The 54,577-nt window shown below is 66.9% G+C and carries 61 protein-coding genes (1 of these 61 cut by a window edge); 24 read left to right on the forward strand and 37 right to left on the reverse strand.

What is annotated here, in order from left to right:
• Positions 1-105: 105 nt before the first annotated feature.
• The 4 genes from BST14_RS06135 to BST14_RS06145 all read right to left on the reverse strand — a co-directional run bounded on the left by BST14_RS06135 (position 106) and on the right by BST14_RS06145 (position 3,702).
• A complete protein-coding gene (locus tag BST14_RS06135) occupies positions 106-1,446 on the reverse strand; it encodes an FAD-binding oxidoreductase (protein ID WP_083063770.1) in 1,341 nt (446 codons plus the stop codon).
• A 203-nt stretch (positions 1,447-1,649) separates the two neighbouring features.
• Positions 1,650-1,787 (reverse strand): TetR/AcrR family transcriptional regulator, encoded by a 138-nt coding sequence (locus tag BST14_RS29390; RefSeq protein ID WP_142279285.1) that lies wholly within the window; start codon positions 1,785-1,787, stop codon positions 1,650-1,652.
• Positions 1,788-1,843: 56 nt separating this feature from the next.
• Positions 1,844-2,584 carry a glucose 1-dehydrogenase gene (locus tag BST14_RS06140; RefSeq protein WP_083063691.1) on the reverse strand — a complete coding sequence of 247 codons (741 nt, stop codon included), beginning with the start codon at positions 2,582-2,584 and terminating at the stop codon, positions 1,844-1,846.
• A gap of 17 nt (positions 2,585-2,601) precedes the next feature.
• Positions 2,602-3,702 (reverse strand): NAD(P)H-dependent amine dehydrogenase family protein, encoded by a 1,101-nt coding sequence (locus BST14_RS06145; protein WP_083063692.1) that lies wholly within the window; start codon positions 3,700-3,702, stop codon positions 2,602-2,604.
• Positions 3,703-3,870: 168 nt separating this feature from the next.
• Here BST14_RS06145 and BST14_RS06150 point away from each other — a divergent pair, with 168 nt between their 5' ends.
• Complete coding sequence (locus BST14_RS06150) at positions 3,871-4,761, forward strand: alpha/beta hydrolase (RefSeq protein ID WP_083063693.1); 891 nt, start codon at positions 3,871-3,873, stop codon at positions 4,759-4,761.
• Here BST14_RS06150 and BST14_RS06155 read toward each other — a convergent pair.
• Entirely contained in the window at positions 4,758-5,393 is a 636-nt protein-coding gene (locus tag BST14_RS06155; protein ID WP_066868225.1) for a TetR/AcrR family transcriptional regulator, read from the reverse strand. The genes BST14_RS06150 and BST14_RS06155 overlap by 4 nt on opposite strands.
• Before the next feature lie 156 nt (positions 5,394-5,549).
• Here BST14_RS06155 and BST14_RS29395 point away from each other — a divergent pair, with 156 nt between their 5' ends.
• Positions 5,550-5,675 (forward strand): hypothetical protein, encoded by a 126-nt coding sequence (locus BST14_RS29395; protein ID WP_003874194.1) that lies wholly within the window; start codon positions 5,550-5,552, stop codon positions 5,673-5,675.
• A gap of 16 nt (positions 5,676-5,691) precedes the next feature.
• On the opposite strand, the gene BST14_RS06160 is transcribed toward BST14_RS29395, so the two are convergent.
• From BST14_RS06160 to BST14_RS06175, 4 genes are all read right to left on the reverse strand, one after another.
• On the reverse strand, positions 5,692-7,116 hold the full coding sequence (locus BST14_RS06160) for an NAD(P)(+) transhydrogenase (Re/Si-specific) subunit beta (RefSeq protein ID WP_083063694.1): 1,425 nt from the start codon (positions 7,114-7,116) through the stop codon (positions 5,692-5,694).
• The gene (locus tag BST14_RS06165) at positions 7,113-7,457 is read right to left on the reverse strand and encodes an NAD(P) transhydrogenase subunit alpha part 2 (protein WP_083063695.1); all 345 of its coding nucleotides are present in this window, start codon (positions 7,455-7,457) and stop codon (positions 7,113-7,115) included. The genes BST14_RS06160 and BST14_RS06165 overlap by 4 nt, the downstream gene beginning before the upstream one ends.
• A gap of 20 nt (positions 7,458-7,477) precedes the next feature.
• Positions 7,478-8,602 carry a Re/Si-specific NAD(P)(+) transhydrogenase subunit alpha gene (locus BST14_RS06170; protein WP_083063696.1) on the reverse strand — a complete coding sequence of 375 codons (1,125 nt, stop codon included), beginning with the start codon at positions 8,600-8,602 and terminating at the stop codon, positions 7,478-7,480.
• A 227-nt stretch (positions 8,603-8,829) separates the two neighbouring features.
• Entirely contained in the window at positions 8,830-9,291 is a 462-nt protein-coding gene (locus BST14_RS06175; protein WP_083063697.1) for a nuclear transport factor 2 family protein, read from the reverse strand.
• Positions 9,292-9,400: 109 nt separating this feature from the next.
• On the opposite strand from BST14_RS06175, the gene BST14_RS06180 reads away from it, so the two are divergent.
• Positions 9,401-10,618 carry an acyl-CoA dehydrogenase family protein gene (locus tag BST14_RS06180; protein WP_083063771.1) on the forward strand — a complete coding sequence of 406 codons (1,218 nt, stop codon included), beginning with the start codon at positions 9,401-9,403 and terminating at the stop codon, positions 10,616-10,618.
• Positions 10,615-11,439, forward strand: coding sequence for a tyrosine-protein phosphatase (locus BST14_RS06185; protein ID WP_083063698.1), 825 nt, complete (start codon positions 10,615-10,617; stop codon positions 11,437-11,439). Before BST14_RS06180 ends, BST14_RS06185 begins: the two co-directional genes overlap by 4 nt.
• A gap of 30 nt (positions 11,440-11,469) precedes the next feature.
• Here the strand turns inward: BST14_RS06185 and BST14_RS06190 are convergent, their stop codons facing one another.
• The 7 genes from BST14_RS06190 to BST14_RS06220 form a co-directional block, all read right to left on the reverse strand.
• Positions 11,470-12,333 (reverse strand): SDR family oxidoreductase, encoded by an 864-nt coding sequence (locus BST14_RS06190; protein ID WP_083063699.1) that lies wholly within the window; start codon positions 12,331-12,333, stop codon positions 11,470-11,472.
• Between the two features lie 57 nt (positions 12,334-12,390).
• Complete coding sequence (locus BST14_RS06195; protein WP_083063700.1) at positions 12,391-13,821, reverse strand: aldehyde dehydrogenase family protein; 1,431 nt, start codon at positions 13,819-13,821, stop codon at positions 12,391-12,393.
• A gap of 90 nt (positions 13,822-13,911) precedes the next feature.
• Positions 13,912-15,474, reverse strand: coding sequence for an LCP family protein (locus BST14_RS06200; protein WP_083063701.1), 1,563 nt, complete (start codon positions 15,472-15,474; stop codon positions 13,912-13,914).
• 98 nt (positions 15,475-15,572) lie between these two features.
• The gene (locus tag BST14_RS06205) at positions 15,573-16,514 is read right to left on the reverse strand and encodes a class I SAM-dependent methyltransferase (RefSeq protein WP_083063702.1); all 942 of its coding nucleotides are present in this window, start codon (positions 16,512-16,514) and stop codon (positions 15,573-15,575) included.
• Between the two features lie 30 nt (positions 16,515-16,544).
• Entirely contained in the window at positions 16,545-17,486 is a 942-nt protein-coding gene (locus BST14_RS06210; RefSeq protein WP_083063703.1) for a class I SAM-dependent methyltransferase, read from the reverse strand.
• A gap of 72 nt (positions 17,487-17,558) precedes the next feature.
• Complete coding sequence (locus tag BST14_RS06215; protein ID WP_083063704.1) at positions 17,559-18,194, reverse strand: TetR/AcrR family transcriptional regulator; 636 nt, start codon at positions 18,192-18,194, stop codon at positions 17,559-17,561.
• 2 nt (positions 18,195-18,196) lie between these two features.
• Positions 18,197-19,189, reverse strand: coding sequence for a pirin family protein (locus BST14_RS06220; protein ID WP_083063705.1), 993 nt, complete (start codon positions 19,187-19,189; stop codon positions 18,197-18,199).
• A 252-nt stretch (positions 19,190-19,441) separates the two neighbouring features.
• On the opposite strand from BST14_RS06220, the gene BST14_RS06225 reads away from it, so the two are divergent.
• A complete protein-coding gene (locus tag BST14_RS06225) occupies positions 19,442-21,358 on the forward strand; it encodes a chloride channel protein (RefSeq protein ID WP_245845326.1) in 1,917 nt (638 codons plus the stop codon).
• Positions 21,359-21,367: 9 nt separating this feature from the next.
• Here the strand turns inward: BST14_RS06225 and BST14_RS06230 are convergent, their stop codons facing one another.
• The gene (locus BST14_RS06230; RefSeq protein WP_083063707.1) at positions 21,368-21,916 is read right to left on the reverse strand and encodes a Dps family protein; all 549 of its coding nucleotides are present in this window, start codon (positions 21,914-21,916) and stop codon (positions 21,368-21,370) included.
• A gap of 89 nt (positions 21,917-22,005) precedes the next feature.
• Positions 22,006-22,917 (reverse strand): DNA-3-methyladenine glycosylase family protein, encoded by a 912-nt coding sequence (locus BST14_RS06235; protein WP_083063708.1) that lies wholly within the window; start codon positions 22,915-22,917, stop codon positions 22,006-22,008.
• 59 nt (positions 22,918-22,976) lie between these two features.
• Here BST14_RS06235 and BST14_RS06240 point away from each other — a divergent pair, with 59 nt between their 5' ends.
• Positions 22,977-23,378, forward strand: a complete 402-nt coding sequence (locus BST14_RS06240) for a nuclear transport factor 2 family protein (protein ID WP_083063772.1) — start codon at positions 22,977-22,979, stop codon at positions 23,376-23,378.
• Here the strand turns inward: BST14_RS06240 and BST14_RS06245 are convergent.
• The 4 genes from BST14_RS06245 to BST14_RS06260 all read right to left on the reverse strand — a co-directional run bounded on the left by BST14_RS06245 (position 23,372) and on the right by BST14_RS06260 (position 26,229).
• On the reverse strand, positions 23,372-23,752 hold the full coding sequence (locus BST14_RS06245; protein WP_083063709.1) for a DUF427 domain-containing protein: 381 nt from the start codon (positions 23,750-23,752) through the stop codon (positions 23,372-23,374). The two genes, BST14_RS06240 and BST14_RS06245, sit on opposite strands and share 7 nt — an antisense overlap.
• A gap of 48 nt (positions 23,753-23,800) precedes the next feature.
• Positions 23,801-24,628: a class I SAM-dependent methyltransferase gene (locus BST14_RS06250; RefSeq protein ID WP_083063773.1), complete on the reverse strand. Its 828-nt coding sequence runs from the start codon at positions 24,626-24,628 to the stop codon at positions 23,801-23,803.
• A 78-nt stretch (positions 24,629-24,706) separates the two neighbouring features.
• Positions 24,707-25,726, reverse strand: a complete 1,020-nt coding sequence (locus BST14_RS06255) for an NAD-dependent epimerase/dehydratase family protein (protein ID WP_083063710.1) — start codon at positions 25,724-25,726, stop codon at positions 24,707-24,709.
• A complete protein-coding gene (locus tag BST14_RS06260; protein WP_083063711.1) occupies positions 25,723-26,229 on the reverse strand; it encodes a nuclear transport factor 2 family protein in 507 nt (168 codons plus the stop codon). The genes BST14_RS06255 and BST14_RS06260 overlap by 4 nt, the downstream gene beginning before the upstream one ends.
• Positions 26,230-26,359: 130 nt before the next feature.
• On the opposite strand from BST14_RS06260, the gene msrA reads away from it, so the two are divergent.
• Entirely contained in the window at positions 26,360-26,875 is a 516-nt protein-coding gene (msrA, locus tag BST14_RS06265; RefSeq protein WP_083063712.1) for a peptide-methionine (S)-S-oxide reductase MsrA, read from the forward strand.
• Positions 26,876-26,889: 14 nt separating this feature from the next.
• On the opposite strand, the gene BST14_RS06270 is transcribed toward msrA, so the two are convergent.
• Positions 26,890-28,206 carry a cytochrome P450 gene (locus BST14_RS06270; protein ID WP_083063713.1) on the reverse strand — a complete coding sequence of 439 codons (1,317 nt, stop codon included), beginning with the start codon at positions 28,204-28,206 and terminating at the stop codon, positions 26,890-26,892.
• A 142-nt stretch (positions 28,207-28,348) separates the two neighbouring features.
• On the opposite strand from BST14_RS06270, the gene BST14_RS06275 reads away from it, so the two are divergent.
• Together BST14_RS06275 and BST14_RS06280 are read left to right on the forward strand one after the other, a co-directional pair.
• A complete protein-coding gene (locus BST14_RS06275) occupies positions 28,349-28,966 on the forward strand; it encodes a TetR/AcrR family transcriptional regulator (RefSeq protein WP_083063714.1) in 618 nt (205 codons plus the stop codon).
• A gap of 105 nt (positions 28,967-29,071) precedes the next feature.
• A complete protein-coding gene (locus tag BST14_RS06280; protein ID WP_083063715.1) occupies positions 29,072-29,284 on the forward strand; it encodes a TOBE domain-containing protein in 213 nt (70 codons plus the stop codon).
• Between the two features lie 2 nt (positions 29,285-29,286).
• On the opposite strand, the gene BST14_RS06285 is transcribed toward BST14_RS06280, so the two are convergent.
• Positions 29,287-30,171 (reverse strand): alpha/beta fold hydrolase, encoded by an 885-nt coding sequence (locus BST14_RS06285; protein WP_083063716.1) that lies wholly within the window; start codon positions 30,169-30,171, stop codon positions 29,287-29,289.
• A 25-nt stretch (positions 30,172-30,196) separates the two neighbouring features.
• Complete coding sequence (locus BST14_RS06290; protein WP_245845327.1) at positions 30,197-31,357, reverse strand: sulfotransferase family protein; 1,161 nt, start codon at positions 31,355-31,357, stop codon at positions 30,197-30,199.
• 106 nt (positions 31,358-31,463) lie between these two features.
• Here BST14_RS06290 and BST14_RS06295 point away from each other — a divergent pair, with 106 nt between their 5' ends.
• On the forward strand, positions 31,464-32,039 hold the full coding sequence (locus tag BST14_RS06295; RefSeq protein ID WP_083063718.1) for a TetR/AcrR family transcriptional regulator: 576 nt from the start codon (positions 31,464-31,466) through the stop codon (positions 32,037-32,039).
• A complete protein-coding gene (locus tag BST14_RS06300) occupies positions 32,036-33,139 on the forward strand; it encodes a DUF1214 domain-containing protein (RefSeq protein ID WP_083063719.1) in 1,104 nt (367 codons plus the stop codon). Before BST14_RS06295 ends, BST14_RS06300 begins: the two co-directional genes overlap by 4 nt.
• A gap of 1 nt (position 33,140) precedes the next feature.
• Here the strand turns inward: BST14_RS06300 and BST14_RS06305 are convergent, their stop codons facing one another.
• From BST14_RS06305 to BST14_RS06320, 4 genes are read right to left on the reverse strand one after another with little or no spacing between them, the layout of a single operon-like run.
• Positions 33,141-34,193, reverse strand: coding sequence for an LLM class flavin-dependent oxidoreductase (locus BST14_RS06305; RefSeq protein ID WP_083063720.1), 1,053 nt, complete (start codon positions 34,191-34,193; stop codon positions 33,141-33,143).
• Positions 34,193-34,717 carry an SRPBCC family protein gene (locus tag BST14_RS06310; RefSeq protein ID WP_211280664.1) on the reverse strand — a complete coding sequence of 175 codons (525 nt, stop codon included), beginning with the start codon at positions 34,715-34,717 and terminating at the stop codon, positions 34,193-34,195. Before BST14_RS06310 ends, BST14_RS06305 begins: the two co-directional genes overlap by 1 nt.
• Before the next feature lie 44 nt (positions 34,718-34,761).
• On the reverse strand, positions 34,762-35,877 hold the full coding sequence (locus BST14_RS06315) for a fatty acid desaturase family protein (protein WP_083063721.1): 1,116 nt from the start codon (positions 35,875-35,877) through the stop codon (positions 34,762-34,764).
• Between the two features lie 43 nt (positions 35,878-35,920).
• Positions 35,921-37,024, reverse strand: coding sequence for a flavin reductase family protein (locus BST14_RS06320; protein WP_083063722.1), 1,104 nt, complete (start codon positions 37,022-37,024; stop codon positions 35,921-35,923).
• Between the two features lie 43 nt (positions 37,025-37,067).
• On the opposite strand from BST14_RS06320, the gene BST14_RS06325 reads away from it, so the two are divergent.
• Positions 37,068-37,769 carry a TetR family transcriptional regulator gene (locus BST14_RS06325; RefSeq protein ID WP_211280665.1) on the forward strand — a complete coding sequence of 234 codons (702 nt, stop codon included), beginning with the start codon at positions 37,068-37,070 and terminating at the stop codon, positions 37,767-37,769.
• A 34-nt stretch (positions 37,770-37,803) separates the two neighbouring features.
• Here the strand turns inward: BST14_RS06325 and BST14_RS06330 are convergent, their stop codons facing one another.
• Positions 37,804-38,151, reverse strand: a complete 348-nt coding sequence (locus tag BST14_RS06330) for a hypothetical protein (RefSeq protein WP_083063724.1) — start codon at positions 38,149-38,151, stop codon at positions 37,804-37,806.
• 62 nt (positions 38,152-38,213) lie between these two features.
• Positions 38,214-38,819, reverse strand: a complete 606-nt coding sequence (locus tag BST14_RS06335; protein WP_083063775.1) for a GNAT family N-acetyltransferase — start codon at positions 38,817-38,819, stop codon at positions 38,214-38,216.
• 51 nt (positions 38,820-38,870) lie between these two features.
• On the opposite strand from BST14_RS06335, the gene BST14_RS06340 reads away from it, so the two are divergent.
• Together BST14_RS06340 and BST14_RS06345 are read left to right on the forward strand one after the other, a co-directional pair.
• The gene (locus BST14_RS06340) at positions 38,871-39,968 is read left to right on the forward strand and encodes a F420-dependent hydroxymycolic acid dehydrogenase (RefSeq protein WP_083063725.1); all 1,098 of its coding nucleotides are present in this window, start codon (positions 38,871-38,873) and stop codon (positions 39,966-39,968) included.
• 91 nt (positions 39,969-40,059) lie between these two features.
• On the forward strand, positions 40,060-40,638 hold the full coding sequence (locus BST14_RS06345; protein WP_083063726.1) for a hemerythrin domain-containing protein: 579 nt from the start codon (positions 40,060-40,062) through the stop codon (positions 40,636-40,638).
• 57 nt (positions 40,639-40,695) lie between these two features.
• Here BST14_RS06345 and BST14_RS06350 read toward each other — a convergent pair whose 3' ends face one another.
• A complete protein-coding gene (locus tag BST14_RS06350; RefSeq protein ID WP_083063727.1) occupies positions 40,696-41,595 on the reverse strand; it encodes a manganese catalase family protein in 900 nt (299 codons plus the stop codon).
• A gap of 155 nt (positions 41,596-41,750) precedes the next feature.
• Between BST14_RS06350 and BST14_RS06355 the strand changes: the two genes are divergently transcribed.
• Both BST14_RS06355 and BST14_RS06360 read left to right on the forward strand, forming a co-directional pair.
• A complete protein-coding gene (locus tag BST14_RS06355; protein WP_083063728.1) occupies positions 41,751-42,449 on the forward strand; it encodes a GAF and ANTAR domain-containing protein in 699 nt (232 codons plus the stop codon).
• A gap of 79 nt (positions 42,450-42,528) precedes the next feature.
• The gene (locus tag BST14_RS06360) at positions 42,529-43,824 is read left to right on the forward strand and encodes an acyl-CoA dehydrogenase family protein (protein WP_083063776.1); all 1,296 of its coding nucleotides are present in this window, start codon (positions 42,529-42,531) and stop codon (positions 43,822-43,824) included.
• A 38-nt stretch (positions 43,825-43,862) separates the two neighbouring features.
• Here BST14_RS06360 and BST14_RS06365 read toward each other — a convergent pair whose 3' ends face one another.
• Complete coding sequence (locus BST14_RS06365) at positions 43,863-44,318, reverse strand: MaoC family dehydratase (RefSeq protein ID WP_083063729.1); 456 nt, start codon at positions 44,316-44,318, stop codon at positions 43,863-43,865.
• Positions 44,319-44,446: 128 nt separating this feature from the next.
• Between BST14_RS06365 and BST14_RS30295 the strand changes: the two genes are divergently transcribed.
• From BST14_RS30295 to ag85C, 6 genes are all read left to right on the forward strand, one after another.
• Positions 44,447-44,620 carry a hypothetical protein gene (locus BST14_RS30295; RefSeq protein ID WP_169926055.1) on the forward strand — a complete coding sequence of 58 codons (174 nt, stop codon included), beginning with the start codon at positions 44,447-44,449 and terminating at the stop codon, positions 44,618-44,620.
• A gap of 58 nt (positions 44,621-44,678) precedes the next feature.
• Positions 44,679-45,176, forward strand: a complete 498-nt coding sequence (locus tag BST14_RS06370; RefSeq protein WP_083063730.1) for a metallophosphoesterase family protein — start codon at positions 44,679-44,681, stop codon at positions 45,174-45,176.
• A 66-nt stretch (positions 45,177-45,242) separates the two neighbouring features.
• Positions 45,243-45,695: a MarR family winged helix-turn-helix transcriptional regulator gene (locus tag BST14_RS06375; protein WP_438502133.1), complete on the forward strand. Its 453-nt coding sequence runs from the start codon at positions 45,243-45,245 to the stop codon at positions 45,693-45,695.
• Complete coding sequence (locus tag BST14_RS06380) at positions 45,692-46,522, forward strand: ATP-binding cassette domain-containing protein (protein ID WP_083063732.1); 831 nt, start codon at positions 45,692-45,694, stop codon at positions 46,520-46,522. The genes BST14_RS06375 and BST14_RS06380 overlap by 4 nt, the downstream gene beginning before the upstream one ends.
• Positions 46,512-47,330 (forward strand): ABC transporter permease, encoded by an 819-nt coding sequence (locus tag BST14_RS06385; protein ID WP_083063733.1) that lies wholly within the window; start codon positions 46,512-46,514, stop codon positions 47,328-47,330. Before BST14_RS06380 ends, BST14_RS06385 begins: the two co-directional genes overlap by 11 nt.
• Before the next feature lie 235 nt (positions 47,331-47,565).
• A complete protein-coding gene (ag85C, locus tag BST14_RS06390; RefSeq protein WP_083063734.1) occupies positions 47,566-48,615 on the forward strand; it encodes a diacylglycerol acyltransferase/mycolyltransferase Ag85C in 1,050 nt (349 codons plus the stop codon).
• A gap of 62 nt (positions 48,616-48,677) precedes the next feature.
• On the opposite strand, the gene BST14_RS06395 is transcribed toward ag85C, so the two are convergent.
• The 4 genes from BST14_RS06395 to BST14_RS06410 all read right to left on the reverse strand — a co-directional run bounded on the left by BST14_RS06395 (position 48,678) and on the right by BST14_RS06410 (position 53,822).
• The gene (locus BST14_RS06395) at positions 48,678-49,364 is read right to left on the reverse strand and encodes a YoaK family protein (RefSeq protein ID WP_083063735.1); all 687 of its coding nucleotides are present in this window, start codon (positions 49,362-49,364) and stop codon (positions 48,678-48,680) included.
• A 68-nt stretch (positions 49,365-49,432) separates the two neighbouring features.
• Positions 49,433-50,782 (reverse strand): maltokinase N-terminal cap-like domain-containing protein, encoded by a 1,350-nt coding sequence (locus tag BST14_RS06400; protein WP_083063736.1) that lies wholly within the window; start codon positions 50,780-50,782, stop codon positions 49,433-49,435.
• Between the two features lie 61 nt (positions 50,783-50,843).
• Complete coding sequence (treS, locus tag BST14_RS06405; protein WP_083063777.1) at positions 50,844-52,616, reverse strand: maltose alpha-D-glucosyltransferase; 1,773 nt, start codon at positions 52,614-52,616, stop codon at positions 50,844-50,846.
• A 120-nt stretch (positions 52,617-52,736) separates the two neighbouring features.
• Entirely contained in the window at positions 52,737-53,822 is a 1,086-nt protein-coding gene (locus BST14_RS06410) for a S1C family serine protease (protein ID WP_083063737.1), read from the reverse strand.
• Between the two features lie 136 nt (positions 53,823-53,958).
• Between BST14_RS06410 and BST14_RS06415 the strand changes: the two genes are divergently transcribed.
• Positions 53,959-54,384, forward strand: coding sequence for a TIGR03668 family PPOX class F420-dependent oxidoreductase (locus tag BST14_RS06415; protein WP_083063738.1), 426 nt, complete (start codon positions 53,959-53,961; stop codon positions 54,382-54,384).
• Positions 54,385-54,503: 119 nt separating this feature from the next.
• Positions 54,504-54,577 carry the 5' portion of an elongation factor G-like protein EF-G2 gene (locus BST14_RS06420; protein WP_083063739.1) on the forward strand. Its footprint extends 2,086 nt past the window's final position, so only the first 74 of its 2,160 coding nucleotides appear in the window; the start codon lies at positions 54,504-54,506; its stop codon lies off the right edge, out of view.

A 54,577-nucleotide genomic window follows, 5' to 3' on the forward strand; every position in this document is an offset into this window, starting at 1 on the left:
ACCCGGCGGGGCGATCTCTTTTCTGTCGACCCGAGGGTCTGACTCCAACACGCCGCGAGACGGCTCGAGACGCCCCGGCCCACAAACCCCTAATTCAGCAAGCTCCTAGTCGAACAGCACCGCGGCATTGAGGAATCCGGTCGGGTCCAGCGCGGCCTTGACCGCCCGCATCGCGGCGATGTCGGCGGGTTCGCGGGACATGGCGAGGTAGGGCCTTTTGCGGCTGCCGACGCCGTGTTCGGAGCTGACGTTGCCCCCGGACCGCGCGATCAGGTCCATCATCGGTTCATACAGCGCCCGCTCGCGGTCGGCCGGGCAGCGCAACACGTTCAGGTGCAGGTTGCCCTCCCCGATGTGACCGAACAGCACCGGCAGCGCGTCGGGGGCATGGGTATGTACCAAATCAATTGCGTGGCTTTCGAATTCGCTGATCGCCGCCAGCGGCAGCGACACGTCGAACTTCAGCGGTGGCCCGTAGGCGCCGAGCACCTCGGCCAGCGACTCGCGCACCTGCCACAACCGTTGCTGCGCAGCGAGATCCACGCCGACCGCGGGCTCGGCGCTCAGCGGCACGTCGTCGAGTAGCTCGGCCAATCGCTCGGTCTGGTCGTGATCGGCCGCCAATTCCACCAGCAGCAGCCACTCGCCGTCGACCGGGGCGCCCACGCCGCGCTGCTCGCCGGTCAGCGCGGCTCCGCGCCCGTCGATCAATTCCAAAGCCGCGATGCCGTCCACGTCGCGGAAGGTGCGCCCGGCGGCCACCAGCGCCTCGAGGTCGGCGAACCCGCAGATCGCCGTCACCCGGTGCGTCGGCGTGGCGTGCAGCCGCAAATCCAGCTCGGTGATGACGCCCAGCGTGCCCTCGGCGCCCACGAACAGCGCCGGCAGGTCGTAGCCGGTGTTGTCCCGGCGCACCCGGCTGTGCCGGCGCAGCAGCGTGCCGTCGGGCAGCGCCACCTGCACGCCCACCACCTGCTCGCCCATGTTGCCGTACCGCACGGTGCGCAGGCCGCCGGCGTTCGTCGACGCCATGCCGCCCACGGTGGCGGTGTCACGGGCCGCCAGATCCACGCCGAACACCAAACCGGCTGCGCCGGCGGCCCGTTGCACCGCGGCCAGCGTGGCCCCGGCGCCGGCGTCGATGCGGCGTTCGACAGTGTCGACGTCACCGACGGCGTGCAGCCGCTCGGTGGACAGCAACACGTCGTCGTGCTCGGGAACGGTGCCGGCCACCAGCGAGGTCCGGCCACCCTGCACCGTCACGTGCGCCCCGGCGTCCCGGCACACCCGCAGCACCTCGGCGACCTGTTCGGCCGTGCCCGGCCGCACCAGCGCGCTCGCCTTGCCCCGGTACCGGCCGGTGTGGTCGACGCTGCGCGCCGCCAGCACATCGGGATCGGTTACCACGTGATGCGATCCGACCAGGCTCGCCAGGCTGCGCAGCATGCTCGCGGTTATAGCACCGCCGGCGCGGGACGCTCGCACCGGCCGCGTGTTGTCCGCACTCAGCCCGGCGGGCGCGGCACCGCGCGGAAACACCCGTCAAAGTGACCGTTCTCGATTCCCACGGTCTGCATGAACGAGTGGGCACCAGCCTGGCCTCGATATCGGACCAGTAATGCTCGAGAATGGCGGCGGCGAACGCCTCTTTAGAACGACCCCTTCGGCACCCCGGCCGCGTCGGTGATGTTTTTGACGCCGCTGGCCGCGAACCCACGCGCGCGCACCAGGTCGAGTCCTGCCGCCAACAGCCGGCGGGGTACGTCCGGGTTCGGCGGGCGTGGCATGCCGCCGATATTAGCCGACCGGTCACTTATAGAATGGGCGGCCCCCGGGCCGCGCCCTAGAACTCCTTGTGATTCACGTCGGTGACCAGGCCGCCGTCCATCACGAACTCGCTGCCCGTGGAGTAGGACGACTCGTCGCTGGCCAGGAAGAGCACGAAGGTCGCGACCTCGCGCACCTCGCCCGGGCGGCCCAGCGGAATGGTCACCATGTCCTCGGGCAGGTGGGCGGTCATCGGGGTGCGGATGAACCCCGGGTGCACCGAGTTCACCCGGATGTTGTGCGGCGCCAGCTCCAGCGCCGCCGATTTCGCCAGGCCGCGCACGCCCCACTTGGACGCGACGTAGGGGTGCACCATGGGTGCGCCGCGCAGTCCCTCGATGGACGACACGTTGATGATCGAGCCGCCGCCGGCGGCGATCATCGGCTCGACCGCGGCCCGCATGCCCAGGAACGTCCCGGTCAGGTTGACGTCAATCACCTTCTGCCACTTGGCCAGATCGAAGCTCTTCAGCGGGCCGAGCGCGACGGTGCCGGCGTTGTTGACCAGCACGTCGAGCTTGCCGAACTCGCCGACCGCGGTGGCGACCGCGGCGTCCCACTGATCGGGCTGGGTGACGTCGAGGTGCACATAGCGCGCAGAGTCGCCGATCTCGTCGGCCAGCGCCTTGCCCTGGTCGTCCAGGATGTCGCCGATCACGACCTTGGCGCCCTCCTCGACCAGCAGGCGTGCGTCTTCGGCTCCCATCCCGCCGGCGCCGCCACTGATCAGCGCTACCTTGCCGTCTACCCGACCCACGTGGATCTCCTTTCGATTCAGGTGGTCACCAAAGTGCTTGGTGCGTACAGGCCTTTGCCCGTTATCAGCGGCAAATCGAGTGTGGTCCGGATGCCGGGCGGCGCCGCGATCACCGCGGGAATGGCGTTGACGATGCGGCCCGCGGCGCCCGCGATCGCCGCGTGATTGTGGTCGCCCTTGCGGCTGCTGGGAATGATGTCGACCGCGTACGACGGCTCGCCGGTGATCTCGACGCGGTAGGAGCCGTCACCGGACGCAGGCTGTGGCAGGTCGGGACGCAGGTCCGGCCGCAGACGGGTCACGTGCTCGATGACGATGGCCGGATGACCGTTGACCATGCCGCGGATCTCGAACTGCAGCACCGCCACGGTGCCCTTGGCGACGTGGCCGACCGCGATGTCGAAATCTTCGGGCGCGGGCTCGCGCTGGTAGGACTCGGTGATCTCGTCGACCTCGATGCCCAGGCCCGCCGCCAGCTGACGGATCGCCGTTCCCCAGGCGATGGACAGGATGCCGGGCTGCAGCAGCATCGGGATCTCGTCCATGGGTTTGGCGAATCCCATGTAATCCATGACCTCGGTCCCGTTGTACGAGGCGTAGTCATGGATCTCCATGCAGCGCACCTGTTCGATGCGCTGACACGTGCCGGCGAGCGCGAACGGGATCAGGTCATTGGCGAACCCCGGGTCGACACCGCTGATGAAAATGCTCGAATTACCCTGCCTGGCAGCGTCTTTTACGCGGGCGATGTACTTGTCGGGCATCACGCCCCACGGGTATTGCAGCAGCCCCGGCGACGACCCGACGACGTTGATGCCGGCGGCCAGGATCTGCATGACGTCGGCCATCGCCTCGGGCAGCCGGGTGTCGCCCATCGCGCAGTACACCACGCAGTCCGGCCTGGCGGCGACGATGGCGTCCAGGTCATTGACGGCGGCGACGCCGGTGACCACGCCGGGGTCCAGGCCGATACCGCACAACTCACCGGCGTCCCTGCCCACCTTCTCGGGCGTCGAGACGCACACCCCGGTCAGTTCGAACTGCGGGTTGATGATGAGTTCGGCCAGCGCCAGCCCTCCGACATTTCCGGTTCCGACGTGCGCGACGCGGATCGCCATGGCAGTCTCCGTCCCTGAAACCCTGGACAACTTTTCTAGACAGTAGTCCATAACTTGCCGGCTCTTGCGCTGGGAGCGCGATCGCTTGCGAGCGTAAGCCCGGTGCGAAAATTCGACGGCGATCTCGCCGTACGCTTACGCTCGCGAGCCGGGCAGACTGGAACGCCGATGACTCAGCGCGAAGACGTTCAATTCGCCTCCGGCGACGACCTGATCAGCGCCTGGCTCTACCGGCCGGCCGGCGACGGACCGGCGCCGCTACTGGTGATGGCGCACGGCCTGGGCGCGGTGCGCAGCATGCGACTGGACGCCTACGCCGGACGTTTCAGCGCGGCCGGCTACGCCTGCCTGGTGTTCGACTACCGCAACTTCGGCGACAGCGAGGGCCGGCCGCGTCAAGTCCTCGACGTCGGCCTGCAGCTCGCCGACTGGGCCGAGGCGGTCGCCTACGCCCAAACCCTCCCGGGCATCGACCGCGACCGGATCGCGTTGTGGGGCACCAGTTTTGCCGAGGGCCACGTGATCGCCACAGCCGCCCGGTTGCCGGGCATCGCCGCGGCCGTCGCCCAATGCCCCTACACCGACGGCCTCGCGTCCGCCCGCACCATCACCAACCCGTTGGTCGCCGCGCGTATCACCGCCCGGGTGGTGCGCGACCTGGTGGCACGGCGGCTGGGCAGGCCCCCGGTGATGGTCGCAACGGCCGGCAGGCCCGGCGAGGTCGCGTTGATGAACACCCCCGACGCCTACGCGGGCTATCTGCGGCTGGTGCCCGACGGCCTCGAGTTGCGCAACGAGGTGGCGGCCCGAATTGCCTTGCAGGTCTTGCGCTATCGCCCCGGTCGCGAAACGCCCAGCATCGAATGCCCGATCCTGTTCTGCGTGTGCGAAGCGGACTCGGTGGCGCCCGCGGGGGCGACGCTGCGCCACGCGGCCAAGGCGCCCCGCGGCGAAATCAAGCTGTATCCCGAGGGGCATTTCGCGATCTACGTCGACGACGCCTTCGAGCGGGTGGTCGCCGACCAGCTCGCGTTCCTCGACAAGCACCTGCGGGGTTAGGGACCCAGCGGGGACGTGGTGCGGATGGCTTCGTCCCGGATCAGGCCGCGCAGCAGCGCGGTGCTGAACTCGGCGGCGATCTCCTTGGCCGACCGCCGCCCGCTGGGCCGCAGCCAGCGGTAAGCACCCAGCGTCATGCCGATGTAACCCAGCGCCAGCACATGCGAGTCGCACGGGTAGAACTCGCCGTTGGCGATCCCCCGGTCGATCAGGCCGTGCACGTGGTGATAGACCTGCGCTTCCTTCTCCCGGACCTCGGCGACCTGCTCACTGGTGAACCATTCGGTGATGTAGGGCTGCTCCTGGAAGTAGACCGCGGCCCGCTCGGGATCGCTGGCGATGCCGGTGAGCAGCCGGACGGTGTACTGGTAGAGGGCCTCGCGCGCCGTCCAGGACGGGTCGTCGTGCACGGCGGCCAGTGTGCCCTCGGCGGCCTGGCGGTAGATGTCGAACAGGATCAGCGACTTGCTGGCGTAGTAGTGATACACGGTCGCCTTGTTCAGCCCGATCACGTCGGCCACGTCGTCCATCCGGGTGCCGTGATAGCCGCGCGCAGCAAACAGCTTGGTGGCAACCGCCAGCAGTTCTTCGCGCCGGGTCAGCCCATTCGGGGTGATGCTATCGGTGGGCATTGTTCTCACTATCGTCGGTATGGCCAGGCCAGGGCCGGTTCGGCCAGAATAGCTATCAATCAACTGGTTGGACAGTTTAAGCAAACGCCGGGTGTCACGTGCAGGCGTATGCGACTAGACTCCTCATCGAACGCGATGAGTCGAGAGGTGGGGCCGATGGATCCGAGTCCGGATTACGACGGAAGCGACGAGATCGAGTTCTTCATGCGGTACCTGACCTGGGGCTTGCGCGGGGTCACCGACGGCAACGGATACCCGCCGCCGGCCTACCCGCCCGTCTGAACGCCCAGCGCGCCCGTTACAGCGCTTTGAGCTCCTCGGCGACCTCGGTCACCGATTTCTTCGCATCGCCGAACAGCATGCTGGTGCCCTCGCCATAGAACAGCGGGTTGTCGATGCCCGCGAAACCGGAATTCATCGACCGCTTGAGCACGATCACCGATTTGGCCTTGTCCACGTTGAGGATCGGCATGCCGTAGATGGGGCTGGACGCGTCGTTGCGGGCCGCCGGGTTGGTGACGTCATTGGCGCCGATGACGATCGCGACGTCGGTGCGGGCAAACTCGTCGTTGATGTCGTCCATGTCCTTCATGGCGTCATAGTCGACCTCGGCCTCGGCCAGCAACACGTTCATGTGCCCGGGCATCCGGCCGGCGACCGGATGGATGGCGTACTTGACCTCCACGCCCTTGTCTTCGAGCAGCGCCGCCATGTCCTTGACCGCATGCTGGGCCTGGGCCACCGCGAGGCCGTAGCCGGGCACCACGATCACCTGGTTGGCGTAGGCCATCTGGATCGCGGCGTCGGCGGCCGAGGTGGCCTTGACGGTCTTGTCGCCGCCGTCGCCGCCGCTCGGCGCGATCCCGCCGCCGCCGAAGCCGCCGGCGACGATCGCCGGGATCGAGCGGTTCATGGCCTTGGCCATGAGGTTGGTCAGGATCGAGCCGGACGCGCCGACGATCATGCCCGCGACGATCATCGCGGTGTTGTTCAGCGCCAGCCCCGCGGCGGCGGCCGAGAGTCCGGTCATCGCGTTGAGCAGCGAGATGACCACCGGCATGTCGGCGCCGCCGATGGGCAGCACGACCATCAGGCCCAGCACGCCGGCCGCGGCGAGCAGCCCGACCATCCACCACAGCGCGGCGCCGCCGGTGCCCGGGTGGGCGTGCATACCGATCACCACCGCGGCGACCACGGCGGCGGCCAGCAGCAGCAGGTTGATCGGCTGCTGCGCCTTGCCGAAGCCGATCGGCGATCCGGAGATGATCTCCTGCAGCTTGCCGAACGCGATGATCGATCCCCAGAACGAGATCGAGCCGATGATAGCGGCGAACAACGAGGCCACCACGATGTGCACGGTCGGCGACTCGCCGTGCTGAAAGGCCGAAAAGCCTTGCGTTTCAATGAATTCGGAGAGCGCGATCAGCGCGACCGTGCCGCCGCCCACGCCGTTGAAGAACGCCACCAGCTGCGGCATGGCCGTCATCTTGGTGTAGCGGGCCGGCGGCACGCCGAGCACGACGCCCACCACCAGCCCGGCGATGATCAGCACCCATTGGTCGGTGTGGCGGATCTTGATCAGGGTCGCCGTCACCGCCAGCGCCATCCCCACCGCGGCGATCAGGTTGCCGCGCACCGCCGTCTTGGGCCCGGTCAGGCCCATCAGGCCATAGATGAAGAGGGCGAACGAAACGATGTAGAGGCCGATCACGAGGTAGTTCATTTGGCCGCCGGCTCCTCACTTCTGGCGGCACCCGACGTTGTGGCTACCGGTTTCTTCTTGCCTTTGAACATGCCCAGCATCCGGTCGGTGACGATGAACCCGCCGATGACGTTCAGCGTGCCGAACACCACCGCGACGAACAGGATGATCTGCACGGCCAGCGCCGGGTGCTCGACCGAGCCGAACACCACCAGCGCGCCCAGCACCACGATCCCGTGGATGGCGTTGGTGCCCGACATCAACGGCGTGTGCAGCGTGTTGGGCACCTTGGAGATGACCGCGAACCCAACGAATCCGGACAGCACCAGGATCGCCAGGTTGGCCAAAAGCTCGTCGTACATCTAGGAGTCCTTCCGAGGGATCATTTGCGGCGCTCCTCCGCATCGCTGCGCTCTGCATCGTCGCCGCCGCGAGTCACACATGACTCCGCGACTACCTCGTCGTCAAAGTCCGGCGCCAGTGCGCCGTCTTTGATCAACAAGTCCAGGAGCGCGGTGATGTTCTTGCTGTAGAGCTCGCTGGCGTGTTCGGGCATGGTGGCCGGCAGGTTCAGCGGCGAAGCGATGGTGACGTCGTGCTTGACCACGGTCTTCCCGGGCTCGGTGAGCTCGCAGTTGCCGCCGGTTTCCCCGGCCAGGTCGACCACCACGCTGCCGGGCTTCATCGCCTCCACCGCCGCCGCGGTGACCAGCCGGGGCGCCGGGCGCCCCGGGACCAGCGCCGTGGTGATCACCACGTCGAACCCGCTGATCGCCTTCTCCAGGGCCTTCTGCTGCTGGGCGCGCTCCTCGTCGGTCAGCTCACGGGCATAGCCCCCCTCGCCGGAGGCGTCGATCCCGATGTCGAGCCACTGCGCGCCCACCGAGCGCACCTGGTCGGCCACCTCGGGCCGGACGTCGTAACCGGTGGTGCGGGCGCCCAGCCGTTTGGCCGTCGCCAGCGCCTGCAGCCCGGCCACCCCGACGCCGAGCACCAGCACGGTGGCGGGCTTCACGGTGCCGGCCGCCGTGGTCAGCATCGGGAAAAACCGGGTCGCCTCCGACGCCGCCAGCAGCACCGCCTTGTAACCGGCCACGTTGCCCTGCGACGACAACGCGTCCATCGCCTGCGCCCGGGAGATCCGCGGGATGGCCTCCAGCGCGAACGCCTGCACGCCGGCCCGCTTCAGCGCGCTAATCGAATTCTCGGCGTTGCGCGGCGCGAGGAAACCGATCAACGTTTGACCGCCGTGCAGCCTGGCGACCTCCGCCGGGGTCGGCGGCGCGACCTTGACCACCACGTCGGCGGCCCACGCGTCCCCGATGCTGGCCCCGGCCTCGGTGTAGAGCGCGTCGGGCAGCAAAGCCCGCTCGCCCGCGCCGGACTCGACCACCACCGCCACGCCGCCGTTCACCAGCGACGCGACCGCCTTCGGCACCAGCGCGACCCTCCGCTCGTCGGGGCCCGATTCGGCGACCACTCCTACCGTCGTCTGCGCATCTGTCATGGCGCGTGCATCTACTTTCCGTACTTTTCCGTACTGTCCCTGCCGATGGACGTGGCGCCGGCTCGGCCGCGCGCTTCGCTACCTTAACCAGGTTTCACCATGGACGTGTCAACGCCCACGGCGGGATACCCCGGCCATGGGCGGTCGACCCTTCGGTCGATGGTTCGCCGCCCCCGCGCGCCGCAGTAACGACCGCGCCGTTGTGAGGCCACGAGTCGGCGTTGTTGCTACCAGAGCGGGATGTCATGGCCGTGTTCGGACTCCGGTCGCGGCCCGAAGTAGCGCCGCTGCGATGGCTCGATCGCCAGGTCGTTGATGCTGGCTTCGCGACGCGCCATCAGTCCGGCCTCGGTGAACTCCCACAGCTCGTTGCCGTAGCTGCGATACCACTGGCCGGACGCGTCGCGGCACTCGTACTGGAACCGCACCGCGATGCGGTTGTCGTGGAAGTCCCAAAGGCTTTTGCGCAGCGCGTAATCGAGCTCGCGCTGCCACTTGCGGGTCAAAAACGCCACGATCTCGTCGCGGCCCACGACGTGTTCGTCGCGATTGCGCCACTGCGAATCGACCGTGTAGGCCACGCTGACGCGTTGGGGATCGCGGGTGTTCCAGGCGTCCTCGGCCGCCTGCACCTTCTGGATCGCGGTCTCCCGGGTGAACGGCGGGAACGGGGGGCGGGATTGGTTCATGCCTCTATCGTGCCGCCGGCGCGCTTTCACCGCGGCGTAAGCGCCGCGCTGACGTCCGGAAACGCGGCGGTCCGACAGGTGTCCTATCGTGACGGGCATGGACTTCGCGATGTCGGCCAAAGCCAGCGACTACCACAAGCGACTGTCCGACTTCATGACCGAGTACGTCTTTCCGGCCGAGGCCGAATACGACAAATACCGCGAAGAAGCCGGCCCACACGATCACACCGTCCCGCCCGTCATCGAGGACCTCAAGGTCAAGGCCAAGGAGCGCGGCCTGTGGAACCTGTTCCTGCCGGCCGAATCGGGGCTGACCAACCTCGAGTACGCCCCGCTGGCCGAACTCACCGGCTGGAGCCTGGAGCTCGCTCCCGAGGCGGTCAACTGCGCGGCACCGGACACCGGGAACATGGAGACCCTGCACCTGTTCGCCACCGAGGAGCAGCGCAAGCAGTGGCTGGAACCGTTGTTGGCCGGCGAGATCCGCAGCGCGTTCTCGATGACCGAGCCGGCGGTCGCCAGCAGCGACGCCCGCAACATCGAGACCTCGATCGTGCGCGACGGCGCCGACTACGTCATCAACGGGCGTAAGTGGTGGACCTCGGGCGCGGCCGACCCGCGCTGCAAGATCCTGATCGTGATGGGCCGCACCAACCCCGAGGCAGCCAGTCACCAACAGCAGTCGATGGTGCTGGTGCCGATGGACACCCCCGGCGTGACGGTGGTGCGCTCCACGTCGGTGTTCGGCTGGCAGGACCAGCACGGGCACTGCGAGGTCATCTACGACAACGTTCGGGTGCCGGCCACCAATCTGCTCGGCGAGGAGGGCGGCGGCTTCGCGATCGCCCAGGCCCGGCTGGGGCCGGGCCGCATCCACCACTGCATGCGCGCGCTCGGCGGGGCCGAACGTGCGCTGGCCCTGATGGTGCACCGCGCAAACAACCGCATCGCCTTCGGCCGTCCGCTGGCCGACCAGGGTCTGGTACAGCAGGCGATCGCCAAGTCCCGCAACGAAATCGATCAGGCCCGGCTGCTGTGCGAGAAGGCGGCGTGGACCATCGACCAGCACGGCAACAAGGCCGCACACCTGTTGGTCTCGCAGATCAAGGCGGTGGCCCCACAGGTGGCGTGCGACGTCATCGATCGCGCCATCCAGGTGCACGGCGCCGCCGGCGTCAGCGACGACACGGTGCTGGCCCGCCTCTACGGCTGGCACCGCGCCATGCGCATCTTCGACGGCCCCGACGAGGTGCACATGCGGACCATCGCGCGCACCGAGATCGGCCGCGAACAGTCGGCCTTCGCCGCGGCGGTCACCGGAGAATGACCGAGGCGCTGCGAGAACTGTCCGGCGCGTGGAACTTTCGCGATGTCGCCGACGGCGCGACGGCGCTTCGGCCCGGTCGGCTGTTCCGGTCCGGTGAGCTGAGCCGGCTCGACGACACCGGGCGCGCAACGCTGCTCGAGTTGGGCATCACCGATGTCGCCGACCTGCGCGCGAACCAGGAAGTCACCCGGCGCGGCCCGGGGCTGGTTCCCGACGGCGTCCAGATTCACCGGCTGCCCCTTCCCGACCTCGGCGACGATGCGCCCAGTGACAACGAGGCGCCGCACGAACACGCATTCCGCCGGCTGTTCGAAGGCGACCCGAACCAATCCGACGAGTCCGCCAACCAGGCCGCCGTTCGCCACATGATCGACGAGTACCGGCAGTTTCCGACGCGCAACGGGGCCCAACGCGCTGTGCGGCAAGTCTTCTCGTTGCTAGGCGCGGGGCGTCCGGTGCTCACGCACTGCTTCGCGGGCAAAGACCGCACCGGATTCGTGATCGCCACGGTGTTGGAGGCGCTCGGCGTTGACCGCGACACCATCGTCGCCGACTACCTGCGCAGCAACGCCGCGGTCCCCCAGCTCCGAGAACACATCTCAGAGATGATCAAACAGCGCTCCGACGTCGAACTTACCCCAGAAATCGTGACGTTCACCGAGGCGCGGCTGTCCGACGGCGTGCTCGGTGTACGCCCGGAGTACCTGGACGCCGCGCACCAGACCATCGACAAGGAGTTCGGTGGGCTGGACGCCTACCTACGCGACGCGGGTGTCAGCGAGGCCGACGTCGAACGCCTGCGCGGCGAGCTGCTCGCCTGACTCGCTGACCACCCGGTCGCCTGCGGCGGCTCAGCCCAGCTTGAATTCGGCCTGCTTGGCCGCGGACAGGTCGGTGATCTCGCCCCACTGCGAGGCGATGTCCTCCACCGTCGGCGGTTTCTCGTAGTTGACGCCGGAGTTCTGGAACAGCGCGACGCGCTGCACCTTGCCGCCGCCGACCACGAAAACCGAAGCGCTGTTCGGGTTTTCCTCGGTGCATAGGTAGGCCACCACGGGAGCGACGTATTCAGGTGTCAGCTTCTCGAGCACTTCCTTGGGCAGGATGTCCTCGGTCATCCGGGTTGCGGCGATCGGGGCGACCGCGTTGGCGTGGATGTTGTACTTCGCACCCTCCAGCGCGAGGCTGTTGATCAGGCCGACCAGCCCGAGTTTTGCTGCGCCGTAGTTGGTTTGGCCGAAGTTTCCGAACAGCCCGCTGGTGGAGGTGGCGACGACGACCCGGCCGTAGCTCTGCTCACGGAAGTGCGGCCAGGCGGCGCGGATGACGTTGTAGCCACCGTAGAGGTGCACCTTGAGCACAGCGTCCCAGTTCTCGAAGGACATCTTGTGAAAGGTGCCGTCGCGCAGAATGCCGGCATTGCTGACAACGCCGTGCACCGCACCGAATTCGTCGAGCGCGGTTTTGATGATGTTCTCGGCACCCTCGGGCTCGGCGACGCTGTCATAGTTGGCGACCGCCCGCCCGCCGGCGTCCTTGATCTCCTTGACCACCTCGTCGGCCATGTTGTGGCCGGCGCCGGTGCCGTCGCGCGAACCACCGAGGTCGTTGACGACCACACTGGCACCCTCCTTGGCGAGGGTCAGGGCGTACTCGCGGCCCAGGCCGCCACCGGCTCCCGTGACGACGATGACGCGATCCTGCACTCCGGGCATAAATTTCCTCTCTGCTGTGAAAAACTCAGTCTGGCAACGGTTTCGGTGAAGCCAGGGTCAGAACATTCGACGAGCCATCTTGAAGGCCCGCTCGGTGTAAGGAGGGTAGATGAAGCTCGACAGGTCGGGCCGAGTGGGTTTGGTCAGGACCGACTTGCGGTGGCTGAACTCCTCGAAGCCATAGCGGCCGTGGTACGCCCCCATCCCGGAAGCGCCGACCCCACCGAACGGCAGCTTGGCCGTTGACACCTGAAAGGCGATGTGGTTGACCAGCATGCCGCCGGCCGGCACCTCCTTGATCACCCGCTCACGCGTCTCGCGCCGCTTGGTGAACAGATACGCCGACAGGGGCTTGGGCCTCGAGTTCACGAAGCATATTGCCTCGTCCAGGTTTTTGACGGTGACCACCGGCAGGACGGGCCCGAAGATCTCGTTCTGCATCAGCGGCCCGTTCGGGTCTGGGTCCACCACGACGGCGGGCTGGATGCGCAGGTTCGACGCGTCGCAGGCCCCGCCGACGACGACCTTGCCGTCTCCGCTGGAAAGGTAACCGCTGATCCGGTCGAATTGGCGCTGGTTGACCACCCGCATGCCGCCCGGCTTGTCCGAGGTGAATTCGGTGATCGCGGCGCCGATCTTGTCGACCAGCTCGTCGCGAATCGTGGCGTCCGCCAAGACGTAATCGGGTGCGACGCAAGTCTGTCCGGCGTTGAGCAGTTTCAGCCAGGCGATCCGCTTGGCCGCCACCTCCACGTCGGCGTCGGCGGCGACGATGACCGGGCTCTTGCCGCCGAGCTCCAAGGTGCACGGCGTCAGGTGCGGCGCCGCACCCTCGTAGACCTTACGGCCGATCTCGGTACCTCCGGTGAACAGCACGCGGTCCAGGCCCTGCGCGATGAGCTCCTGGCTCGTCGCGCCGTCGCCCTCGACCACCGCGATGGCGTCCTGGTCCAGGTATTTCGGCACCAGCTCGGCCATCAAGTGCGCGGACGCGGCCGCGATCTCGGACGGCTTGAGGATGACGGTGTTACCGGCGGCGATCGCTCCGACGGCCGGACCCAGGGTCAGATAGAACGGGTAGTTCCACGCGCCGATGACCAACACGGTGCCGTAGGGCTCGTACTCGATCCAGCCGCGGCCGGGCAGCTGCGGCACCTCCAGCAGCTGATATTTGCGGCGCGTCCACTTCCGCACCTTCTTGGCCGCGTACTTGGCTTCGCCGGCGGTGGTGGCGATGTCGGCGATATAGGCCTCAAAGGGGCTGCGGTCCAGGTCTTCGGCGAGCGCAGCGGCGATCGCGGCCTCGTTCTCCTCCGTCAGCTTCACCAGTTGCAGCAGCTGCCGCTTGCGCCATTCGATGTCGCGGGTGCCTCCGGTGGCGTACGTCTGACGAAGCCGGGCAACCGTGGCGGGGATGTCGGCCGCCGCCCCGTTGGTCGAGTCCTTGGCGAGCGATGTCTGCGATGCAACCGATTCGGTGGTCATCATTGTCCTTCCCGAGCAGTGTCCCGCTGCAGGCGGCCGCTCATCGGTGATAACCGCGATACTAACCATCCGGTTGGGAGAGCAGTAGCGCGGTTACTTCACGCAGGGCACGTTCGCCGCGGTCATCTGGCTGAGGTCGGTCGGCGCGGGAGCGCGGTCCCCGGTGCCGGTGGCGGCCACGGCGCTCACCTGCCCGGACCCGGACGGGTCGGTCGTTGCGCCGGGGTGGGCGAGGTAGTCCGCTGCGGGGAATTGCGTCCCCACGGTCAGCCGCACGGTGCCCGCGTCCACGGCGCTGTTCGCCGTCGCGGGCACGCGCAGTTGGTCGGCCAGGACCTGGGCGCCCCGCTCGGCCCCGGGGCCGTATTCGATGACGCTGTCGTCGGCCGTGGTCGCGGCGGTCGTGGCACTGCCGCGGGTAAAGCCGCGGGCCGCGAAGGCCTCCTCGAGGGCGGCGGCGAGTCCGTCCCGCGAGGCGGCGTTGACGACGTCGAGAATCACGGGTTCGGTCAATGACGGTGCCGGCTGATTGGTCGGTGAGGCCTCGAGCGCGACCGGCGCGTCGGACATGAAGCGCTCGTTGACGATGCGCCGGATCGTCGGAAGGTCGACCTGGTTTATGTCGGACCCACTGGGGTCCTTCCCGAAGCCGGAGATCGGCAGCGTGTATAGCGACACCGGCCGTTCGCTCAGTTGCGAAACCCGCGAGGCCAGTTCCATGATGTCCAGCCCGTCATCGACGGCGACGTTGTCGCGGGCAACCTGCAGCAGCTTGCGCAGCCCGCTCGCACTGGAGGGCGCGCCGCCGTTGCGAGCCGCCTGGACCAACGACACCAGGAACGCCTGCTGCCGTCGCGTCCGGTCGAAATCGGTGAAGGAGCCGTCGTTTTCGTCGCGGCGCTGCCGCACGAAGGCCATCGCGTCCGCGGCGTCGATGCGCTGCACCCCCTGGTGAAAGTCGGCACCCGAATAGCTGTCTCGCGTATCAGCGTTGAGGCACACGGTGATCGGCTCGACGGCCTTGGCTACTTGAAAGAACGCGCCCAGCGTTATCTCGACGAAATGGTCGACGGAGATCCCCAGAAAGTCGTTGACGGCGCTGATTTCGGCTTTGCGCCCGGCCTCGCGGGCGGTCTGCTCGCGGGCCGCCAAATTAGTGGCGCCCGACCCAGTCGAGTTCCCGGCCGCCTGCGCATTCAGCGACTGCTGATAGGCCAGCCCGTAGGCTTGTTTAATCTTGCCGGCGCAGACCGAGCCCGGGCACCCCGGCAGGTCGGCGTAGTCGTCGCGCGGGATCGAGATCGCGGTGACGGGCCTATCACCGTCCGAGATATGTACGACGATAAGAACATTGGCGTTGTAGCCGCCGGAGCTTTCGTCACCGGCGTGCAGTGCGTCGTAAATCTCCTGGGGCAGCGGCCGACCGTTCTGATCCAACCGGCTGTCCAAGCCCATCAGCAGAATGTTCTGGTTGCCGTCCAGCGTGGTCGCCGCGTTGGGCAGCGCGTGGGAAATGATGATCCTGCCCAGGGCGGTGTGGTAACCCGTCCAGCCGACGCCGGTGATGGCCATGACGAACGCCGAGGCGATGCTGGCGACCAGCCGGCCCTTGAGCAGCACCCAGCGGTGCGATCGCCCCGATCCGCCGCCGCCCATGATGAGTGACCATTGTCCCCGATGACCTGGCGAATTCCCGGTAGCCGCAACCGCGAGCCCACGGTGAACGTGCGGCGGCCCCAGCAGGTCGGACGCCGCTACAGGCGCTCGGCGATCACGAAGTCGGAGAAGGCGTCCCGGTCTTCGTCGATCTCAGGACTCTGCACCCCGCGACCCAGGCGGTGCATCTCGTCGATCGAGTTTTGTGCCGTGGCGCGCCAGCCGTGCTCGTTGAGCCAGTCGGCGAGGTTCGCGCGGTGCTCGTCGCGGTACATCAGCTCGCCGACGTCGACGGTTTCCTGCAGGCCGAGCTGGTCGGCCACCTTCTTGAACCGTTCCCGCATCTGCTGGCGCCGCTCCTCGGCGTGCATGGGTGCGGTCTCTGCGGAGACGCGACTGCCCGCCGGGCTCAGCTCGCCGATCTGAGTGAACAGCTTGTCCTGGGCCTCGGCGGGCAGGTACATCAGCAATCCCTCCGCCAGCCAGGCGGTGGGCTGGGCGGGGTCGAAACCGGCGGCGCGCAGCGCGGTCGGCCAGTCCTCGCGCAGGTCGATCGCCACCTCGCGGCGATCGGCCGAAGGGGTGGCGCCGCTTTCGGCCAGCGTCGTGGTTTTGTAGTCCAGCACCTGGGGCTGGTCGATCTCGAAGACCGTGGTGCCGGCCGGCCAGTCGAGGCGGTACGCGCGCGAGTCCAGCCCCGACGCGAGGATCACCACCTGCCGGATCCCGGCGCGGACGGCGTCGGCGAAATACTCGTCGAAGAAGTGGGTTCGCACCGCCTGGTAGCCGCGCATGTGCGCAATCCGGGCGGCAGATTCTTCATCGATGGCTTCGATCTTGGCCACGACCTCCGGGTCGAGCATGGCCTCCCATAGGACGTCGGCGCCGGCGTTGTTGACGAGCAGCCGGGCGTACGGGTCGCGGATCAGCGCGTCGGGCTGCTCGGTCTCGATGGCCCGGGCCGCGGCGACCATCACCGCGGTGCTGCCGACGCTGCTCTTGATGTCCCAGGTGTCGTCGTGCGTGCGCAGTGAACTCATGGCGTTTGCTCCTTGGGGATCGATCCTCGGTCAGGCTGTTGGCTTGCCGAGGCGCGCCCGCAACAGGGTGCTGCGGACCGCCTCGTCGGACAGGTCGTCGGGCACCGGGCGGCCCAGCCTGGCCATCTCGTCGCGGTTGCTCACGCTGTGCACCTGCCAGCCGTGCTCGGCCAGCCATGCCGCGGCGTCCGAACGGTCCGGCTCGTGGTACGTCAGCGCCTGGACGTTGACGTCCAGGCCGAGCCGTTCCCGCATCCGCAGCCAGCGCTGGGAGTTGCTGCGCGAATTCATGCCGAAGATCTCGATCGCGACCTGGCTGCCGGGTGCGCTGAGCGCGGTGAACATCTCGAACAGCCGGTCCGCAGCGTCGCTGGGCAGGTACGGGAGCAGGCCTTCGGCCAACCACGCGGTGGGCCGGGTGCGGTCGAACCCGGCGGCGGTCAGGGCTGCGGGCCAGTCGTCACGCAGGTCCACCGCGACGGGGCGCCGGATGGCGGACGGCACGGCGCCGTGCTGCCGCAGGATGCCCTCCTTGTACTCGAGCACCCGGGGCTGGTCGATCTCGAAGACCGTCGTGCCAGTCGGCCAGTCCAGCCGGTAAGCCCGCGAGTCGAGCCCGGCGGCCAAGATCACCGCCTGCCGGATCCCGTCGCCGACGGCGTCGGCGAAGTACTCGTCGAAGAAGTGGGTGCGCACGGCCTGGTAGTCGATGCCGCACCGATGCGAGCGCTGCCCGTGCTGATCGCCGTCGAGCCAGGCGAGCTCGGGGTCGGCCAGCCGGGCCCACGCCGGGCCGGCCGACGACACCAGCAGGCGCGCGAACTCGTCGCGGATCAGCGGGTCGGGTCCGGCGGTTTCGGCCGCCCGTGACGCGGCTACGCCCAGCGCGGTGGCGCCGACGAGTTCGGTGATGGTCCAGCTGTCGCCGGCAGACCGCACGGAAGGCGGTAGCGAGGCATCCAGGTCAGTCATATCCCGCCATGGTATCGGGATAAGTTAGTTAGCCTATACGCTTTGTGCGCAACTTCACTGTGCCGGCGGGGGTCAGGCCTGCGGGCGCCAGAGCGCCCCTTCCAGGACCTGGCGCAGCATTCCGGTGACGGCCAGCATCTCCTGGTAGCTCTTGATGTAGCCCGCGTAAAGGCCCACCCCGGAGATCACCACGAGCAGCGTTTCGACCAGTGCTGAGGGATCGACGCCGGCGACGACCTCGCCCCGCTGGATCGCATCGTTGACGACGCGCATCAAGAATTCCCGAGCGATCCGGACGGAATCGTTTTCGGTCCCGCTCCATTCCGGGTGCCGCTGCGATTCGAGCACGCCGCCGATAATGAACGCCGATCCGGCGGGATTCTCCGAATTGGCTTTCACCGCCGCGTTGATGAACGCGGTCAGCTGCGCCACCAACGTGGTCTCACCTTCGGCTTGTTTAATGCCGACTCCGAGGATGAATTCATTCGTCTCATCCATAACTTCCTGATAAAGCACCCGCTTGCTCGAGAAGTAATGATTGATGGCGGGCCGGGTGAGGTCGGCGCGCGCCGCGATGGCCTGGAACGTCGCGCCATCGTAGCCACGTTCACTGAACACCAAACGGGCAGCTTGGATTATCCGTTGCCGCGTCTCATCAGCCTTCGCGGCGGGTGGACGCCCCGGCCTGCGACTGCCCCGTGGAAGCATTGCTAGAGTGTGCCACCCCCGCGGTGCGGCATTAGCCCATTTGGCGGAATGCTGCCAAATTTCCCGGCTTGGTAGTCCTCTAGCGCCTCGATCAATTCCGCCCGTGTGTTCATCACGAAAGGACCGTAGTGGAATACCGGTTCGCGAATCGGCCGTCCGCCCAGAAGCAGCACATCAATGGCTCCCTGGACCGGCACGCCCCTCAAATCCGGTACCCGCTGGGCGCCGACCGTGATCCGATCGCCGGCTCCCAGGACGGCTAACTGCCCCTGGTGGATCGGGTGCGCGGCCGGGCCGACATACCCGCTGCCGGACAACACGTAGACCAGCCCGTTGAAATCGCGCCGCCATGCAACGTTGAGCCGGCCCCCGTTCTCGATCGTCGCGTGCGCCAGGGTGATCGGGGTGTGGGTGATGCCCGGGCCCCGGTGGCCATCGATCTCGCCGGCGATGATGCGGATCAGCGCCCCGCCGTCTTCGGAGGCGAGCAGGGCCGCGTCGCCACCCTCGATGGCCTGATACCGCGGGGGTGCGAACTTGTCCTTCTTCGGCAGGTTGACCCACAGCTGGATGCCGTGGAAGAGCCCGCCCTGGTCGACCAGTTCGGCCGGCGGTGTCTCAATGTGCAGGATGCCGGACCCTGCCGTCATCCACTGCGTCGCGCCATCGGCGATCAGACCGCCGCCGCCGTGCGAATCCTGGTGCGCGATCTTTCCGTCGAGCATGTAGGTGACGGTTTCGAAGCCGCGGTGCGGATGCCAGTCGGTGCCCCGGGGTTCGCCGGGCTGGTAGTCGACCTCGCCCATCTGGTCCATATGCACAAAGGGGTCGAGCGCGGCCGCGCGCACGCCCGCGAAGGCACGCACGACCGGAAAACCCTCGCCCTCAAAGCCGCGCGGGCCGGTGGTGATCGATCGAACCGCCCGCTCGGTGTCGGCGGGGCCGGGGCCGCTCACACGCGGCAGTGTCAGGGTGTCAGCGGTGATTGCGGGCATCTGGCCTCCTCGAATAGTGGATGTCCGATATAACCGGACTAGGGTCCACTTATTCCGGAGCAGGTTGGCGTGTGGGCGATAGTTTGATAAGGCAACATTTGCTGACATAAACGGTCGTCCGCCGTTGCCGGGGTCGGAAACGTTCGAGGCGGCCACTCAGCGTTTCGACACAACGATGCAAGACCGCTGGCGAAGGACGACAGGATGCAGCAGGACAAATCGGCCAGAGAACCGGCTCGGCCGCGTCGAACGGTGTCCGGTTCCGTAGGGCAGGTCGCAACCTGGCTGCGGGCGAACCAATTGGGATTGTTCTGCGTGGCGATCGTGGTAGGGGTCGGCGCCGGCCTCGGCGCGGTGGCATTTCGGTACCTGGTCTTCGGCTTCACCTGGCTGGCGACCGGACACGACGAGTTCGGCCAGCAGGGTTGGGTGGCCAGCTGTCACCTGCCTTGGTTGGGGATCGGGTTTTACACGGTCATCCCCGTGCTCGGCGGGTTGCTGTACGGGCCGCTGATCAGCCAGTTCGCGCGGGAGGCACGCGGTCACGGCGTCCCGGAAGTCATGATTGCGGTCGCCGCGAACGGCGGGCGCATCCGTCCCCAGGTGACGGTGGTGAAAGCGCTGGCCTCGGCGGTGTGCATCGGAGCCGGGGGCTCCGTCGGTCGGGAAGGACCGATCGTCCAGATCGGTGCGGCGCTGGCGTCAAGCTTTGGCCAGTGGGTGCGAATGCCAGAGAATCGGCTGCGGGTGTTGGTGGCTTGCGGCGCCGCCGGCGGCATTTCGGCAACGTTCAACGCCCCGGTTACAGGGGTGTTCTTCGCCGTCGAACTGATTCTCCGCGAACTCTCGGTCGAGGCGATCTTCACAATCATGCTTTCGGCGATGGTGGCCGATGTGATCGCTCGCGTCTTTTTCGGTTCCGCGCCCTTCCTCACCCAGCTTCCGGAGGGCATCGAGCTGAATCACATCGCCAACTATTTGTTGGTCGCTGTGCTCGCGGCGATCGCGGGCTTGCTCGGCATCGTGTTCAAAACCGTGCTGTATAAAACCGAGGACCTGTGCGACCGGGTCTGGGACGGCCGGCCGGACTGGGCGCGGCCGGCCGTGGGTGGCACCCTTCTTGGCCTGCTACTGCTCGCCGTGCCCGAGCTGTACGGGGTTGGTTACCCGGTCATGTATGCCGCTTTTGCCGGTCATTACGCGCTGTGGTTTTTGGCGATCCTTGCCGCCGGCAAGATGCTGGCATGCAGCTTGACCATCGGGATCGGCGGCTCCGGTGGCGTGTTCGCTCCCTCGTTATTCGTGGGAGCCACTTCAGGCATGGGCTTCGGCCTCGTCATGCAGCACCTGATCGGCACGGCGGTCGGGCATCCGGCGCTCTACGCCATCGTCGGTATGGGGGCGGTATTCGCTTCCACCGCGCGGGCACCCCTCACGGCACTGGCCAGCACGGTCGAGATGACCGGCGATTTCACTCTTACCCTGCCGGTCATGCTGGCAGTCGCCGTCGGAACCACCGTGTCGCGCGCGCTGTCCTACAGCACCATCTACACCGCCAAGCTGTTACGCCGGGGCATCGACATCGATCGCCCGACGCCCACGCACGCGTTCGCCGTTCTCACCGTCGCGGACGCTATGCACCCGTTTACCACCCCGCTAGACCTGACCCACCCGACGAGTGACACCACACACGACCGGAGCACGCTGCTTGGCCCGGTGACCCGGGTCCGGCAACCGCAGGCATTGTTCGCCAACGACAGCCTCGCCCAGGCGTTGCGTCAGCTCGTCCTCTACGGGCGCGACGGCTTGCCGGTGATCGACACCGACGCGCAGCGGGTTCAGGGTTGGCTGACCAACCAGAACGTGCTGCGCGCGGTCGGCGCCTACGTCACAGATGTCGAACCGGGCATTTCTGCAGCCGACCACGATCCGCGGAGTCAACTCGATGGATACCGCATCATCGAGCACACGCTGACGGCCGATTCGGTAGCAGTCGGACGCACGCTCGAAGAGCTCGAATGGCCGATTGGCCATCGCCCGGTATCCGTGATGCATAACCGGCGGCTCCTTGATGCCCAGCCTGCCTTACGGCTCGCGGCCGGCGACCGAGTCAACGTCCTGGTGCCGAAAAACGGTTCGCCAAGTACCGATTCGAAACCCCGTCCATAGGACGGACGGTCAGGATTTGCCACGAACGCTGCTCGCGGCGCCCTTCTCGGTGGTCTTGCCTTTGTGAGCCAGCTCTCCGCCGGCGCTTTCCAGGTGCGCCCGGACGAACCATTGGAACTTTTCCAGCTGACCCGCCTGGCCGATCAGCAGGTCCTGGGTCACCGGGTCGAGTTCGTCCGTCTCGTCGATGTAATGGCGGATGTCCTCGATCACGCCGGTGTACACCAGATCAAGCGCGGCCAGGTGAGCCTGGACCGCGTCGCGGCCGACCGAGTAGTCGTCCCACGAGCGGTCCTTGATGATGGCACCGGGCGTACCCTGCGGCGAACCTCCAAGGGCCGCAATGCGTTCGGCGACATCGTCGGCAAACGCGCGGACCGCCTCCACCTGTGGGTCGATCATCTCGTGCACGCCGATGAAGTTTGGGCCCACCACGTTCCAGTGAATGTGCTTGAGCGTCAGATGCAGATCGTTGTAGGTGCTCAGTTGCTTTTGCAGCAGCTCGGTGAGCCGCGCCGCCTGCTTGTCGGTCAATCCCGGAATAGTGAACTGAGTCATCGCTTGTTTCCTAACTTTTCTCATGGGGGGTCCACACACGGTTACTGCCCCGTTGGGTACCCGATGGCCATATTGAAAAACGCGGCGAATCAAAGTGAGTGGATGTGCTGTACGGGCAGCCGCGGCCCACGGCGAGGTTCATGCGCCAGTCCGCTGGCCTCGAGGAGCCGCACCACGCGTTGGCGATGCGGTCGCATCGGCTCGAGCAGTTCGAGCATGCCGGCGTCGTCGACGGGCCGCCCCAACAACGTCCAGCCGATCATTTTCGGGATGTGATAGTCGCCCACCGACACGGCATCGGCGTCGCCGAAGGCCCGTTGTGCCGTCTCGGCGGCGGTCCACTCCCCCACGCCCGGCAGCGACATCAGCGCCGCACGTGCCTGCCCGTGCGGCCGTGTCACCAGCCGTTCCAGCGAGGCGGCCCGGCGCGCGCAGGCCACCACGGTCTGCGCGCGTCTCGGGTCGACGTTGGCGCGATGAAACTCCCACGACGGGATGTGTCGCCAGACCTGCGCGGCCGGCATGACGCGCATCCCGTCCGGCGCGGGTCCCGGCGCCGGTGTGCCGTACTTCGCCACCAGCACCCGCCATGAGCGAAACGCGTCCGCTCCGGGCACCCGCTGCTCGATGATCGCCGGGATCAGAGCCTCCAGCACCAGGCCGGTTCTTCCCAGGCGCAGGTGTGGCACCCGCTGATAGGCGGCGGCAACCGTCGGATGGTGCGGCACGAAGTCCGAGTCGTCGTCCTCGAGACCGAGCATGACGGGCAGCATCTCGACGAACTCCTGCGCGCCGCCGCCCCACGCCACGGCGTGCGCGGCGTTGGGGCCGACGCGGCTGATCCGGGCCGTGACGGGACCGCTGGGTAGCAGGCTGGTGCGCCAGATCGAGCCGTCCCCGGGAGTGCGGAAGCACGGATCCCCCAAGCCGCGGCGCAGGGGGGCCAACGTGTGCCCGAAGCTGACGGCTCCGGGAAACACGACCGTGCGCGCGCTTGTCATCTGATGACTCCCGACTGCCGTGATTGACCGTGAACTGCGTCCCACGTCAATATTGCGTGGTGATGACGCCGTTCGATGACCCGCAGGGCGAACTGGCCTGGATGTTCTTGCAGAGCACCAGTGACGGCGGCGATCTGGACGAGGGCTTCGCCCTGCTCAGTGACGACTTCACCTACTGGACGCTTTATACCCGCACGGCCTGCGACAAGGATGCGTTTCGGCGCGGGGTGGAGCGACGCAAGCAAGAACTCGAACTGACCATCGACCTAGTTCGCTGCGTCAACGAGGGAGACACCGTGGTGGTGGAGGCGCAGGCCACCGGCACCACATCCGCCGGCGTCGAGTACGACAGCCCGTTCGTGTGCATCTTCGAGACCCGCGGCGGGCTGATCGTCTCGATGCGCCTGTACAGCGACACCCGCGCGGTGGCGACCGCGGTGCCCGGGTGGATCCCCTACTGAGCGGAGACGCTGATGTCGGCCTTGTTGGGGTAGAACGCCACGTGCCCGGCAATCGCCGCGACCGCGGGATACGGCTGCTCATACGTCCAGATCACGTCGTCGACGGTCTCACCGGCCGAGGTGGTCACGCTGTAGTAGCTGGCGTTGCCCTTGAAGGGGCAGTACGTGCCGGTGTCCGTTCGGGTGAGCCGATCCTGTACCACGTCGGTGATCGGAATGTATTGCACCGCAGGCAAAGTGGCTTCGCGTAGCTCCAGCGCGGCGGTGGTGTCGGCGACGAGTTCACCCTTGACGCGCACCTGCACCCGTCCCTTGGTCGGTTCGATGGTGATCGGGTGCCCCGCGTTGGGCTCTTTGATTTCCGGGTGGGCCATGGTCGTTCCTCCTTCGGGCGCCTATCAGTCGTCAACACCCGACCGTGGTCAGGACTTCCCGTCCGGCGGACCGAATGCGTAGCGGTGGTATTGCGACATGTTCGCAACCGCCCGAACCCGCGACATGACTCCGCCCAAGGCTCGGGATGAACGGGGCAACCGCGCGAAGGTGTCCGACTCGAACCATCGTTCCCAGGCCAGCAGCCGCACCCCCGGCACGGCTCGGATGATGTCGTCGGGCCCGTTGATCGCCCAATGCAGCGTGGCACCGGAGCGTCGCACCACGGTGTTCAGCCATTGCGACTTGATCCCGAGCCAATTGAACACGTCGAACTGCAGCTCACCGGAAGCAAACCGGCCGACCACCCTGCGCAGCAGCGCGGTGCCGTCCTGCTCGGTGAGGTACATGGTCAGCCCCTCCCCGATCATCAGCGTGGGACGGTCGGCCGGGATTTGCGCCAGCCATGCCGGGTCGGTGACCGAGGCGGCGATGACGCGATAGTGCTCGCGGCTCGGGTAAAGCTCGGTTCGCAGCGCCGCGACCTCGGGGTAGTCGACGTCGTACCACGCGACGTCCGGGTCCGGCTGTAAGCGGAAGAAACGGCTGTCCAGCCCGCAGCCCAAATGCAGCACGACTGAACGCGGATGGGCAGCAAGGAATTTGCGCGTCCATAGGTCGAAGTGCGCCGACCGGGTGGTCACCGACGGCGCCCGCCGCGCGGTGATGGTCGTTTGCTTCCAGTCGTAGTCGATGCGCTCGACGATCTCCTTCGCATACCGATCGCCCAGGACCGGTTTCTCGAAGTCGGCGTCCAGCGCCTTGGCGTACAGCGTCGCCAGCATGGTCTGCGGCGCCCCGCTGAGGTCGACGGGCACGCGTGCGGTCGTCATACCGCCCGACGCTAGTCCCCGCTACGCGCCACCGCGCGTCCTGAACGGCGATCGGCGTGGCGTTCAGCCGGGAGTCGCGCTCTTACCCTTGGCATTTCGCATCGCCGCCCAGAAGCGGGCCGCCTCGCGAATGGATTCCTCGACCGGCCGGGGTTGCCAGCCCAATTCGCGCACGGCCTTGCTGTGGTCGACGGGCGCTTCGGCACGCATCATGCGCACCGACGCGAGGCTGAGTTCGGCGTCCTTGCCGGTGAGCCGGGCCCGCAGGCTGCCCAGCGCGCCCAGGGCATAGAGCATCGGGACGGAGATCGAGCGCCGCGGCGCCGGCACCCCAGCCTCGTCGGCCGCGATCCGGACCACCTCTTTCAACGCGATCATCCGTTCGGAGATGAGGTATCGCTCGCCGATGCGCCCGCGTTCGGCGGCCAAGGTCATGGCCCGCGCGGCGTCGGTGACGCCGACGACTTCCAGCGCGATGCCGTCCATCGTGAAGGGCAGCTTGCCGAAGACCGCGCCGGCGATGAACGCGCCGTGCGGGGTGCGCCCCCAGTCGCCGTCGCCATATGTCGTCGACACGCACATCGCCACCGCGGGCAGCCCGGCCTCGGCCACATAGCGCATCACCAGGTTCTCGGCCTGGACCCGGGATTTGACGTAGTCCGACAATCCGTGGGTGTCCACCACGTCGTCTTCGGTCGCGACATGGCCGCGGCGCCGGCCGACGGTCGCATAGGTGCTGGTGAAGACGAACCGGCGCAGGTCGGGTTGCACGACAGCCACATCGAGGACGTTGCGCAACCCCTCAACGTTGGTGCGAAACAGCGGCGACGTGTCGCGCAGCCAGGCGCGCGTGTCGACGACGCAGTAGTAGACGTCTTCCACGCCCTCCATCGCCTCGCGCAGCGTGCCGGTGTCGAACACGTCGCCGTGAAACCGCGTGACGTCCAGGTCGTCGATGGAACGGGTGTTGGCGTTCCGACGCACCATGGCGCGGACTTCGCAACCGTCGGCGACGAGCTGGCGGGTCACATGCGAACCCAGGAAGCCGTTGGCGCCGATGACAAGTTTGGGCCTGGCGGTCACTGGGCCCCTCCGTACTGGTCCAGGAAACGCGCGGCTTCCTCGTCGAGCGTGCCGAGCTCCTGCGCCTTGCGGCACCACTTCAACGCCGCCCGCACGAAGCGCAGCGGGTTGTAGATGTCTTCCTGCTGACGCCACAGGCCGTCACCGGCGTAGGTGATGATCGAGATGTTCGTGGCGCTGATGACGGTGCCGTCGCCGGGATCGCGCATCGGGTTGTCGAGTTCGGCGATGATCCGCCCGGTGTGTTCGTCGATCACCGACCACAGCGAGGGGAACGCGATCATGTGGTTGCCGGGAAAGCTGCCCATCGTCGTGCTGATCCACTCGCGCACTTCGTCGCGGCCGCGCATGGTGCCGGCCGCGTGCTCGATGTACACGACGTCGGGCGTGTAGTGCTGGACCCACGCGTCCCAGTCCTGCGACCGCGCCGCCGCATCCACGGTCGCCTCGAATTTCTCGAACGCGGCGGCCAGTTCGCTACGGGAGAATTGCGGACTGTTCACGCGAAAACTAGAACACGTTCTACCGTGGTTTGTCGAGAGGTTCGCCCCGTAGGTGTCTGGTGATGACGAACGTCAGGATAATCGTGGGGGAGACTGCGACCATTCGGTCAGAGCGAAACGAGGCAATGACATGACCAACACGCAAAAGGCGATTCTCGCCGGCGGCTGCTTCTGGGGCATGCAGGAACTGATCCGCAAGCAGCCGGGCGTGGTGTCGACCCGGGTCGGTTACACCGGCGGCGACGTTCCCAATGCGACCTACCGCAACCACGGCACCCACGCCGAGGCGATCGAGATCGTCTACGACCCCGCGGTCACCGACTATCGCACGATCCTGGAGTTCTTCTTCCAGATCCACGATCCGACAACAAAAGACCGGCAGGGCAACGACCGGGGGCCCAGTTACCGGTCGGCCATCTTCTATCTCGACGACGAGCAGAAGCGGATCGCGTTGGACACCATCGCCGACGTCGAGGCGTCCGGGCTGTGGCCCGGCAAGGTGGTGACCGAGGTCAGCCCGGCCGGTGACTTCTGGGAAGCCGAACCCGAACACCAGGACTACCTGCAGCACTATCCCAACGGGTACACCTGCCACTTCATCCGCCCGAACTGGAAACTGCCGCGCCGGGCGACCGCAGGCCAATAGGCGTCGCGCCGAGTTCAGCGGCGGCGCACCACGATCCGGCCGCCGTCCTTCGGGGTGAACGCGACTCCGCGGCAATGCCACCGCTCGCCGGGCGCGTCCGTCGTCTCGATCGTCAAGCGGCCCAACACCGTTCGAAGCACGACGTCCATCTCCATGTTGGCGAACGCCGCCCCTACACACCGGCGGGTCCCGCCGCCGAACGGGATCCACGACAGCGCCGACGGCTTCGTGTCGATGAAACGTTGCGGGTCGAACCGCCTGGGATCGGGGAACACCTCGGGGTTGTCGTGTATCTGCGCGATGCCCACGATGATCGAATAGCCGCTCGGGATCACCCATTCTCCGAGTTGGTAGGTCTCGGGGTAGACGTGGCGACCGGCGAAATCGATGACGGTCCTGGCCCGTTGAACCTCCAGGATCGTCGCCTGGCGCAACTCGTTGCCGCCGTTGTCGGCCTCCTCGACAAGCCGCGCCAATAACTCTGGATGCCGGCTCATCCGTTCGAATGCCCACGCCAGCGTTGACGCGGTGGTCTCGTGCCCGGCGGCCAGCAGGGCCAGGAGCTCGTCGCCAATTTCCTTGTGCGACATGGCCGTACCGTCGTCGTAGGTGCTGCGCAGCAGCAGCGCGAGCACGTCGGTCCGCTCGGCGAAGTCCGGGTCGGCCCGCTCGGCGGCGATCAGCTTCTCGATGACGTTGTCGTATTGGCGCCGCCACTTGTCCAGTCGGCCCCACGGGCCGAACCGGGGATAGCGCTTCGGCTTCGGCAGCGCCGCAAGGCGCGAGCCCAGGGTGACCCACGGCGGGATGAGCCGGCGCAGCTCGTCGAGTTCGGCGCCTTCCGCGCCGAAAACCGCCCGCAGGATGGCGTTCAGCGTGATCCGCATCATCGGCGGCAGCGTGGCAAACGCGCTGCCTTCCGGCCAGCCGGCCATCTCGCGCAGCGTCTCTTCTTCGATGATGCTCTCGTAGTTCTTCATGCTCTTGCCGTGAAACGGCGGCGCCAGCAGCCGTCGCCGGCGGCGATGGTCGTCGCCCTCGAGCCCGAATACCGAGCCGGGACCGAAGAGCCTGCTCAAATTAGGTTGGATGTTGCCGAGCTCGTCTGGGCTGGTGGTGAAAATCTGCTTCGCCAGCTGCGGGTCGCTGACCATGATGACGCGCCCCCACATCGGCAGGCGCAGCGCGAAGACGCTTCCGTGACGGCGCGACAGTCGTCGCATCATCGTTCGTCGCGACATGGCAAAGCCGGCACCCTGCAACAGCTTCGGGCTCCGAACCGCAGGGGGTAGGCGGACGGCGGTCGGCGGGGCGGCGACTTGCTGGCTCATGACGACGGCTCTCCCAACATCTGCCCCGGCTCGGGGGGTGGTACGGCGATGTACCGCGGCATCTGCCCAGTACGGTACTCTGAAGTACCAAGCCTGACAAGGTCCCGCACTCGCCGAAAGGGGTCCCCGCGTGACACCAGCGGTGACAGCGACGGCGGCCGGCGCCGTCGCGAGCGACGCACCCGCCGAGCCGGATCCGTTTCGGCAACGGCTGCTCGACGGCCTGGCCACCTCGATCACCGAGCGCGGCTACCGCGCCAGCACGGTCGCCGACGTCGTGCGCCACGCACGCACCTCCAAGCGCACCTTCTACGACCACTTCACCGGCAAGGAAGAATGCTTTCTCGAGCTGCTGGCCGGCGACATCGAGGAGCTGGGCGCCACGATCGCGGCCTCGGTCGATCCGGAGGCCGATTGGCACGTGCAGATCCGCCAGGCGGTCGAGGCCTATGTCGGATACATCGAGGCCCGGCCGGCCATCACGTTGAGCTGGATCCGTGAACTGCCCTCGCTGGGAGCGGCCGGCCGCCCGGTCCAGCGCCGCGGCCTGCAATTGCTGACCAGCCTGCTGATCGACCTCAGCGCCAGTCCCGGATTTCGGCGCGCGAAGCTGCCCCCGTTGACCGCATCGCTGGCCGTGATCCTGTTGGGCGGCCTGCGGGAGCTGACCGCACTTGCGGTCGAAGACGGTGAACCGGTCCGAGGAATCGTGGAACCGGCAGTGGATGCATCCGTAGCCCTGCTCGGGCCGCGCCAGTAGCCGCGTAGGTCGCCGTAAACGACAGCGTGGCAACCCATTCCGGCGACGCTCTGGCGGGGCTAGGCTCACCGCAAACCACCCCGTTCTGACATGGAGGACCTAGCAATGCGGCTGTCAACCCGAAATCAACTCAAAGGGACCATCACCGAGATCGATCTCGGCACGGTCATGGCGGTGGTCAAGGTGACGCTCGACGGCGGCGACCAGGTCATCACGTCGTCGGTCACCAAGGACGCCGCGACCGACCTCGGGCTCACGGTCGGTCAGAAGGCGACCGTGTTCATCAAGTCGACGGAAGTCACCATCGGCATCGACTGACTTTAGAGTTTCATGAACGCGCGCAACCGATCCAGCACCAAATCTGGTCGCTGCGCGACGATCCAGTGACCGACCCCATCGACCAGCTCCACCTCGAAATCGCTTATCCGGTCGGCATATCCGTCCAAAAGTCGCGGGGTGATCACCGGATCATCGGTACCGCTCAGCCAGCGGACCGGTACGTCGACGCGGCGGTCGTCGTACTCACCGCTGAGCCAGCTGCGCATCTCAGTGGTTTGGAAGCTGCGATACCACCGCGATCCGGCCTCCGCGTGCCCGGGCTGGCGCATGCACTCTGCGTACAACCGCGCACTTTCCTCGGGCAGCGAAAACCCGCCGCCGACCCAAGAACCCAGGATCCGGAGAAACCGCCAGTTGGGATCGCTGAGCACTCGAGGCCCGACCACCGGAAGCAACATCGGCACCTGATACCAGAAGCGCCACAGGTCGCGGACCGCCGCCAAATCGAACTTCGCCCAGGGCGCCACGGTGTTCAGTCCGAAAAAGCCCGTCACCTTCTCCGGATGGCGCAGCATCATGATGAAAGCGGCGGGCCCGCCCCAATCGTGGGCGACAAGCTTCACTTTCGCGATGCCCAAGTCGTCCAGCACGCCCGCAAGGTCCTCGGCCATCTCCGCCTTCAGATACCGCGAGCGGGGCGCCGAACTCCAGCCCGCGCCGCGCAGGTCGGGACACAACACCCGGTAACCATCGGCGGCCAGCGGACCGATCAGCTCGTGCCACTCCCACCAGTTCTCCGGGAAGCCGTGCACCAGCATGACGGCGGAACCGCCGGCCGGACCGGCCTCCGCGACATGGATGGTGACGCCGCTTGGAAGCTCGACGTACCGGTGTTCGACGCCGTCCAGCACGGGCATAGGGACCATGCCTTGAAAAGCTAGCGCACCGCGCTCAGTTCAGGAACCGTTCGACGTACGGCGCGAAGCGCTCCCGCAAGCTCTCCTCGTCCAGCCCGAACATCTCACAGGACGTCGCGACGTTACCCAGCCGCCCGCGCCGGTGGCCCGTCAGGTAGTCGCCGACGGCCCCGCGCACCTCGTCGGTGAACGGTTCACCGGCCAGGCCGTAGACCCGCTCGGCCACGCCGAGCTCGTCGGCCATGAAGTCGTCGAATCGGATGTCGATCGAGCGGTCCGGACCGATGGTGTCGCGGTCGCGGATGAGCGCGGTGAGCATCTCGTCGAGGCGGTTGATCCAGGAATCGGCGATCTGTTGCACCGGCACCGGCGAGCGGTGCATGCGGGCCGAGTAGGTGATCATCGCGATCATCGACAGCGCAACCGGGACCGGGTCGCGATGGGTGAACACCACAACGCTGTCCGGGAAAACCCGATCCAGGACCGGCACCTGCTCGAGATGCTGGGGCGATTTGAGCAGCCAGCGCCGCCCGCCGCGCAGGTATTGCATCGCCCGGAGTTGGGTGGCCAGGTATTCGTAGTGCGGCGTCTGGTCGTGAGCCTGGTAATAGTCGCGCCAGCGCGGCACGTCGGCGAGCGTCTCCAGCAGCATCGTGGACACATCGTTGGCCAGCAGCTGGATCTCTTCGTGGGCGTGATCGGTGGTCATCTCGTGCATCAGCGCGAAATGCGGCATCACAGTGTTGATCACCCCGACCGCGACATCCATCCGGGTTCGTCGCGGATCCTGTTGCACGCCAACCTCATTCGGCATCAGGAACGGCTCGTTGCTTTCCCAGTACGGCATGGTGCGGAAGGTCGGCGGTGCGGCGAGAAGATTGTGCAGGTGCGTGGTGCCGGTGCGGGGCAGCCCGGCGATGACCACCGGCGAACGCAGTTCGATCTCGTTGATCTCGGGATGGCGACTCAGCAGGTCGGTCAGCAGCAACCGGTTCTTGAGGACTTGCAGAAGTTGACCGTAGAAATTCACCACCCCCGCGTCGTGCAGTCCGTCGATCTCGCGCAGGGCGGCGAGGTAGACCTCGAGGCGTTCGCGGTAGTCGCCGGGCCCGAAGTCAGTCAGGCCGGTCTCGGCGCTGGCCCTGGCGTGCAGCGCGTCGGCATCCAACGGGCACTCCGGCGCCATCGAGGCCATCGCGTCCAGGATCTGCTGGCCCTCGGCGCTGAAACGGGGCAGAACCAGGTCTTCGAGACGAACTGAGCGAACGTTCACGGCGACTTATGTTACCATCAGTTTCGTAATGGTAGTGGATTTTGGCAGACCCCGTGATCCCCGGATCGACGCCGCGGTGCTCCGCGCGACGGTAGAGCTGCTGGCCGAAACCGGCTATCCCGCGTTGCCGGTCTCCGCCATCGCCGAACGCGCCGGCACCAGCAAGCCCGCCATCTATCGCCGCTGGCGCAGCAAGGCGCACCTCGTGCACGAGGCGGTGTTCCCGATCGGCGCCGCCACCGCCATCCCCGATACCGGATCGACCCCCGACGACTTGCGTGAGATGGTGCGCAGCACAATGCTTTTCCTCACCACACCGGCCGCCAGGGCGGCACTGCCCGGGCTGATCGGCGAGCTGGCCGCGGATCCGACACTGCATTCGGCGCTGCTGGAGCGGTTCGCCGGCATCATCGGCGGCGGTCTCGCCGACTGGCTGGCGGCCGCTGCGGCGCGCGGTGAGGTGCGCTCCGACGTGACCGCCGCCGAACTGGCTGAGACCATCGCCGGCGTCACGCTGGTAGCCCTGCTCACTCGCGTCACCGACCTCGATGACGCGTGGGTCGATCGCACCACCGGATTGCTCCTGAAAGGAATCAGCAAATGACGCACCAGTCGACGGCCGCGTGGCAGGAATTGCTGAAAACGCTTGACGAACTGGGCCAGTCGTTCCTCGACGGTGACCGTGGCGTCACCGACGACCGGCACGTCGCCGACGGCTACCGGATGCTCGCCGCCACCCTGGGCGTGGCCCTGGACACTTATCTGTTTCCCGAACCGGGCCGGCCACAGTTCGTCGCGGTGAACACGCCGTGGCGCCGCGACCGCCGCTGGGGTGGGGACAACACCGATGCCTACTACTACATGTGTCCGGTCGATCCCGCCCGCCGGTACCGCATCAGCGGCAATTCCGGTGACAGCGTGTACTTTTCGGTGACGGCGTACAACGAGCCATCGCCCGGCGCCTGGTCGGACCGGGTGGTCGCGATCGTCCGCGACACCGATCTCGATGTCGACGCCGACGGCAACTTCGCCTTCGAACTTCCCGCCACGCCCGACGCGGCGGTGCTGATGACCCGCGACTACCAGGCCGATCCCCTGACCGGCCGCCCGGTGACGTGGCACATCGAGGCGCTCGACGAGCCCGACCCGATCCGGCACGGCGACGCCGAGACCGCGGCCAGCCTGCGCGCCGCCGCCACCTGGTTGCGCACCATGTTCGCCATCGTGCCGCTGGCCGTGGGGAATCGGGTGGACGATCAACACGCCCTCGGCCACGAAACCGCCCATGCGACAAACGAATTCGCCGATCCCTATCAAGTGCCGGACGCAAATTTCGGCTGGTCGGCGCGCGACGCCTGCTACTCGTACGGCAGTTTTGTGCTTGACGACGACGAGGCGCTGGTCATTACGCACCGGCCGCCGTCGTGCAGGTTCTGGAACCTGGTGGTCTGGAACCAGTTCATGGCGACCTTCGGCCCGCAAGACGCCCGGTGCTCCCTCAACGGACACAGCGCCGTGGCGAACAGCGACGGCTCCGTCACGGTCGTCTTGTCCCCCACCGCGACGGCGCACCCCAATTCGCTTACCACGCTGGGCTATCCGCGCGGCAACCTGGCGTTTCGCTGGTTCCTGGCCGACGGCGTGCCGCGGCGGCCCGAGGTTCGACTCGTCAGGGCGGTCGACGCCCCCACGGCGGTGAGCTGAGTCAGCCGACCTCGCGGACCAGCTCGATCGCCCGGCCCAGCGTCTCCAGCTTGGCGTCCAGCGTGTCGCCGGCGGGATACAGCCGCACGGTGTTCACGCCGGCATCGCGCCACACCGCCAGGCGTGCGGCAACCATGTCTTCGGTCCCGATCAGGGTGGTGGCCAGCACCATCTCGTCGGTCACCAAGCCGGCGGCCCCGTCCCGGTCGCCGCGCCGCCAGCGCTCGCGCACCTCGGCGGCGACCTCCGCCCAGCCCTGCCGGCTGTAGGCCCCGTTGTAGAAGTTCGTGCTCGACGATCCCATGCCGCCCATGCTGAAGGCCAGCCCTTTCTTGCGGCCCGCCAGCGAAACCCGCAGCTCGTCTTCGTCCGCGGCGAAGGCGACTTCGGCGCCTTGGCAGATGTCGATCTCGGCGCGGGCGCGGTTCGCGGCGGCCAGACCCTCATCGAGGTGGGCGAAGTAGGCATCGCCGGCGCCCTCGGGAACGAAGCTGGTGCCCAGCCAGCCGTCGGCGACCCGTCCGGTCAACCGCAGCATCGCCGGGGACAGCGCGGCCAGGTAGACGGGGATGGCGTGCTCGGCGCGTGTCGACAAGCGCATCGGCACCGCCTCGCCGCCGGGTCGGGGGATCTCGAATTGCCTTCCCGTATAGGAGATTTTCCCGCCGTCTAGCACCTGCCGCACGATGTCGACCGTTTCGGAGATGCGCGCCAGTGGCCGACTGAACGCGACACCGTGCAGGCCCTCGATCACCTGCGGACCCGAAGCGCCCAAACCGAGCAGAAATCGCCCGTTCGACAGATTGGACAGCGTGATCGCGGTCTGGGCGACGAGGACCGGCGACCGGGTGCCGACCTGCAGCACGCCGGAACCCAGCAGCATCCGCTCGGTGCGCGCCGCCAAGTAACCCAGCCCCGACGGCCCATCCGCGCCCCACGCCTCGGCCACCCAGCAGACGTCCAGACCCAGCTTCTCCGCCTCGACGACCAGCGCCACGACCTCGGCGGTTTCGCTCCCGGCACCGGAGAACTCGACCGTCGTCGCGGTCCGCATCAATGGACTCCGTGTTCGGCCAGCCGTTTGATCGCCGCCAGGGTTTTTCCGATCGCACTTTCGAACTCGCGCAGCCGCACGAACACGATTTTCTGTTCCTTGTCGGGCATCGATTCGATGGCCCTGGACAGGCCCGAGCGTCCCGGCCCCATCTGCATCCAGTAGTTCAGGTCGGTGCCGCCGTTACGCGGCGTCAGCCGGAATCGCCACATGGCGGCGGGATGGTCGGCCTCGCCGACCGCCCAGGCGAATTCGTGTGGCTGATCGCAGGTGACGATCTGCGAGGTGCTGCTCCACTGCCCGAACGCGTCGTGCTCGTTGTGTCCGACGAAGCAAGCGCCGACCCGCGGCCCGTCCGATCCCTCGGCCCATTCCACCGCCTTGAGCTCGCTGCTGATCGCCGGCATCAGCGCGATATCGGAAACCAGGCTCCACACCCGCGCGGGATCGGCGTCGATCCACGTCGAGCCCTCCACGGTCGGGGTGTCCGCATAACGCGCGCCGGTCCATTCCACGAACCTCATTGTGCCCCTGTTGCGGCGCGGGGCAATGCCCTGACCGCGCGGGGTTACGCGGCGATCGGCTCGGGCTGGCGGGACTTTTCGGCGCCGGCCTTGTGCACCCAGGAGTCCGGGAAGGTCAGCCGGACGATCTTGCGGACGACGGTGCCGAACTGGTGCAGCAGCGGCCCGCGGTTGTACGGGATGCCATAGCGTTCGCAGATCTCTTGCACCTCGGGCGCGATGTCGGCGTAGCGGCGGGCCGGCATGTCGGGGAACAGGTGGTGCTCGATCTGGTGCGAGAGGTTGCCGGAGAGCAGGTGAAAGAGCTTGCCGCCGGTCAGGTTTGCCGAGCCGAGGATCTGGCGGAAGTACCACATGCCGCGTGACTCGTCCTGGGTTTCTTCGATGGTGAATTCCTGCGTCCCGTCCGGGAAGTGGCCGCAGAAGATGATCATGTACGACCACACGTTGCGCATCAGGTTGGCGGTGAGGTTGCCGGTGAAGACGAACGGCGCGAAGGGGCCGGCCAGCAGCGGGAAGGCGCCGTAGTCCTTCAGGGTCTGGCGACGGGTCTTGCGCCAGATGGCTCGAAAGACGTCGCGCTTGTCCTCGAGCCGGATCTCACCGGCGCGGATGCGTTCGGTTTCCAGCTCGTGCAGCGCAACGCCGTACTGGAACAACACCATCAGCAGAAACGCATAGAGCGGGTTGCCGAGGAAGTACGGCTGCCAGCGCTGGTCTTCGCTCATTCGCAGGATTCCGTAACCGATGTCGCGGTCCATGCCCACGATGTTGGTGTGGGTGTGGTGCATGTAGTTGTGTGAATGCCGCCATTGATCGGCCGGGCATGCCGTGTCCCACTCGAAGGTGCGACCGGAGATGGCCGGGTCGCGCATCCAGTCGTACTGGCCGTGCATGATGTTGTGGCCGATCTCCATGTTGTCCAAGATCTTCGACAGGCCGAGCATCGTGGTACCGGCCAGCCATACCGGCGGCAGCAACCCGGCGAACAACAGCGCCCGGCCACCGGCTTCCAGCGCCCGCTGCGCCTTGATGACGCGGCGGATGTAGGCGGCGTCGCGTTCGCCGAGTTCTGCCATCACGCGTTCCTTGATGGCGTCGAGTTCGCGACCGAATGTGTCGGCCTGTTCGGGTGTCAGGGCAATCTTTGCGTTCGACATGTGTGTCCTCCAAGAGTTTTCAGGGGCTAAAAAGGGGCGGCCGCTACAGCGACAGGTCCACGTCACCGACCGGAACGGACACGCAGATCTGCACGTCCTCATCGGGAGCGGTCGAGACCGCGCCGGTGACCAGGTTGCGCACGCTGCCGGCGGTTATGCGCCGCGTGCAGGTATGGCAGATGCCCATCCGGCATCCGTGTTCGGGCGACAGCCCGACCGATTCGGCCTGCTCCAACAGCGAGCGTCCGTCATCGACGATGTCAAGGCCGCTGTCGGAGAACGTAACTCGTCTACCCGACGGGTTGGCTGGCACGTCGAAGGCGGGTGGCACGAAGCTTTCGGTGTGGACGTTGTCGCAGTGCGCGCGGACGGTCTCCACCAAAGCTTGCGGGCCGCAGACGAATACCGCATCGGGCGCGGGCATGGCGGCGGCCAGGTGCGCCGCGCCGAAGCGTCCGGCAAGGTCGCCGCCTTCGGTTCGGGTGTAGCCGCGCAGCACGCGCACGCCCGGCATGGTGTCCAGCTCGTCGCGGTAGCAGGCCTCGGCCGGGGTGCGCGCGTAGTGAATGAACGCTATTTCGCCGTCGTGGCCCTGGGCGAGAAGGGTCCGCAGCATCGACATCACCGGGGTGATTCCGCTTCCTCCGGAGATGAAGAGGATGCGCTGCGGGCGGTGCCGCCCCCGCTCCGGCAACGTGAAGTCGCCACCGGTGCCGGTCACGCCGAGCACCATGCCTCGATGAGCGTGCTCGTACAGATAGTTCGAGACCAGGCCGCCCTCGTGCCGCCCGATGGTCAGCTCGAGGGTCATAGCGCCTTCGGCGTTGGCGGGCGAATAGCACCGGGTGTGGCGGCGGCCGTCGATCTCCACGGCGAGATTGACGTACTGCCCGGCTTTGAGGGTGTGGGCGGATAGGAAGGTGTCGTTGGGGGTCAGGGTCAGAGTGACGCTGCGCGGCGTGGTCCGGCGGACGTCGGTCACTTTGGCGCGGGCTTCGCCCAGCGTCCAGGTGGGCGTCACCAGTTCGGTGTAGCGGTCGACGCCGTGCGGACCGGTCAGCAGGTCTAACAGCTCTGAACCCAACACGCGCTGCCGAAGGGTCCGGGCGAGGACTCGGCCAGAAGCTTGAGCGGTTTGAGTGAACATATGTACACCGTGCGGCTACAACACCCATGCAGTCAAGGGTTTAATGCCTGGCTGTGGTAGGGTTCACACAGTGAACAGCCGTACTCCTAGCTCACGGGGGCGGGGCTCTGGCCGGGAACGGGCGCGCGAAAGCCAGTCGCGCGAGGAGCGCAAGGAGGCGACGCGCCGGGCCATCATCGCCGCGGCACTCAAGCTCCTGCAGGACCGCAGTTTCTCCAGTCTGAGCCTGCGCGAGGTCACTCGCGAGGTCGGCATCGTCCCGGCGGCCTTTTACCGGCACTTCGAATCGATGGAGGCCCTCGGCCTGGTCTTGATCGACGAGTCCTTCCGCAGCCTGCGCGATACCCTGCGGGACGCACGTGCCGGCAAGCTCGACCCGAATCGGGTGATCGAGTCATCCGTCGAAATCCTGGTCGCCAGCGTCGCCGATAGGCGCGAACACTGGCGACTCATCGGCCGGGAGCGCAACAGCGGCCTGTCGGTGCTGCGGTACGCCATCCGCACCGAGATCCGGCTGATCACGTCCGAGCTGGCCACCGACCTGGCGCGATTCCCGGGGCTGAACAAGTGGACCACCGAGGATCTCAACGTGCTGGCGACCCTGTTCGTCAACGCCATGATCGTCGTCGCGGAGGCCATCGAGGACTCGCAGAGCGTCGAGGCGACCGAGGACATCCGCCGGCTCGCGGTCAAGCAGTTGCGGATGATCGCGACCGGCATCGCCGGCTGGCGCAGCACGCCATGATGCGTTCGGCTGGAGTAAACAGCCGAGCACTCAGTTACTCGTCGGCGACGTCGTAGAGCGAGTCTCCGTCCTCGGGGGCGCCGTCGATCTGACCCCGGTGCGCACGCCGGGGACCGCCGTCGGCCGGCTCGATGGCATCGGGGACGTCGGGCTCCTCGGCCGCCAGGCGCGCATCGAGGGATTCGCCCTCGCGTTCTTCTCTGGCCGTCATGCCGAACCGGTCGGCCTCGCTCCAGCCCTGCGGCGGGTCGACGACGATGTCGCCGTCGTCGTTGCGCACTTCGTCCGAGTCGGTGCCTTCGCTCGGGTTCAAGGTGTCACCCGGACCGCCCTCTTCGGGGAAATCCGACGGATCCACGTCGGCCTGGGGGTTATCGCTCATGCCAATCCGGTTGCCCGCGCCTTCGGGGGGTTAAACCGGGCGGCAGGCCATCGGCCCCATCCCTACGGCGGCGGACGCCACATGGCCCATAGGCTCGGGCCGCCGTCCGGCAGTGTGATCTCACGCGTGACGCTGAAGCCGAAACGCTCGTAGTACGGCACGTTTTCGGGCTTACTCGACTCGAGATAGGCCGGACAGTACTCGGCGTCGCAGCGGTCCAGGCGCGACCGCATCAACGCCTGACCGAATCCTTTGCCGCGGACCGCCGGATCGCTGCCGATCACGGCCAGATACCAGTGCGGTTCCTCGGGATGCACGCGCTTCATCAATTCCTGCACCGCACGTCCCCGCATCGAGCGCAGGCCGAACACCCGGAGGAACGTCGGGGTCATCGCCAGTTGACCGCGGGGCGTTTCTTGCCACTGATCGGGCGGATCCCACAGCGCCGCCGCATCGATATCCGCCTGCGCACCTGCCACCTCCACGCCGCCGCGGGCCAGGTGGTGATGGCGGGTCATCGTCGCGAACATCCGCGACAGGTGAGCGATCCGCTTGGCGTCATCGGGAATCAGCCAGATCATCACGGGGTCGTCGTAGAACGCACGGGCCAGCGTGCGCGACAGCTTGCGTACATCGGCCTTGTTCGCCGGGCGGACCTGCGGGGTCATCTGCATCACGCTAGTGCGTGTGAGGCCCGGCGGGACGGGTATGCCGACCCGGTGATCGGCATCTCGCGGCGAACGTTCGGGCGAATGGCGGCCGGCGCAAGCGTGCTCGGGTCCGCCGGGTTTGCGCAGGGATGCGCGAAACGGGCGGCCGAGCACGGCAAGTCCAGCGGACCGCCACCGTCGCCGGGCAAGGCTGTGGGCTTCGTCCTCTCACACGAGCAGTTCCGCACCGACCAGCTGGTGGCACAGGCTCAGGCGGCCGAACACGCCGGCTTTCAACACCTGTGGGCCAGCGACCACATCCAACCGTGGCAGGACGACGAAGGTCATGCGATGTTTCCGTGGCTGACGCTCGCGCTGGTCGGCAGCGCCACCAGCCACGTTTCGCTGGGCACCGGGGTGACCTGCCCGACCTACCGCTACCACCCCGCCACGGTCGCCCAGGCATTCGCGTCGCTGGCGATTCTTTATCCCGGCAGGGTGTTTCTGGGGGTGGGCACCGGCGAACGACTCAACGGACAGGCCACCACGAACACCTACGGCGACTACGCCGAGCGTCACGACAGGCTGGTCGAAGCCGTACAGCTGATCCGCCAACTGTGGAGTGGTTCGCGAATCTCCTTCTCCGGCCGGTACTTTCAGACGAATTCGCTGAAGCTCTACGACCTTCCGGCGGCACCCACGCCGATCTTCATCGCGGCCGCCGGACCGAAAAGCGTGAAACTGGCCGGACAGTACGGGGATGGCTGGATCACCCAGGCGAGCGATGTCACGAATCCAAAGCTGTTGGCGGCCTTCGTCGCGGGTGCCCAGGCCGCCAGTCGTGACGTGTCCACCTTGGGAAAACGGGCCGAACTATTCGCCGTCGTCGGCGACAACACCGTGGCGACCCGGGCCGCCACGCTGTGGCGCTTTACTGCCGGGGCCGTCGACCAACCCAATCCCGTCGAGATCCAGCGAGCGGCCGAATCCAACCCCATCGACAAGGTGCTGGCCGGCTGGACCGTCGGCACCGATCCGGCCCTCCATATCAACGCCGTCCAGCGGATTCTCGACGCCGGCGCGATCCCGTTCCTGCACTTTCCGCAAGACGATCCCCTCGTCGCCATCGAGTTCTATCGCGCCAACGTCTTGCCGAAGTTGCACTGAACGGGCCCGCCCTCGCACCGTTTCGGCGCCGTCAGCCCGGGTATCCGCACCCAACTTCGAGTAACAGCCCCCAACTGCTGGAAGGCAAGGCATGGACGCAATCACTTTTCTTCGTCACGACCACAAGAGTGTGCTCGGTTTGTTGGAGACGCTCGACGGGGCGCCGCCGGGCGAGGGCGCTCAGGCGAGCGGCCTGGAAACGATGGTGAACAATCTCATCATCGCCGAATCGCAGCACGAAGCCATTGAAGAGCAGTTCTTCTGGCCCGCGGTGCGCGAAGCGATCGGCGACGGCCTCGTCGATAAGGCGCTCGAGCAGGAGCAGGCCGGAAAGAGGCTGCTGCAGCGTCTCGAGGACGGTAAGCCGGGCGAGCCGGATTACCACGAAGCGTTGCAGGAGTTCGTCAAGGCGGGCCGCGAACACATCGCCTACGAACAGGATGAGGTGTGGCCGCAGGTCGAAACCGTGCTCAGCCGTGAGGATTTGGAAAAGATCGGCGAGAAGCTGGAGGCGGCGAAGAAGATCGCCCCGACCCGGCCGCACCCCGGTACCCCACCCAACCCGGCCGTACTGAAAACGATGGGCGTGGGGGCGGCGATCGTCGACCACGTCCGGGACGCGGTGACCGGCCGCAGCCAGGACAATCCCCCGGATCCGCAGATGCACTGACGACGTGGGAAGGGCCGGGCGCTCTCGATTGAGCGCCCGGCCCTTCCGCTTGTCCAATTAGCCGGTGGGAACGTGCTGTTCGTGGGTGAAGGGCTTTTCGGCGTTGACCGCCGGCGAGCCCTGGGGGTTCTCCTTGGCCCCGGTGTTCTTGCGGGTGCTGCCGCCCAGCCATTGTTCCTCGGGCTTTTCGACGTACTCCCACTCGGTGCCTTCGGGCCAGGGACCCTGCCCCTGGTTCCACGGACCGCGGATGGACTCGCCGCCGCCGTTGGACATGTTGAACGCCACGTTCTGGAAGCGCGGGTCACCCGGCAGCTGTCCCGGCGGGAAGTTCACCGGGAGCTCGTTGAGCGCGGCCGTGAACTGCTGATAGTGCGCCACCTCGCGCGTCATGAGGAACGTCAGGGTGTCCTGCACGCCCGGGTCGTCGGTGAACTGCTTGAGGTACTCGTAGACGACCTTGGCCCGCGATTCCGCCGCGACGTTGTTGCGCAGGTCCACGGTCGGGTCGCCGTTGGCGTCGATGTAGGCGCCCGTCCAGTTGTTCCCCCCGGAGTCCTTGACGTCAGGCCCACCACCACTGAGCACCAAGAACAAGGGGTTGACCGCCACCGAGTGGATGAGGCCGTCCCGGCCACCGCCGCTGGACGCCACCGCCGGCATCCAGTCGCATTTCTCATTGGCGATCTTGAGGTTGTCGTTGAGCCCGTCGAGCAACATCGTGATCATCGATCCGACCATCTCGAGGTGGCTCAGCTCCTCGGTCGCGATATCCATGAACAGGTCATACATTTTGGGGTTCTTCTGCCGCAGCACGAATGCCTGGGTGAAGTACTGCAGCGCGGCGGTGAGTTCGCCGTTGGCGCCGCCGAATTGATCCATCAGCAGCGATGCGAAGCGAGGGTCCGGCCGGTCGACGCGGACTTCGAATTGAAGATCTTTATTGTGCACGAACACTGGGGCCTCCCTGGGGGTCGAGATCTGGCTGTCGACGCGGGATACCCGGGGCCTTCGGCGGCAAACTGGGAGCACAGAGTTTTCGGACGCCCGCCGGCGAGCTGCGCAGGGCCGCGGGGTGACGCCTGGGGGCACATCGTGGAGAATCCGGTCCCATGGAGTCTTTCGACGCGAGCGCTCGGCACGAGCTGGCCAGGCGCATGGCCGAGCTTGCCCGAGAGATCGCCACGCCACGCTCGCTCGACCGGGTTCTCGCCGACGTCACCACGGCGGCGGTGGAGCTGATACCGGCGGCGGACATCGCGGGCGTGTTGCTCATCAAGGGCGGCGGCGATTTCGATTCGATCGCGGACACCGACAGTCTGGTCGCCAAACTCGACAAGTTGCAGCACGACTTCAATGAGGGCCCCTGTCACGACGCCGCTTTGAAGGAGACGATCGTGCGCACCGACGATCTCCGCGACGAGCCACGCTGGCCGAAATACGCGCCGGCGGCCGTGGAGCACGGTGTCCTGAGCAGCCTCTCGTTCAAGCTGTACACCGCCGACCGCACCGCCGGCGCGCTCAATGTGTTCAGTTTCCGGCCCGGCGTGTGGGACACCGAAGCCGAAACCGTCGGGACGGTGTTCGCCGCGCATGCCGCCTCGGCGATCATGGCCGGGCGACACGGGCAGCAGATGCAGTCGGCCCTGTCCACCCGGGACCGCATCGGCCAGGCCAAAGGCATCATCATGGAGCGCTACGGCGTCGACGATGTGCGCGCCTTCGACTTGCTGCGCCGGCTGTCGCAGGAGAGCCAGGCCAAGCTCATCGACGTCGCCCAGCGCGTGATCGATACCCGCAGCGCCGACTGATCCTCCGCGCCCGCTCTAGGATGGGGTGGCTTCATCAACGAGTCCGGCGCACCGTTGCGCCGGGGAATGGTTGGCCACGGTGTGGGACTTCGAAACGGACGCCGAGTACCAGGCAAAGCTGGACTGGGTCGCAAAATTCATGACCGAAGAGCTGGAACCGCTCGACCTGGTCGCACTCGACCCGTACGACAAGAAGAACGCCGAGATGATGGCCATCTTGCGGCCCTTGCAGCAGCAGGTGAAGGACCAGGGGCTGTGGGCCGCGCACCTGCGCCCGGAGCTGGGGGGCCAGGGCTTCGGTCAGGTCAAGTTGGCGCTGCTCAACGAAATTCTGGGGCGCTCGCGCTGGGCCCCGTCGGTGTTCGGCTGTCAGGCGCCGGATTCCGGCAACGCCGAGATCCTCGCCCTGTTCGGCACCGACGAGCAGAAGGCCCGCTACCTGCGGCCGCTGCTGGACGGAGAAATCACCTCCTGCTATTCGATGACCGAACCGCAAGGCGGTTCTGACCCAGGCCAGTTCGTCACCGCCGCAACCCGAGACGGCGACTACTGGGTCATCAACGGGGAGAAGTGGTTTTCCACCAACGCCAAACACGCGTCGTTCTTCATCGTCATGGCGGTCACCAATTCCGAGGCCCGCACCTACGACAAGATGTCGCTGTTCATCGTCCCGGCCGAAACTGCGGGCATCGAGATCGTGCGCAATGTCGGCGTCGGGGCGGAATCGTCGCAGCGCGCCACCCACGGCTACGTTCGTTACAACGACGTCCGGGTGCCCGCCGACCATGTGCTGGGCGGTGAGGGACAGGCGTTCATGATCGCGCAGACGCGGCTCGGCGGCGGCCGAATTCACCACGCTATGCGGACAATTGCGTTGGCCCGCAGCGCCTTTGACATGATGTGCGAGCGTGCGGTGTCACGCAAGACCCGACACGGCCGGCTGGCCGATTTCCAGATGACCCAGGAGAAGATCGCCGACAGCTGGATCCAGATCGAGCAGTTCCGGCTGTTGGTGCTGCGCACCGCGTGGTTGATCGACAAACATCACGACTACCAGAAGGTGCGTCGCGACATCGCCGCGGTGAAAGTGGCGATGCCCCAGGTGCTGCACGACGTCGCGCAACGCGCCATGCACCTGCACGGCGCGCTCGGCGTCTCGGATGAGATGCCCTTCGTCAAGATGTTGGTGGCCGCCGAGTCGCTGGGCATCGCCGACGGCGCCACCGAGCTGCACAAGATGACGGTCGCCCGCCGGACCCTGCGCGAATACGAGCCGGTGACAACGCCTTTCCCGTCGGCCCACATACCGACGCGGCGCGCCGAAGCCCAGGCGCGACTGGCCGAGCGCCTCGAACACGCCATCGCCGAGTTCTAGGTGACCCGCCCAGCCGGGCCGGCGTTCGCCGCCCGCGCTCAGCTGATGTAGCGGACGATGCTCTCGGCCACGCACGCCGGCCTGGCCGACCCCTCGATCTCGACGGTGGTCGAGATGGTCGCCTGCACTGCGCCGTTACCCACGTCGTCGACGCTGACCAACGAACTCTGGGCGCGCACCCGGGAGCCGACCGGAACCGGAGCGGGGAAGCGAACCTTGTTGAGGCCGTAGTTGATTGCCAGCTTGATGCCGTTGACGGTGTAGATCTGGTGCTGCAGCCGGGGCAGCAGCGCCAAGGTCATGAAACCGTGGGCGATGGTCTTGCCGAACGGGCCCGACGCGGCTCGTTCCGGGTCGACGTGGATCCACTGGTGATCGCCGGTCGCATCGGCGAACAGGTTGACGTCTTCCTGGGTGATGGTGACCCATTCGCTGTGCCCGAGGGCTTCGCCCGCCGCGCCGGCGAGCTCGGTGACTGATTCGAAGGTGCGCATTCGACGTTCTCCTTGGTTTCGGCTGCTAACAATAGCGCCGGGGTGTGAGGGCGACACGGCCACCGTTTCATATGAGCTGACGAGGGAACCCCACCGCAGACTCCGCCTCCACAGAAAAGGAAGCCACCATGCCAGACCGCCAGAGCCACAAGACCGAGGAAGATGTAGACGCTGAGAACCACCAAACTCAGTCTCGCGCCGCCGAGGGCGAGGAAGACGGCTCATACGTGGGCGCGGCGGGCTCCGACGATTCGTTCGACGCCGGTGAGTCCGGCGCCGAAGCCCGCAGTCAAGACGGCTAGCCTCACCCGCGAGGGCGGTACGGCCGGCCGTTGGACCCGCTTGGCGCAAGATGGGCTTGTGAGGCTGCTGCTGATTGCCGATACCCACATCCCCAAACGCGCCCGTGACCTGCCGGCGCCCGTTTGGGACGAGGTGGCCGCGGCCGACGTCGTCGTGCATGCGGGCGACTGGTTAGCACCGGAATTCCTCGACGAACTCGAGGCCCGGGCCGCCAGGCTGGTGGGGTGCTGGGGCAACAACGACGGCCCGGCAGTGCGGACGCGACTGCCCGAACGGGCCGACGTGACGCTGGCCGGGCTGCGGTTGACGGTGGTGCACGAGACCGGCGCCGCGACCGGACGCGAGGCGCGGATGTCGCGGCTCTACCCCGACACCCAGGTGCTGGTCTTCGGGCACAGCCACATTCCGTGGAACACCACCACCGAAACCGGGTTGCGACTGCTCAATCCCGGGTCACCGACCGACCGCCGCCGCCAACCGTTCTGCACCTATATGACGGCGAGCGCCACGGACGGCGCGTTGACCGACGTCGCGCTGCATCGCCTGCCGCGGTAGCGGGTACATAACCTACGCACAGCGTCACCACATAGATAGCTCGGCTACAGAGGTATTATGGTGCAAATGAACTCCCGAGCCGATGTGGCGGGCGAGCTGTTCGGCGTCGTCGGCAGGTTCCGCCGGCAACTGCGCCGGTCCGCGGGTCGCGGGTTCGATTCGTCACGGTTGTCCGAGTCGCAGTCGGAGCTGTTGTGGCTGGTCGGCCGGCGGCCGGGAATCTCGGTCAGCGCCGCGGCCGCCGAGCTGGGGCTGGTGCCGAACACCGCCTCGACCCTGGTCACCAAGCTGGTGTCCGGCGGGCTGCTGCTGCGGACGGCCGGCGACAGCGATCGCCGGGTGTGCCAACTGCGGCTCGCCGAACCCGCCCAGCAGGTCGTCGACGCATCCCGCGCCAGCCGGCGGGCACTGCTGTCCGAGGTGATCGACGAGCTTGACGACGACCAAATCGAGGCTTTGACAAAAGGATTGGAGGTCCTCGACACGATGACCCGAAAAATGAGAGAGCGGCGATCATGAGCGGATCGCTGCCGATGGCGGTCGACGCCAGGAACGTGACCTACCGGTACGGCCAGTTCACCGCCGTCGATGACGTGACACTGCAGGTTCGGCCCGGTGAAACCATGGGGCTGCTGGGCCCCAATGGCGCCGGCAAGACGACCATGGTCCGGATGCTGACCACGCTGACCCCGGTGCAGCATGGCGATCTGCGCATCTTCGGGATGGACGCCCGGAGTCAGACCACCGACATCAGAAGCAATATCGGCTATGTGCCCCAACAGCTTTCGATCGAACCCGCATTGACCGGCAGGCAGAACGTGCAGTGGTTCGCACGGCTGTACGGGGTGCCGCGCGCCGAGCGCGCCGACCGCGTCGATCAGGCGCTGGTCGCCATGGATCTCATCGAGGTGGCCGACCGGCTGGCGTCGTCCTACTCCGGTGGCATGGTCCGCCGCCTCGAGGTGGCGCAGGCGTTCGTCAACCGCCCGTCGCTGCTGGTGCTCGATGAGCCGACCGTCGGACTGGATCCCATCGCGCGTGACGGCGTGTGGGCACAGGTGCAAAAGATGCAGGCCCAGTTCGGCATGACCGTGCTGCTGACCACGCACTACATGGAGGAAGCCGACGCGCTGTGCGACCGGGTCGCGCTGATGCACCGCGGTCAACTGCGGGCTGTCGGCACACCCGACAGGTTGAAGGCGAAGGTGTCCGCGACCGCCACGCTCGAGGATGTGTTCCGCCATTACGCGGCATCGGGTCTGGCCGATGAAGCAAATCCCTCGGAAGCCAACGGGACCATTCGCGAAATTCGTTCCAGCAGAGGGGTTGCTCGCCGTGTCGGTTGATAGCGCGGTGGCCGCAACACTGCATCGCGCGCCGCACGGTTGGCAACGAGTCGGCGCGTTGGCCAGCCGCATCGGGGCGTTTGCGATCGTCGAACTGCAGAAGCTGCAGCACGACCGGACCGAACTGGTCACCCGGATGGTGCAACCCGCGCTGTGGCTGTTGATCTTCGGGACCACGTTCAGTCACTTACATGTCATCCCCACCGGATCGGTGTCGTATCTGGCGTTCCTGGCGCCAGGGATCATCGCCCAGTCCGCGCTGTTCATCTCCATTTTCTATGGGATACAGATCATTTGGGATCGAGACGCCGGCGTGCTCGCCAAGCTCATGGTGACGCCGGCGCCGGCGTCGGCGCTGATCACCGGCAAAGCGTTTGCGGCCGGGGTCCGTTCGGTGGCCCAGGTGGTCGGCGTGTTGGCGCTGGCGTACGTGATGGGCGTCGGCCTGACGGTCAATCCGCTGCGAATCGTGGCGGCGATGGCCATCGTCATGCTCGGCGCCGCGTTCTTCGCCTGCCTGTCCATGACGCTGGCGGGCCTGGTGCGCAGTCGCGACCGCCTGATGGGGATCGGGCAAGCGATCACGATGCCGTTGTTCTTCGCGTCCAACGCCCTGTATCCGGTGGACGTGATGCCGGCGTGGCTGCACGTGCTCAGCAAGGTCAATCCGCTCAGTTACGAAGTGAACGCGCTGCGCGCACTGTTGATCGGCACCCCGTTCAACCCCGCGGACATCGCGGTGCTGGTGGTGGCCGCCGTGCTCGGAATCGTCACGGCTTCAACGCTTTTGCGTCGTTTGGTGGCATGACTCGCCGCCGGCGGTAATAGCGCATGGGCTGACCCATCGCAAGGTGGTTGCACGGTTCCGATAGCCGATCGTGACCCGACCGTGACGATTCCCGGGCGAGGCTCAATCGTTAGCTAACCGCGATCTGGCATCGCGGCCGCGACAACCGAATTCATCCCTCCCGCTGTGTTTCACTCGCCGAGAACAGATTCGACCGCACCGTGCGGCAGATGAAAGTTGGGATGGGTTAAGAGCTATGTCGTTCTTCGAAAAGTTGCGTGGCGCAGCGGCTAGCATGCCGCGCCGACTGGCGATCGCGGCAATGGGTGCCTGCCTGCTGTCCGGTCTCGCGGTAGCCTCCGGCGGTTCCCCCGTCGCGGGGGCCTTCTCCAAGCCGGGCCTTCCGGTGGAATACCTCGAGGTGCCCTCGCCGTCGATGGGCCGCAACATCAAGGTCCAGTTCCAGGGCGGCGGGCCGCACGCCGTCTACCTGCTGGACGGCCTGCGCGCGCAGGACGATTACAACGGCTGGGACATTAACACCCCCGCCTTCGAGGAGTTCTACCAGTCCGGCCTGTCGGTGATCATGCCGGTCGGCGGCCAGTCCAGCTTCTACAGCAACTGGTACCAGCCGTCGTCGGGCAACGGGCAGAACTACACCTACAAGTGGGAGACGTTTCTGACCCAGGAAATGCCGCAGTGGATGCAGGCCAACAAGCAGGTCTCCCCCGCCGGCAACGCCGCGGTGGGCCTGTCTATGTCGGGCGGCTCCGCCCTGATCCTGGCCGCCTACTACCCGCAGCAGTTCCCGTACGCCGCTTCCCTGTCGGGCTTCCTCAACCCCTCCGAGGGCTGGTGGCCCACCCTCATCGGGCTGGCGATGAACGATTCGGGCGGCTACAACGCCAACAGCATGTGGGGTCCGTCCACCGACCCGGCGTGGAAGCGCAACGACCCGATGGTCCAGATTCCGCGACTGGTCGCCAACAACACCCGCCTCTGGGTCTACTGCGGTAACGGCACGCCCAGCGACCTTGGCGGCGACAACATGCCGGCCAAGTTCCTGGAAGGCCTCACGCTGCGCACCAACGAGCAGTTCCAGAACAACTACGCGGCCGCGGGCGGACGCAACGGGGTGTTCAACTTCCCGGCCAACGGGACTCACTCGTGGCCCTACTGGAATCAGCAGTTGATGGCCATGAAGCCCGACATGCAGCAGGTGCTGTTGGCCAGCAACACCACCGCGCAGCCGACGCAACCGGCACAATCGGCACAGCCGGCGCAACCGGCACAGCCAGCCACCTAACCCCCTGGCGGGCATCGGCAGTAGCGCACCGGTCAGCCGCTACTGCCGATGCTCTTTTTTTCTCACGTCTCGTCGAGCAGGGCGCGCCGGTCGGAGTGGAAATAGGTGTAGCCGGTGGTCAACCCGCACACGGTTGTCGCCACCACCAACATCCATGTCCCGTTGACGACGAGGCTGATGATGCCGCCCACGGTGGCGCCCAGCATGAAACTGGCGAACAACAGAAAGTAGCCCATCCAGTCGGCCGCCGTCCCGCCCGCGATGTGGCGCTCGATGCCCTGGCCCATCTTCACCAGCGTCCCGGTGACGTAGCTCAGCGGCACCGACACCTCACCGTCCTCGACGAACGACGTGTTCAAAGCGCCGATGCCGAAGGCCACCAACATGATTGGCGCAAAATCGAGCAGATTTTCGGTCCAGCCCTCGTCGATGACGTCCGTCACGGTGGCCGCCGCCAGGCTGAACGTCGTCAGCACGGTGGGACCGTGCGGGTGCGCCACCCAGAAGTGCCGTCGGCATACCGACGCGATGATCACGCCGGCGACGAAGCACAAGATCAACACACCGGCAGACATCGACAGCACCACGTCCCCGCGGAAGAACCCCAGCGCCGCCCGCTGGGCGTTGCCGGTCATGAAGGTCACAAAGTACCCGGCGGAATGCGTGTAGGCGGTCGCCCCCAAGATCCCGGCCAGCACGGCCAGCACCCACGACAACCGCGACTCGCTGTTGTTGATCTCGTTCGGCACACGCACATGCTGTCAGACAGTCACGGCGCACGCAGCGCCCGCGAGGCCGGGCCGAAGGCGGCAAACCGCTACATCGCGGTGAGACGAGTGATGGAGCGCAACGGAATCGGCAGCCAACCCGGCCGGTGCCGCGCTTCGTATCCGGCCTCGTAGACGGCCTTGTCGAGCTCGTAGGCGGCCAGCAGCTGCGCCGAATCGCGCGGGTCCGTCCCGGAGGCCGCCGCGTAGCCGTCGCAGAATGCGCTCCGGTTGCGCTCGACCCACTCCCGGGCCCGGGCCGCCAACTGCTTGTCGTCGGCATGGTCGACCAATGGCCCGTACGCCGCGTACTCGAACGAGCGCAGCACGCCAGCCACGTCGCGCAGGGGTGAATCGGGTGCGCGACGTTCCTCGAGCGGCTGTCCCGGTTCGCCCTCGAAGTCGATGAGCAGCCAGCGCTCCGGCGTGCGCAGCACCTGGCCCAGGTGCAGATCGCCGTGGACGCGCTGCACGGTGATCGTCTCGGTGACCAGCTTGCCGAACCGCTCTTCGATCGTCGCCGCGTGCGCCTCGAGCTCGGGCACCAGGGCCGCGGTCGCGGACAGCCGCGCCAGCACGTTGTCCACCGGGAACGCGGCCTGCGAGGTTCCGAGGGTCTCGGCCAGCGTGGCGTGCACGGAAGCCACGGCTTCGCCGAGCCGATAGGACTCGCCGGCGAAGTCGCCGCCCACCTCGTACGCATACAGGTCGCCCTCGGCGAACAGGTCGCGAACGCTCGCGGTGGCCATCGCCCAGCCTTCCGCGGAGTTGGCGGCGAATTCGGTCACCATGCCCAACGGCCACGCCGCATCGGCGCTGCCGTTCGAACCGGTCATCTCGTAGGTGCCCAGCAGCCGCGCGACGTGCGGGTTGCCGGCCCGGCCGAGCACACGGTTCAGCTCGATGTCGGGGTTGATGCCGCTGCTGATTCGGCGGAACACCTTGAAGATGGCGTCGCGGTCGAAGATGACGCTGGTGTTGGACTGTTCGGCGTCCGAGACGTGCGCCATCGCCTCCAGCGGAAGCTCCACGCCGGGCTCTTTGACGAAAACCACCTCGGCGCCCGACGCGTTACGCACGGACGACGAGTCGATCAGGGAGAGCAGAAACCGCGGCGCCTCGGCGTCGTACATCGCGTCGAACGCGGTCCGGTCGTCGGCGGAGCCGATGGTGGCAACGCTGCTGTACTCGGACACCGGTGCGGCATCCCATCGCACGATCACCTGGTACCGGTGGCGTGAGCCGTCGGCGTAGTCGGCGTCGACGAGGACCAGGTCGAGGTCGTCGTCGAGCGGGACCACGACGCCGGACTCGGCGCGCGACAGTTGCCGGTTCCGTCCGGCGTACCACCGTTGCTGTGGAAGCCACTCGGACCAAGGCAGCTTGGCTGGCTGAGTCATTTGCGCCACTCCTGTTCTTGCGCACCAGTCTGCCCCGTCGCGGCGGTACCGTGAACGCGCCTCATAGGTCCTCCTCGCATTCGGTCAGCTGGAACCAGTAGAAGCCGTGTCCCGGCAATGTGAGCAGGTAGGGCAGGTGACCGATGCGCGGGAACTCGACCTGTCCGGTCAGCTCGACCGGCGTGCACCCGCTCCAGTGCTGCAGGTTCAGTTCGATCGGCTGGGGGAAGCGCGAAAGGTTGTTCACGCACAGCACGGTGTCGCCCGGCTCGGAAACCTGCCGGACGAACGCCAGCACCGACGGGTTCGAGCCGCCCAGCTCTTCGAAGGTCCCGATCGCGAAGGCCTCATGGCGGCGCCGCACCGCCAGCATCGTCCGGGTGAAGTTGAGAAGCGACGTGTTCGTGTCGCGTTGGGCCTCGACGTTGACCGCCTGATAGCCGTAGACGGAGTCCTGACTGGGCGGCAGATAGAGCCGACCGGGATTCGCCTTGGAAAAGCCCGCGTTGCGGTCCGGCGTCCACTGCATCGGTGTGCGCACGCCGTCGCGGTCACCCAGCCAGATGACGTCGCCCATGCCGATCTCGTCGCCGTAGTACAGGACCGGCGAGCCGGGCAGCGACAGCAGCAGCGCGGTGAACAGCTCGATCTGGTTGCGATCGTTGTCCAGCAGCGGCGCCAACCGGCGTCGGATGCCGACGTTCGCCTTCATCCGCGGGTCCTTGGCGTACTCGGCGTACATGTAGTCGCGCTCTTCGTCGGTGACCATTTCCAGCGTCAACTCGTCGTGGTTACGCAGGAAGATCCCCCACTGCGCCAGCTCGGGGATCTCGGGCGTCTGGGCCAGGATCTCCGAAATCGGAAAGCGGGATTCGCGGCGCACCGCCATGAAGATGCGCGGCATCAGCGGGAAGTGAAACGCCATGTGGCACTCGTCGCCGCCGGTGGTGGCGTCGCCGAAGTACTCGACGACATCGGCCGGCCACTGGTTGGCCTCGGCCAGCAGCACCCGGCCCGGGAATTCGTCGTCGATGACCTTGCGCACCCGTTTGAGGAAGGCGTGCGTCTCGGGCAGGTTCTCGCAGTTGGTGCCCTCGCGTTCGAACAGGTAGGGCACCGCGTCCAGCCGGAACCCGTCGATGCCCAGCTCGAGCCAGAAGCGCAGCACGTCGATCATGGCTTCCTGTACGGCCGGGTTGTCGTAGTTCAGGTCGGGCTGATGCGAGAAGAACCGGTGCCAGTAGAACTGCTTGCGCACCGGATCGAACGTCCAGTTCGACTCCTCGGTGTCGATGAAGATGATCCGGGCGTCGGTGTAACGCTCGCTGGTGTCGCTCCACACGTAGAAATCCCCGTACGGGCCGTCGGGGTCATGCCGCGACTCCTGAAACCAGGGGTGCGAATCGGACGTGTGGTTCATCACCAAGTCGGTAATGACCCGGATACCCCGCTCGTGCGCGGCGTTGAGCAGCGCGACGAAATCCTCGACCGTCCCGAATTCGGGCAGCACCTTGTAGAAGTCGCGGATGTCATACCCGCCGTCACGCAGGGGCGAGTCGTAGAAGGGCGGCAGCCAGATGCAGTCGATGCCCAACCACTGCAGGTAGTCCAACCGTTGCAGCAACCCGCGCAGATCGCCCGACCCGTCCGCGTTGGCGTCCAGGAAGGCCCGCACCAGCACCTCGTAAAACACGGCGTGCTTGAACCACGTGGGGTCGGTGGGCAGCGCGGCGGCGTTGTTGAAATCCTCGGCGTCGGGGTGCTCGACGACGCCGTCCTGAACGTGACTGCCCCCTTCGGGATGGTGCTCGACAGCTTCTTTTGCGTCGTTCATCAAATCCACGATGCCACGGATACCCTGGGCGCGACGTTCGGAATCACGCCCACACGCGTGTGACGAAACACGCTTGGTGCCAAACCAATTGACCACGACGGCGTCTCGCCGGCGTGGATGTCAGGCCGGCGGACCCTCCGCCAGGGTGATGTTCGCGACGCGCTCACCGCCGTCATTGGACCGGTAGTGCACGGCGATGGTGTCACCGGGATGATGCGGGACCAGCACCTCGGTCATGGACGTCGCCCCGGTGATTGCGACGTTGTCGACGCCGGTGATCACGTCACCGGGCGCGATGCCGGCGGCCCCGGCGGGACCCGTGCTGACCACCCGCTGCACCCGGGCGCCGTTGCCGTTGTTGTCCATCACACCCAGCCCAAGAAACGCCGTGGGACCGACGTGAACCGTGTTCGAGCCGGCGCCGGCCCGGATCTGCCCGGCGACGCCCATCGCGCGTCCGATCGGGATGGCGAAGCCCTGCCCGCCGGACATCTTGTAGCTGTCGGTGGCGGCCGTGTCCACGCCGATCACCTGCCCGGCGTTGTTCACCAAGGGCCCGCCGGAGTCGCCCGGCTTGATCGGGGCGTCCGCCTGGATCAGGCCGCCCAGGCTCTCCTGCGCGCCGGTCAGGGTGTCCGTCGCCGAGACGCTCTGGTTCAGCGCGACGACCTTGCCGGCCACCGCATTGGGGGTGCCGCCCTGGCCGTTGACGTTTCCGAGCGCGACGACCGGCTCTCCCACCGTGGCCGCCCCGCCGATCGCGGCGGTGGGCAGGCCGGACGCGCCGCGCAGTTGCAGCACCGCGATGTCCTGTGTGCGGTCGTAGCCGATCACATCGACGGCGTAGGTCTGCCCGTTGCCGACGTCGAACGCGCTGATGTCGGTGGCACCGGAGATCACGTGGTTATTGGTCAGCACGACGCCGTTGGGATCGATCACGATGCCGGTCCCTGCCCCCACCGCGTTGTTGTAGCCGAACTTGGTGTCGATGTTGACCACCTGCGGCCCGACCTGACCCACCATCGCCGACGGATCCAGCGGCGCCTGGGGACGATCGGTGGTGTACCGATCCAGCGACAGGTTCGATGGCGACGCCGATGCCGGCGCAAGGCCCACACCGGATCCCAAGCCGAGGCCCAGTCCGGCCACGGTCAGCACGCTCACCAGCCATGACCACCGGACCGCGCGGCGGTGCGATTTGCCCATCGGTGTCACCCTCCTGCTTTGCGGTAGAGAACAAACTGTCCCGGCCTCAAGCTCTTGGCGGCACATTTGTGTGTATATAACCGTAATGCAGGTAGCTATGCACGGCACGCGTCAGGTTCGGTCCTAGGCTGACACAGTGGGCGATTTCGACCCCAAAGCCGGCTTCACCGGGTCTCCGGTGGCCCGGCTGGCCACGGTCGCGCCCGGCGGACAACCGCACGTGGTTCCGGTGGTCTTCGCCGTGGCAACCGACGCCCGGGACGGCTCCGACGTGGTGTACACGGCCGTCGACGCGAAGCCGAAAACGACACGGCGGCTGCGCCGCCTGGCCAACATCGACAGCAACCCCCGCGTGAGCCTGCTGGTCGACCACTACGCCGATGATTGGACCCAGCTGTGGTGGGTGCGCGCCGACGGCATCGCCACGATCCACACCGGCGGGGACGCCGTCGACCTCGGATACCGGCTCCTGCGCGCGAAATACCCTCAGTATCAATCGGTTTCGTTGGACGGTCCGGTGATCGCGGTGGCGGTGCAGCGCTGGTCCGGCTGGCATCACTGACCGGAGGGCCCCTTGATCTGGCCGGACGGTCTTGTGGTCTACCGAAGTTGGGTGAATGGTAGCTAGATAGGTGCTAGCGAGGTCAGCAACGGTGCACTCGGGCAACCTGGAGGAAAGCCATGGCCGACAGGACAAATACTTCCCAAGGCGCGGGGAGCGCCCCCACCGCCAACGGTCCGGACGAGATCCGCAA

This window comes from Mycobacterium arosiense ATCC BAA-1401 = DSM 45069 (assembly GCF_002086125.1).
GTDB classification, from domain to species: Bacteria; Actinomycetota; Actinomycetes; order Mycobacteriales; family Mycobacteriaceae; genus Mycobacterium; species Mycobacterium arosiense.

Excerpts from the sequence above, each read along its gene's own strand:
- BST14_RS06300 (WP_083063719.1), top strand. The coding sequence starts at position 32,036 with ATGACGCACCAGTCGACGGCCGCGTGGCAGGAATTGCTGAAAACGCTT.
- BST14_RS06380 (WP_083063732.1), top strand. The coding sequence starts at position 45,692 with ATGAGCGGATCGCTGCCGATGGCGGTCGACGCCAGGAACGTGACCTAC.
- BST14_RS06310 (WP_211280664.1), bottom strand. The coding sequence starts at position 34,717 with ATGAGGTTCGTGGAATGGACCGGCGCGCGTTATGCGGACACCCCGACC.
- BST14_RS06175 (WP_083063697.1), bottom strand. The coding sequence starts at position 9,291 with ATGAACCAATCCCGCCCCCCGTTCCCGCCGTTCACCCGGGAGACCGCG.
- BST14_RS06205 (WP_083063702.1), bottom strand. The coding sequence starts at position 16,514 with ATGAGTTCACTGCGCACGCACGACGACACCTGGGACATCAAGAGCAGC.
- BST14_RS30295 (WP_169926055.1), top strand. The coding sequence starts at position 44,447 with ATGCCAGACCGCCAGAGCCACAAGACCGAGGAAGATGTAGACGCTGAG.
- BST14_RS06280 (WP_083063715.1), top strand. The coding sequence starts at position 29,072 with ATGCGGCTGTCAACCCGAAATCAACTCAAAGGGACCATCACCGAGATC.
- BST14_RS06165 (WP_083063695.1), bottom strand. The coding sequence starts at position 7,457 with ATGTACGACGAGCTTTTGGCCAACCTGGCGATCCTGGTGCTGTCCGGA.
- BST14_RS06145 (WP_083063692.1), bottom strand. The coding sequence starts at position 3,702 with ATGGCGATCCGCGTCGCGCACGTCGGAACCGGAAATGTCGGAGGGCTG.
- BST14_RS06270 (WP_083063713.1), bottom strand. The coding sequence starts at position 28,206 with ATGAGCCAGCAAGTCGCCGCCCCGCCGACCGCCGTCCGCCTACCCCCT.
- BST14_RS06195 (WP_083063700.1), bottom strand. The coding sequence starts at position 13,821 with ATGATGACCACCGAATCGGTTGCATCGCAGACATCGCTCGCCAAGGAC.
- BST14_RS06180 (WP_083063771.1), top strand. The coding sequence starts at position 9,401 with ATGTCGGCCAAAGCCAGCGACTACCACAAGCGACTGTCCGACTTCATG.
- BST14_RS06335 (WP_083063775.1), bottom strand. The coding sequence starts at position 38,819 with ATGACCCCGCAGGTCCGCCCGGCGAACAAGGCCGATGTACGCAAGCTG.
- BST14_RS06220 (WP_083063705.1), bottom strand. The coding sequence starts at position 19,189 with ATGCCCGCAATCACCGCTGACACCCTGACACTGCCGCGTGTGAGCGGC.
- BST14_RS06295 (WP_083063718.1), top strand. The coding sequence starts at position 31,464 with ATGGTAGTGGATTTTGGCAGACCCCGTGATCCCCGGATCGACGCCGCG.
- BST14_RS29390 (WP_142279285.1), bottom strand. The coding sequence starts at position 1,787 with ATGCCACGCCCGCCGAACCCGGACGTACCCCGCCGGCTGTTGGCGGCA.
- BST14_RS06315 (WP_083063721.1), bottom strand. The coding sequence starts at position 35,877 with ATGTCGAACGCAAAGATTGCCCTGACACCCGAACAGGCCGACACATTC.
- BST14_RS06400 (WP_083063736.1), bottom strand. The coding sequence starts at position 50,782 with ATGACTCAGCCAGCCAAGCTGCCTTGGTCCGAGTGGCTTCCACAGCAA.
- BST14_RS06150 (WP_083063693.1), top strand. The coding sequence starts at position 3,871 with ATGACTCAGCGCGAAGACGTTCAATTCGCCTCCGGCGACGACCTGATC.
- treS (WP_083063777.1), bottom strand. The coding sequence starts at position 52,616 with ATGAACGACGCAAAAGAAGCTGTCGAGCACCATCCCGAAGGGGGCAGT.
- BST14_RS06355 (WP_083063728.1), top strand. The coding sequence starts at position 41,751 with ATGGAGTCTTTCGACGCGAGCGCTCGGCACGAGCTGGCCAGGCGCATG.
- BST14_RS06375 (WP_438502133.1), top strand. The coding sequence starts at position 45,243 with ATGAACTCCCGAGCCGATGTGGCGGGCGAGCTGTTCGGCGTCGTCGGC.
- BST14_RS06200 (WP_083063701.1), bottom strand. The coding sequence starts at position 15,474 with ATGGGCGGCGGCGGATCGGGGCGATCGCACCGCTGGGTGCTGCTCAAG.
- BST14_RS06410 (WP_083063737.1), bottom strand. The coding sequence starts at position 53,822 with ATGGGCAAATCGCACCGCCGCGCGGTCCGGTGGTCATGGCTGGTGAGC.
- msrA (WP_083063712.1), top strand. The coding sequence starts at position 26,360 with ATGACCAACACGCAAAAGGCGATTCTCGCCGGCGGCTGCTTCTGGGGC.
- BST14_RS06365 (WP_083063729.1), bottom strand. The coding sequence starts at position 44,318 with ATGCGCACCTTCGAATCAGTCACCGAGCTCGCCGGCGCGGCGGGCGAA.
- BST14_RS06210 (WP_083063703.1), bottom strand. The coding sequence starts at position 17,486 with ATGACTGACCTGGATGCCTCGCTACCGCCTTCCGTGCGGTCTGCCGGC.
- BST14_RS06235 (WP_083063708.1), bottom strand. The coding sequence starts at position 22,917 with ATGACAAGCGCGCGCACGGTCGTGTTTCCCGGAGCCGTCAGCTTCGGG.
- BST14_RS06160 (WP_083063694.1), bottom strand. The coding sequence starts at position 7,116 with ATGAACTACCTCGTGATCGGCCTCTACATCGTTTCGTTCGCCCTCTTC.
- BST14_RS06155 (WP_066868225.1), bottom strand. The coding sequence starts at position 5,393 with ATGCCCACCGATAGCATCACCCCGAATGGGCTGACCCGGCGCGAAGAA.
- BST14_RS06185 (WP_083063698.1), top strand. The coding sequence starts at position 10,615 with ATGACCGAGGCGCTGCGAGAACTGTCCGGCGCGTGGAACTTTCGCGAT.
- BST14_RS06245 (WP_083063709.1), bottom strand. The coding sequence starts at position 23,752 with ATGGCCCACCCGGAAATCAAAGAGCCCAACGCGGGGCACCCGATCACC.
- BST14_RS06330 (WP_083063724.1), bottom strand. The coding sequence starts at position 38,151 with ATGAGCGATAACCCCCAGGCCGACGTGGATCCGTCGGATTTCCCCGAA.
- BST14_RS06325 (WP_211280665.1), top strand. The coding sequence starts at position 37,068 with ATGCCTGGCTGTGGTAGGGTTCACACAGTGAACAGCCGTACTCCTAGC.
- BST14_RS06345 (WP_083063726.1), top strand. The coding sequence starts at position 40,060 with ATGGACGCAATCACTTTTCTTCGTCACGACCACAAGAGTGTGCTCGGT.
- BST14_RS06305 (WP_083063720.1), bottom strand. The coding sequence starts at position 34,193 with ATGCGGACCGCGACGACGGTCGAGTTCTCCGGTGCCGGGAGCGAAACC.
- BST14_RS06170 (WP_083063696.1), bottom strand. The coding sequence starts at position 8,602 with ATGACAGATGCGCAGACGACGGTAGGAGTGGTCGCCGAATCGGGCCCC.
- ag85C (WP_083063734.1), top strand. The coding sequence starts at position 47,566 with ATGTCGTTCTTCGAAAAGTTGCGTGGCGCAGCGGCTAGCATGCCGCGC.
- BST14_RS06290 (WP_245845327.1), bottom strand. The coding sequence starts at position 31,357 with ATGGCCTCGATGGCGCCGGAGTGCCCGTTGGATGCCGACGCGCTGCAC.
- BST14_RS06285 (WP_083063716.1), bottom strand. The coding sequence starts at position 30,171 with ATGGTCCCTATGCCCGTGCTGGACGGCGTCGAACACCGGTACGTCGAG.
- BST14_RS06135 (WP_083063770.1), bottom strand. The coding sequence starts at position 1,446 with ATGCTGCGCAGCCTGGCGAGCCTGGTCGGATCGCATCACGTGGTAACC.
- BST14_RS06230 (WP_083063707.1), bottom strand. The coding sequence starts at position 21,916 with ATGACTCAGTTCACTATTCCGGGATTGACCGACAAGCAGGCGGCGCGG.
- BST14_RS06320 (WP_083063722.1), bottom strand. The coding sequence starts at position 37,024 with ATGTTCACTCAAACCGCTCAAGCTTCTGGCCGAGTCCTCGCCCGGACC.
- BST14_RS29395 (WP_003874194.1), top strand. The coding sequence starts at position 5,550 with ATGGATCCGAGTCCGGATTACGACGGAAGCGACGAGATCGAGTTCTTC.
- BST14_RS06190 (WP_083063699.1), bottom strand. The coding sequence starts at position 12,333 with ATGCCCGGAGTGCAGGATCGCGTCATCGTCGTCACGGGAGCCGGTGGC.
- BST14_RS06215 (WP_083063704.1), bottom strand. The coding sequence starts at position 18,194 with ATGCTTCCACGGGGCAGTCGCAGGCCGGGGCGTCCACCCGCCGCGAAG.